Here is a 50,505-nt window from a genome sequence, read left to right on the forward strand (position 1 = left end):
GACCACACCACCGAGCCGGCCCGGGTCGTCCACGCTGCCCGATCCGACCGAGAACCTGACCCAGTACGCGCCCAGCGCATCGGCGGCGGCACCCTGCTGCCCGTCGAGAGCACGCCGAACCGCCGAATCCGCGCCCTGCGCGGCCTCCTTGAGCCCCTCGGCCGCCCGGCGGCAGTGCTCGGCCATCTCCCGCAACCGGTCCTCGTCCGCCTCCGGCCAACGGCAACCCGCCAGCAGGAGCAGGACCCACTGAAGCGGCTCGGGGAGCTCAACGGCCACGGACTGGTACCTCCGACTGCGAACGCTCTACGACGGGGCCCGAAGCCGGACAACCGCGCCGAACGTATCCGGCCCGATGACCCGCGTCCCGGCGGAACGACCGGCAGAAATGCGGGTTCCCGATTCCTGCCGGTGCGCGCCGCGCTGGTATGTTCCTGACGAATCATCCGCTGACCCGCCTGCAGTGTTGCCGCCGCGATCCGAGCAGGTGGCCGACACCGTGGTGACGCGAGCGGACCGGGCGCAGTCCTCCGAACCGTGCCGGTGGGCCCGCCGCACCGTAAGGAGCCCGCTGTGCCGCTCACCCGCGTCGTGCCCGCTGTCCGGCCGTGACCGGCCCCGGCGAGTTCGGCGCACTGCTGCGCCGGCTGCGACTGCGCGCGGGCCACAGCCAGGAGCACCTCCCCCACGCCGCCGGGCTCGGCGCGCGCACCGTCGCCGACCTGGAACGCGGTAGGGCCCGCGGGCCGCAGCGCCGCACCGTCGAGGCACTGGCCCTGGGCGCCGACGACGCCCCTGCGCTGGAGGCCACCGCCGCCCTGGGCCGCCCACGCGCCGTGCGCGCGGCGCCGCTCGCCGGTACGCTCGCCCTTCCCCGGGACCTGCGGGACTTCACCACGCGTACCGAAGCACTGGATAGCGTGCGGGAGTTGGCCTCCCACACGGACCGCGGCCCGGCACCCGTCGCACTGATCACCGGTCAACCGGGCCTGGGCAAGAGCGCGTTCGCCGTCCACGCGGCGCACCTGCTCGCACCCGACTACCCGGACGGCCAACTCGCCCTCGACCTGCGCGGCACGGACGAGCGGCCGACCGACCCGCGCGAGGCACTGGCCCGGCTCCTGCGCGCCCTCGCGGTGGACGAGAGCGCCGTCCCCCGCAGCACCGAGGAACGCTCGGGCCTCTTCCGTACCCTCACGGCGGACCGCCGGCTGCTCATCCTCCTCGACAACGCCGCGGACGAGGACCAGGTACGCCCGATGCTGCCCGACCGGGGCAGCTCACTGACCCTGGTGACCAGCCGGCACTCGCTGGCCGGCCTGGAGTCGGCCTGCCGGACGGACCTCGGCCTGCTGCGCCGGGAGGAGGCCGTCCACCTGCTGACCCGCATCCTCGGCGCCGACCGGGTCGCCGCCGAGGAACAGGCCGCCCGCGATCTCGCCGACCTGTGCGGCCGGCTGCCACTGGCCATCCGGGTGGCCGGCCAACGGCTGGCCGCGCGACCGGCCGAACGCATCGGCACCCTCGTGTCGCACCTCACCGACGAGGAAAGACGGCTGGACGCCCTTCGCGCCGGCAGCCTGGAAGTCCGCGCGGCGTTCGCCCTCTCCTACCGCCGCCTCACGCCCCCCGCACGCACACTGCTGCGCCGCGCCGCCCTCGCGCAAGGACCGGACTTCAGCGCCCACACCCTCGCCCTGCTCGCCGACCTGCCCCTGCGCCAAGCACGGCAACGGTCCTGCCAGGTGCGAGTCGCGACAGGCGGCTCGCACCTGGCAGTTGCGGTCACTCCTGGGCCTGGGCCTGGGCCTGGTCCTGGGCCTCGTCCTCGTCCTCGGCTTCAGCAGCATGGTCGGGGGACCAGCGGAGCGTCACATCGAAGTGGACGCCGGCGGAGCCGCCCGCCAGGATCACGCCGACGCTGCCGTCCAGTTTGACGCCGAACTTGACCTCGATCTCGTCGGGTCGGCGTGGCAGGGCGCGGAACGCGTCGATCACGTCGGACGCCGTGTTGACCACGGTGTGCAGCGAGTCCCGCACCGTGGCGCTGGCTCGCTCCAGACTTCCCCGGCCGGCCGGCGCCACCCCGGTGCCGGTGCCCTCGCTCTCGACCACCAGCGTGCCGCCGGACGCGAGGGTGAATTCGGTACGTGTTGTCACTTGGCCTCCTGGCCTGAGGATGGGGGCGGGCAGACGGAGCTCTGTATCGGCTGCGGGTAGGCGTCGACCCGGACCTTTTCCAGATCGGCGAGAATCGCGTCCAGTCGGGTCGGGTCGTTCAGGTACTCGAGCACCGCGTGGTTGAACGCGGCCGACATGGCGCTGGGCATGGTGTCCGAGGCGTCGAAGCACAGGGTGGCGCCCGAGTCCAGCAGCTGGTTGATCCGGCGGGCGATGAGGTTGGTCGCGCCCTGGGCCAGCGTCTTCGTGACGGTGCGGTTGGCGGAGAAGGCCGCCTCCGGCTGGCGTTCCGGCCAGATCTGCTGGGCCTTCCGGCTCGCGAGGAAGACCATGAACCTCTCCGCCTCGGGCGAGTCGCGGAACATCGCAACGAGATCTCCCGACACCTCGTACGTCGACGTCGACTGGGAGTTGGGGAACGCGAGGAAGTCGTAGTCCTTTCCCGAGACGAGTGTGGTCGGTGTCTCGGGGTCCGGGGTGACGAGGGCGCCGTGCTCGAGGTAGCAGCCGGGCGTCGCGGTGAAGAACGGATAGGCCCCTTCGCCGTAGCTGGTCAGCAGCGCGGTCAGCGGGCCGCCACGAATCGCGTCCGGGGCAGCGACGGTCTGGCCCCAGGTCTGCCAGGCCGCGACGACCTCTGGAGATTTCCATTCGAGCTTGCCGTCGACCCAGTCCGTGTAGGTGCCGACACCCGACTGGTGCAGCAGGATGTCCTCGATCCAGTCGGTGCCGGGCCACCCCGAGTTGGGGGGGTCGGCCATGGCCAAGCACCAGGGCGTCCTGCCCTGGTGGGCTTTCGACCGGCCGGCGGCGACCACGTCGGCCCAGCTGCTGTCCGGTCGGATGGCGAGCTCGCGGTTGTACCAGATCAGGCTCTTGACGGAGGCTTTGACGACGACCGCGTACTGATGCTTCGTCCCGGCCTCCCCGAGCCGGTACCACAGGGGGTCGTAGTCGGACTTCAACTGCGCGACGAGTTCATCGCCGAGTGCCTTGTTCTGAAAGCCGTCCAGCGGAACCAGGGCGTTCTGCTGCGCGTAGGAGCGCAGCGCCCCGGGGTTCGCGACCACGGCCAGGTCCGGCTCCTCGCCCTTCTGCACACCGGCCCGCAGCACCTGGTCGAGCGCCCGGGTGGGCGAGGCGTGGACGGTGATGTCGTGGTTGTCGGCCTCGAAGGCATCGATCACCGCCTGGAAGGAGTCCTTCTCGTCGCCGCCGGTCCAGGGCGTCAGGATGGTCAGGACTCGCCGGTCGGACGTGGACGAGCCGCCGAGGCAGGAGGCGGACCCGGCCAGCAGGGTGAGGACCAGTAGGAGCCGGAGGGCTGCCTGGCGCTTGTGCCGCATCATCGGCCTCCGAACCGGTACTCGTCGATGCGCGGATTCAGCGCGCGGGCGGCCGCCCCGGCCGCGGTCAGGGTCAGCAGCAGGACGACTGTCAGGCGTTCGGTGGAGGAGGCGTCCGCTTTGCCGACCCCGTTCGTGAACTCGGCCTCGGCCCGGCCCAGTTGGTGACCGTCTTCGCTCGTCCCGCCGGTCGCGGGCGCCGGCGGTGTCAGGCCGGTCCCGCAGTACCCGGGAGCGTCCGGGCAGGCCTTCTCGTCGGTGACGATGGCGAACAGGTCCTCGCCGGCCTCGGCGGCGGACCGGCTCGCCTGCTGCTGCGTCAGGGTGACCGCTTCGCCGAACGGACCGTCCAGGGCCGAGCGCAGGTGTCCCTCCGAGGCACCGAGCGACTGACCGCACCACAGCACCGCCGCGGTGAGGGCGAGCGCAGCGGTCGTCAGCCAGATGCTCAGCCGGCGCCGGAACCGGCGGCGCAGCACGAACTGGGTCCGCGCGAACAGCGCCAGTACCAGGGCGAACGGCAGCAGGAACAGCAGCTCTGTGGTGCCCGCCAGCCATGCCGAGCTGCGCCGGTCGGCCAGTGCCGTGCGGCCGTCCGTCCGCAGCCGGTCCAGCGTGGCCGAGATCTCCCGGTACTGCAGGGTGGCGTACCAGAGGGCCGGCAGGGCGCGGTTGATGTCGTGGGTCCGCTGGTAGTCGGCGGCGGCCTGCTCGATCTCGGCGTTGTAGGCGACGACGAGGCCCTCGACGAGTTGCAGATCGCTGGTGCTCTCCGGGCCCGCCACGTTGTATCTGGCCAGTTCCGCGAGGTTCTGGCTGATCGCGGCGATGTCGTTCTGGTACTGGTCGCCGAGGCCGCCGAGGCCCACGGTGCCTTGCAGGAAGCCGTGCACCGCCACCCGGTGGGCGTCCGCGAGCGCGCTGTTCGCGGCCTCGGCCCGGAGCAGCGCGGGGGCGGCCCGTCCGCCGGCGGCGTCGGTTCCGGTGTGGGCCTGGCTGGACACCAGCAGGCACAGCGCGCCGGTCAGCAGGCTGCCGGCCACCAGGGCCGCGCGGAGCCGGCGCAGGGTGCGTGCGGTGGTGGAGGGTGCCGCCGGTTCGTCCGTCGCCGGTTCGTCCGTCGCGGGTTCGGGCGTCACCGTGCCGGGGGCCGTCATCCGCCCACCGCCGGTGCGTGGTCGGTGAATTCGTGGTCGCATGCGAGGTTCTCGCAGTACCGTGCGCCGGCCACGGCGATCCGGTGGCATCTCGGGCAGACGGGCCCGGGGCCGGACGGGTGCGCGGGCGCGGGGTCGGCGCGTGGCGCCGGGTTGCGCAAGTGGCTGTAGAAGCTGCTGGTGACCGTGCCCATCATGGCCTGCAGGACGTAGTCGGGATCCAGTTCCGGCAGCAGGCTGACCACGCCGCGTACGGCGTCCTCGACCTGGACGACCTGGCCCAGTCGCCGGAGCGCGTCCTCGTTGCGCAGTTCGGTGGCCAGTGCCACGGCCCGGCCCCAGGCGTCGCACGCGCCTTGGCGATCCCCCTGGCGGAACAGCGCGCCGCCGCGCCATCTGAGCGCGTACAGCTCCTTCTCCTGCTCGTGGCGGTGCCGGTCGGCCCCGAGGACGGTTTCCGGGGCCGGCTGGTCGAGCCAGCGCGCGGTGACCACCTCGACCGGGCTGACGGGTGTGGCCCGCTCGGTGCCGATCGCGCCGATGACCACCTCGATGGAGGCCAGGGTCTCCGCGCCGGCGCCGGCCGTCCGGTCGCCGGTCACGGTGAAGGTCGCGACGAACCCGCGGGTCTCGCTGCTCCAGGGGCCGGTCGGGTAGTCGGTCACCGCTGTTCCGGCCAGTGGCAGGCGGTGGCGGAGCAGGTCGGCCACCGCCGGGTGGGCCTGTTCGAGGACCGACACGGACACTCCCGGTGCGCAGCGCACCCGCAGCGCCAGGTCGGACAGTGTGCGGCCCATGGCGGTGCGGACCAGTGTGCGGAAGTCGGTTGCCAGGTCGGCCAGGTCGGGTACCGCGTCCGCCGTTCCCCGGAGTTCCTCGGCGATCCGTCTCAGCTCGGCGGGCTCCCAGTCCGCGCCGATGCCGCGGGCGTCGCAGGTGAAAACGGAACGGCAGTCGGCGAGTACGGTCTCCATCGACCGTGCCGAGCGGTCCTGGTGTTCGTTGCGTCCGTCGGTGAGCAGGAGTGCGTGGCAGATCCGGTCGTGATGCGGTTCGAGCAGTTCGCGGGCCTTGTCGAGCCAGGCGCCGATGACGGTGCCCTGGGCGCCGGGGGCGATCCGGTTGACGGCCTGCTTGGCCTCCGCGCGGGTGGTGGCGTTCGCCGGGGCGAGGAAGGACTCCCGGGGGTAGATCATGGTGGCCTCGTGGGTGCCGGCGACCACGGCGAAGCGGGTTCCCTCGCGCAGGGTGTCGATGGCGGCGCAGCTCGCTTCCTTGGCCCGTTGGAGCTTGGTGCGCGGATGACTCATCGACCCCGATTGGTCCAGCAGGACGACCTCGGCGAACTGCGCCTGGCTCCGCGGGCCCGCCGACCGGCCGTCCGGGGTGCTCGCGGCCACGCTGAGGTAGACGTGCACCTCACGTTCGGCCAGGGAGCGGTACCTGTCGTAGTTGGCCTCGAGGGTGACTCTCGGCGCTTCGCTCATGTGCCAATTCCCCGTCCGTAGAGAAAGATTGACGATCCGTCGGAGCGTGCGGGTTCACTGCGTGGTGACCGGTCTTACGGCGTTGGCCAGGTCGACGAGCACGGTGTGGCGCATCTCGTCCGGTGCCCACTGGGCGAACGCCCGGTATTCCTTCTCCAGCCACGACCGGAGTTCGTGCTCGGTGGCTTCGTCCTCGGACGCGGTGCGGTCCGGTCGCGCGCTGCGCCGGCGGTCGAGCCTGGCCTCCATGATCAGGGCGGCGAGCCGGCGCCGTTCGGGTTCGTCCAACGGCAATGTGGCCAGCGCCTGTTCGGCTTCGGCGAGGTCCGTGCGGCCGGGCAGGCCCTCGGGGCCGGCGCCGAGCCGCCCGGTGTGGATCCGCAGCGCGGCGATCCGGGCCGCCCGGTGGTGCGGCGAGGTGTCGGGTATCTCCCGCAGCGCCGAGACCGCGCCGGCCCGGTCGCCGCGGCGGAGCCTGGTCCGGGCGTGGCCGAAGGCGGCGCTCTCGTGCCAGCTGTCGGTCCGCCACACCGACAGGTAGGCGGCCGCTGCGGCGTCGAGTTCCTCGTCGGTCGCCGCCCGGTACTCGGCGCACAGGGCCAGCGCGAGCTTCGGCGCGAGCTCACCCGGCAGCATCCGGTGGCAGGCGGTGAACATCTTCTCCGCGCCGCCGAACTGCCGCTCGGCCAGGGCTGTCAGCCCCTCGTGCCAGTTGAGCCGCCAGCCGGGCCGCAGCAGGCCCCTCGCCCGGTCCAGCGCGGCGCGGGCCGCTTCGAGGTCGTCGAGCCGCAGGTGGAGCCGGCAGCGCAGCAACTCGACCTCGGGCGAGGGGACGCGGGCGGCGGCCGGGTCCGCGCCGGTGTAGGAGGCGAGCTGGGAGAGGGCGACGGCCGGATCGGTGCTGACCGAGGCCCGGAGGAACCCGGCGGCGGGATCCCGGGCGTCGACCAGCGGCTCGGGCAGCCCGGCCGCCGCCATGACCGGCGCGGGCGGGGCGGTGACGAGCGTACGGCAGCTGCCCTCGGCGGCCGCCCGCAGCGCCGCGGTGCTCGTCCACCGGTCGAGCGGCGGCACCGTCCCGAGTCCGGGGTCGAGCAGAGTGGTGGAGCGGGCGAAGAGCAGCGACGGCGCGGTGTACTGGGTGCCGTCGCGCCTGGAGACCAACTCGCGCAGCACGCCGCTCAGTTGGCCCGCCATCTCGGCCGCCGAACCGAACCGCAGCTGTGGATCGGCGTTGGTGGCGCGGCTGATGAGCTGACGCAGTGAGGTGAAGCGGGCATGGTCCGGGTCGGCGGTGTACCACCCGAGGAGCGACTCCAGGGTCCGGCCCACCGTGTGGAGGTCGGTGGCGACGGTGGGCCCGGTGTCCAGCAGCTCCGGGGCCCGGTAGTCCTCCGAGTACGCCCACCTGCCCGGCTTCCCGGCCTCGCGCACCGCGCCGAGGTCGATCAGCTTGATCCGGGAGCCGTACACCATCAGGTTGCTCGGCTTCAGGTCGCAGAACAGGTACTGGCGGTCGTGCAGGTACTGGAACGCCCGGAGCACGCACAGGACGTAGCCGATGATCTGCTCGGTCTCCAGCTTGCCGAACAGGTCCGGGCGCTCCAGGGAGTAGCCGGGCAGGTACTCCATCACCAGGTAGCCGTGGTAGCCGTGCCGGGACCCGCCCGTCGGCTCGTGCGTGACGAAGTCGTAGATGTCGACGATGTCGGCGTGCCTGAGCTCGATCAGGAACCGCTTCTCCTCGGCGGCGTCCTCGACATGTACGGGGTCCTCCGCGTCGATCAGGCCTTTGAGCGCCACCGGACGGTTGTTCAGGCGCTCGTCGTGGGCGAGGTAGACCCAGCCGAAGCCGCCGTGCCCGATGCAGCCCGCGACCCGGTAGCGGTCCGACAGCAGCTCGCCAGGGCTGAGTCTCGGCACGAACGAGTAGGCCGTTCCGTCGTACGGGCAGCGCCCCTCCAACAGGCTCGGCTGGCCGTCGAGGCCGGTGCCCACCGGGCGGCCGCAGGCGGGGTTGGGGCAGACCCTCCGCTCCTCCGGGATCTGCGGCATGGCCTTGACCGCCTGGCCCGGCTCCGGTCCGTCGATGGTCGGCAGCGTGACGAGGCCCAGCCCCCACCAGGGGTCGTCGCCGAACTGGCGCGGCGGCTGGACGAGTTCTGCGCGGCGCCCGGACGGCACCACGCCGCGCTCCGTGCCCACCGGCACCGACCGCACCGACCGCACGGGGGCCACGCCGCGCTCCGTGCCCACCGGCACCACGCCGCGACCTGTGCCCACCGGCGCCGAGCGCACCGACCGCACCGGGGCCTGTTCCCCGGCCGGCGGCCGGCCGGCGCCCGCCGGCGGGGCCACCAGTGGCGGGAGCAGGCAGCGTCGGCAGTAGCCGGTCGCGTCGAGTTCGCCACCGCAGCCAGGACGGTTGCACCGGTTCATGCCTGTCTCCCGTCGATCACGCGTCGAACGGCCTGGTGGTACTCCTCAACCCGGAGCTCGGCGAGGGGCAGATCGCATTCACCGCTGTAGAGCAGCCGCCGGGCCGCCTCGTACGGCTCGCCCAGTTCCTCGATCAGGCCGCGCCCCGCGGCCTCCGAGCGGTAGGCGTCCAGCCGCCCCCGGGCCCGGTCGCGCCGGGCGAGCAAAGCCGTGCACGCGGCGTGCAGGCGCCGGGCCCGCGCCAGCAACCGGGCGGCCGCCTCCTCGCAGGCATGGAGTTCGCCCAGCAGCCGTCCCCGGAGGGCGGATCCGGCGTTGGCCGGGCCGGCACCATCGTGGTGCTGGGTGTCCCGCAGCACCCGAAGGCGGACCGCGAGCGCGGCGGCGCCGGCGACCTGCGGCGGCGGCGTGCCGAGGATCCGCGGTGCGACGTGGTCGCGGCACGCCCGGGCATCGCGCTCGGCCGCCTCGACCTCCTCCACCAACCGGTCGAGCCGCTCGAGTCGCCGGCCGAACCGCGTCGCCCCGCCGTGCCCACCGCCCCGCTGACCGCCCGGCGGAGCGGTCGCGGCAGGCCGCCCGAGGCTCGCCGCGACCGCGCTGCGGACGTAACGCGGAGGGTCGCCGTGGTAGGCGAGCAGCAGGCGCACGCCGATGCTCGGCGCCCGCGCGGCGATCGGTTCGAGCAGCCGGTAGTACAGCTCACCGGGGTCGGCCGCCAGGTCGACCGCGTTCACCACGACGACGATCGGTGAGCCCAACTCCTCCAGCTGGTGGAAGAGTTCATCGGTGACGCGGTCGGTCAGCAGGCTCAGACTCTCCGCGAGCTGCTCGGCGACCTGCTCCGTCGTCCGCCCGGTCGCGTCGACGGCGGCGTCCACCTCACCCAGCTGGGGAACGGTGCCGGGCGGGGCGCCGGTGACGGTTTCGTCAGGGGCCGCCCGACGGTAGCCCCGCACCGTCAGGCCCACCAGACGGGACGTCAGCGCGACCGCGCCGCCACCGCCGATCGCACAGACCCCGCCCGGCCCACCGGACGCCAGCCAGCCGACCAGGTGCCGGGTCAGCGCGAGCTGCACCGGGTCGTCCAGGACCTCCGGGACCCGCGGCGACGACCAGTCGCTCGGCGCCACCTGCGAGGGCCGGCTCGCCAGGTGCCCGTCGAGCACCGCGCTCGCGTACTTGTACAGCGTCCGGACCGCGATCATCCAGCTGCTCTCGGCGAGCGGCGCCCGGACCACCGCGATCACGCCGAGGATCTCACCACTCGCGGCGAGCGCCGCCGCACCGCTGAACCCGCGATCGACGCGCTGCTCCAGCACCGCGTCGAGCTGCACCCGCTCCCCCGTGAAGTCGTACGAGGCGATCTTCGCCCGGGCCAGCTGGCCGTTGTCGGTACCCGCCGGAAAGCCGAAGATCCGCACGATCTCGTCGTGCTGCCAGGTCCGCCGGATCCTCGCCCGCGGCGCGCCCGGCACCACGGACCGAAGGGCGAGGATCGCCACATCCCCGCGCTGGTCCGGCAGCGGCGGCTGCCAGCAACTCTCGACAACGGTCGCCGGATGGGCCTCGTCGGGACGTCCGGCAATACGGACCCGGACCTCGCGATCGGCCCCGCGCACAGCGCCGATCGCCTCCTCGACCACATGCGCACACGTCAGCACATACTCGCCGTCGAGCATCGTCCCGGCACCATGCACGCGCCCCTGGGTGTCCTCGATGCGCGCGAGCCAAGGATCCTCCCGCCCCATGGCGAAAGACGTTACCGTCTAAGTGATCTGACGAACACTCACTTCACATGATCACATCATTTGTGGACACACCGAAGGATTCGGCTGCGGCTCCGGATACTCGATTCGGGCCTGCATGCCAGGTCAGTGCGGCAGTTCGATCGAGAGAGCATGCCGGAAGACGTCGCGCGGGTCCCAGCGGGCCTTGACGCGTTGCAGGCGCGGGTAGTTCTGCTTGTTATCACGAGATCGACGCCTCTCCCCAGCTCAGGGGCGTGATCCAACATCCGGGGTCAGCAAAAGGTCAGCAAGATTCCGGAGGTTCCACTGGGCGGCCGAATGGCCTCCCGCCCAACACCTCGCGGGCGGGGCACCCCGCGGATCGACCAACCCGGTCGTCGACCACCACATGGTCTATGCCCTCCTGTCGATCGTCCTCGCGGCCGCGCAGGCCGGTGACCGCTGGGGCCTGGGCCGCTGGTGGGCCACCCTGCCGGTGGTCAGGTCCCGCCGCCGGCTGCGCTGAGCAGCCCGCCGACGCCACCCGGCCCCATGCCAAGTCCTGCTGCGAAGAAGGACCTTGGGTCCGCGCGAAGGACCGTCGGGTCCTGTCGGGGCGGTCGCCGCGAGCAGCAGCATGGATCCCGGAGGCGGGACACCGGGTCACCGCCCGACAGAAGGGAACGGCCATGGCCCACGGAATCGTCACCGGGTTCGACGGATCGGCGCGGTCCGAAACCGCAGTCGGCTGGGCCGCCGCCGAGGCGGCCCGGCAGGGCGAACCGCTGCGGATCGTACACGCCTGGCCCTGGCTCGGCTCGGCCTGGAGCGACGGGCCCGCGGCGGCTCCCCACCGCGGCGCCCTGCTGGAGTTGGAAGAGGTCGCTGACCGGCTGCGCGGCGTTCACCCCGCGCTGGACGTCGTCACCGAGGCGGTGGCCGACGACCCCGCCGACGCCCTGCTCGCCCGTGCCGCGGAGCACCGGCTCGTCGTGCTGGGCTCACGCGGCCTCGGCGGTTTCGCCGGCCTGGTGGTGGGCTCCGTCGGCCTGGCCGTGGCCGCCCGCAGCACCACCCCGGTGGTGCTGGTCCGCGACGGCGCGCCCGCAGCTCCTGCCGACGCCGCCGACCGCCCCGAGATCGTCGTGGGCGTGGGCGGTGAGTCCTCCGCGGCGGTGCTGGAGTTCGCGTTCGCCGAGGCCGAGCGCCGGGGGGCGCGAGTGCGGGCAGTGCACGGATGGGAGGCGGTCCCGTTCTGGACCGCGGCAGGCTGGATGCCGCCGCAGGAGGACGTGGAACTCCGGGGCGCCGAGCTCATGGACGTGCTGGCCAAGGCGCTCGCGCCGGTCCGGGCGGCACATCCCGGCGTCGAGGCCGTCGCCGAGACCAGGACCGGCGGTGCCGCGCACGCGCTGGTCGCCGCCTCGGCCCAGGCCGACCTGGTCGTGGTGGGCCGCCGGCAGCACCGCCTCGGCACCCGGCTCGGCGCTGTCGCCCACGCGGCGATCCACCACTGCACCGCCCCGGTCGCCGTCGTCCCGCACGACTGAGATCGCCGCCTTCCCGTGGGCGCAGCCTTCGTCCTCTCCGGCCGACATGCCGGCAACCCGGCAGCCGCTGACTGACTCGGGCCGGACGCGGGTGGCGGCCCGGCCGCCGGGGGCGCAGGACGCGGAAGGCCTCCGCGGTGAAGACAGTAAGGTCGCGATTCTGATCGACTCCAACGATCGGCGTCGGGATACATCAAGCCATGCCCAGCCATGTGCTGGTGAACCTGCTCGCCGGGGCGTGGCGCACAGGCTCTCGCAGGCACCGATCCGTCGCAGCGGGAGCTCGACATGGCTCGCCGGCCCCGCCATGGCCAGTGCCGACCCGCATGTGACCCGCGTGCAGCAACCCCTTTCCCAGAGGCTCGTGCGATGCCGTCGTGTCGCGCATGGCACTGATGCTGATGTCCGACGTGGAGCACGTCGCCGCCGAGGCCGGCCCGGGGCAATCCCGCTCGGCGTCGGGACGACGTCGAGCCGCCGTTCGGACGGTTGACGTCTTCGGGGAACGGGGGGCGTGGCGTCGTGGGAACGGATGGGGTTCCGGGCGCTTCGGTGTCCGGGCCCTTGTCCCTGCCGGCGTACTCCTTGAAGCGCTCAGCCAGGTACGGACGAACGTGCTCAGTTGTCGGAAGCTCCGTCTGACGTCCTGTTTGAGCTGATCAAGTCCTTTGCAGGGCCGAGCTCGTTCCGCCTATCGTTCGTTTTGGCGTCACCGTGGACACTCAGCAGAAGGTGCCCGGGACACGAAGGAGCGATTGTCGTGGGTGTCTTTGTCCGCATCAGGGGCTGGCTGGAGTGCGACGACCAGCAGCTTGTCCGAGTCAAGGAGATCGTCGGCTCCGAGGACCCCGATCGGACCTATAGCGGCGGCTGGGGCTTCCCCGAGCGGCAGTACAACTTCACCAACTGGGTCTTCTTCGGTGCTGACATGCGCGAGCAGTCCGTCGACTGGTTCCGGGAACAACTACGTCTCGTAGCGCAGATCCCTGCCTCCGACGATGACAACGACCTGGTCACCGGCCTCTTCCTCGTCAGCCATGAGACCGAGGGCATGAGTGAGTGGCAGGTCCGCGATGGGGGTGTGGTGATCGGAGGCGCAAGCGGGGAGTATCAGTACCTCGACGAATAGAGCCGCCCTTGCTGGCTGCAGAGGCTCAGATGATCAGGCCGCGTCGCTGTCCCGCTCGATGGCGGCGAGCCGGTTCTTCAGCCGGTAGCTGGGGCCGTTGATGGAGATTACGTCGCAGTGGTGCAGGAGCCGTTCGAGGATCGCGGTCGCGAGGACGTCGTCGCCGAAGACCTGGCCCCACTCACTGAAGGTCTTGTTCGAGGTCAGGATGATCGAGCCCTTCTCGTAGCGCTTGGAGATCACCTGGAAGACCAGGTTCGCCTCGGCGCGTTCCAGGGGCTCGTAGCCCACCTCGTCGACCACGAGAACGCTGGGCCGCAGGTAGGTGCGGAGTTTGCCGGCCAGGCGTCCGGAGGCTTCGGCGGCCTTGAGGTGGCGGACCATGTCGTCGACGGTGGTGAAGTAGATCGAGTACCCGGCCCCGCAGACCCGTGGTCCCGGGTCACGGACGCGCATGCGGCCGGCTGGTTCCGCCAGGTCTCCCGCAGAACCGGTGGTTGTCGCCCCGCAGCAGGCTCTCGTACCGCGGATCCCCCGGCCGCACCGCCGCCGGCCCGAACGTCTCCGGATCCCGCCCGGACGCCGCACCGTCGGCGCCGGCGGGTGGCGCACCGTCGGCGCCGGCGGGTGGCGCACCGTCGGCGCCGGCGGGTGGCGCACCGTCGGCGCCGGCGGGTGGCGTGACGACCGCGGCTGCGGGTGGCGCGACGGCCGCGGCCGCCAGGGTTCCGGCGGCGGCGGTCAGCAGGGCGCGACGGTTCGGTGGCGCGCCGGACGATTCTCGCTGGTTCATCGTCATTCCCCGTACGCCGAGGGCCGGTTGCGTCGATGGGCAAAAGCATTCCCGCCGGTTCGGCCCGCGCCCGGCGTTCGGCCGGACGTGTCGGCTGGCTGCGGGGTCCGTCGGTGTGCGGCGGCGCCCTGGCAGGCTACTGACCAGCCACCAGTCCGTCCGCCCCGGAGGAGCCGTGCCCGCGTCCGCCGCACCCCCGTCACCGTCCCGGCCGATCGGCGCGGCCACCGAGGACGGCGACCCGCTGGCCCTCGCACTGTTCGGGCTCACGGCGGTGAGCGGACTGATCGACGCCGTCAGCTACCTCGGGCTCGACCACGTGTTCGCCGCCAACATGACGGGCAACGTGGTCGTCATCGGCTTCGCCCTGGCCGGCGCGCCCGGGTTCTCGACCCTCGGCTCACTCACCTCGCTCGGCGCGTTCCTGCTCGGCGCGGCCCTCGGCGGACGCCTCACCACCGGCCGTCTCTGACCGGCCCTCGCCGCCGAAACCCTGCTCCACCTCGCCGCCGCCGTCGTGGCCTTCGCCGTAGGCACCGGTGGCGCCGTCCAGTACGGCGTGATCGCCCTGCTCGCCGTCGCCATGGGCCTGCGCAACGCCACCGTCCGCAGCCTCGGCGTCCCCGACCTCACCACCACCGTCCTGACCATGACCCTCACCGGCCTCGCCGCCGACACCCGCCTGGCCGGCCGCCACTCCCCCCACCAGCGCCGCCGCGTCCTCGCCGCCCTCACCATGACCGCCGGCACCGCCCCGGGCGCCCTCCTCGTCCTGCACCACCACCTCCCCTGGGCGCTTCTCCTCGCGGCCGGCATCACGGCGGCGACGGCCGTCCTCTACCGCCAAGCGCCCTGACAACGGAGGTCCCAACGGACTGTCCCCGCAACGCCGTTCGAACCTGCCCCGGCTGCCATGAGATTCCGCTGACTACCAGACGAGGACCCCGCCGCCCACCGCCTTGGCGCGGCGCGCGGCAACGACGATGTTGTCGAACCGCTCGGCGACGTAGTCGGCGTCGTAACCGCCCTGCGCGGCCAGCTGGTCGAGATACGGGCGGACGAGGTCGCACTCGGCGAGGAACTCGTCGATCTCCTCCGGCTCCGCGTAGAGGTCGTAGCCGTCGAGCCGCGGGAAGAACCGGGCGCCCAGGTCCCGCATCGCCTCGGATCCCCAGAGCCGCTTCCGGGTGCTCTCGAAACCGGCCAGGGTCTTGCCGTACGCGGGGTCCTCCAGGAAATCGCATCCGCCGTCGGCGGCGCGGACGAAGGTGTGCACGAGGAGACTCACGGGTCGGTTCCTGTCGTTCGGGGTGCGGGGGACGTGCGCGTCAGCTCACGGGCCAGTGCGGGTTGGGCCTGCCATCATCGCCCATGTGCGCCCGCCGCCAGATCGCGGGCCAGCTGTTCGTGACGGTGGGCTCGAGCGGGTGCCACCGCCCGCACGGGCATGGTGCCGTCACCCACGAGCAGCGGGCGCACAGCTCGATCCAGCCGTGCCCGGTCGCGTGCGATGTCGGCGCGCCCTCGTCCCCGCAGGCCGGGCAGCCGGGGAGTTCGGCGCCGTCGAGGAGCGCGTTCTGGCGCCGGACGTACGCGGCCAGGTGCAGCGACGGGTGGCGGAACGGGTCGTCGCACCAGACGCGCTCCGGCCAACTATCCGACCCGTTCCACAGCCACCACGGCCGGGGGTTCGGTACGGCCCGCCGCCCGGCCCGCTTCTCCGCGCGGCGTTGCGCCGCGAAGTGCTCCGCCCGCTCGCGCCACAGCAGCCTGGCCTCGTGCAGTTCCTCCACTGCCCGCAGCAGCGCGTCCGGGTCCGTCTCCAGGCGCCGGGGGATTCGGGCGCTGAGGGTGAGGTGGTGGTAGGTCGCCCGAAAGCCGTAGGGGGCGAACTCGGTGGCGCAGGTGCGCAGCGCGCTGTGCCGCCGGTGGACGGGGAGCCGGTCGTCGTGGACGCGTGCCCGGTGGGTCAGGAAGCTGGTCATGCTGCGAGAAACTTCGGAACGGGCGGCAAGATGATCACACGGGGATGATGCCGGACCCTCCACCGTCCTCGCCACGGAGTTCCGCGCTCGCGGCTGGTCGGGGGCGGCGCCAGATCACCGCCTCGGCGCTCGGCAGTCGGACGGCGAAGCAGCCCGACGGGGAGGCCTCGCGGCGCAGGTCGGCCTCGAAGGGCGGGCAGCCTGGGGCCGAACAGGTGCGGGGCGGAGGAGCATGCCGGGGTCGGGGTCGACGCCGACCGTCCCGCCTAACAGGTCGGCCAGCCCGAGCGTGAGTGTTCCGGGGTCGCAGCCGAGGTCCAACAGCCGTCCGATGCCGTCGAGTTGGAGGGCCTTGCCGAGCGCCTCGGCCAGGCCGGGCGGGTACGGGAGCCGCCCGCGCGCGTAGAGCTCGGCCGTGCCCGCGAACAGTGTCTCGTCCCACTCCCAGCCGTCCACCGTGTCCGCCCCCCCCCCCCCCCCACTTCGCCCCCCAGGGGCACGCCACCGCGCCGCGAGTCCGATTCCGGCCATCCTCCGGCGCCAATTGGTACATACCATTGACGCGCTCAACTCAACCCCGGCAGGATCCCTCCCGGCCCACCCACGGCCGCCCCGAACCTCGCTACCCAGAGGAGCCCCCGTGCCCATCCGCCGCGCCGCCAAGGCCATGTCCGTTCTCGCCCTCGGGGGTGCGCTGGTGGTCGGAATGACCGGCACCGCCTCCGCCGCGGGGATCGCCGACCTGACGGGCATGGGCTGCCCGGACTACTACACCAACTACTACGGCAACGGCGGGTTCGTGCAGACCCTGGCGTACACGTTCACCGGCGGCAACGGGGCCCGGTACGGCCACTACAACGTGGTGTTCCGCAACAACTACGGCGAGACCAACGAGGGCTACCGCGAGTACCGCTGCTACTGAGCGGCGCCGGCCCGGCGCATCGTCAACGCGCTCGCGGGGCCGGCCGGCGGGATCGATGGTGTCCGCACCAACGGCGCAGTTCCTGCATAATTATCGCCGCCGCCACACCGATATCCGAACGATTCTGGCCGTTTTCGATCGGTTCGCCCCATTCCGTGAGCGGCTCCGGCGCGTCCAGGAGGTGGCCCGGACGAGCCTGCCCCTAGCCGGGGGACGTAGTCTGCGGGCATGACAGACGCCGCGAACCTCACTCCCCGGGAAGCCTTCGAGATGCTGCTGGCGGGCAATGGCAGGTTCGTCGCCGGTAGCCCCTACCACCCGAACCAGGATGCGGCCCGCCGCACCCAGACGGCGCCGGCGCAGGCACCGTTCGCGGTGCTGTTCGGCTGCTCCGACTCCCGACTCGCCGCCGAGATCATCTTCGACCAGGGCCTCGGTGACCTGTTCGTGGTCCGCACCGCCGGCCACGTGCTCGGTCCCGAGGTGCTCGGCAGCATCGAATACGGCGTGAGCCTGCTGGGCACCCCGCTGGTCGTGGTCCTCGGGCACGACTCCTGCGGCGCCGTCGCCGCCACCCGCGAGGCGGTCGCCGCCGGCGCCACCGGCGAGGGCTTCGTCCGCGACGTGATCGAACGGGTCACCCCGAGCGTGCTCGCCGCGAACGCCGCCGGACACACCGACAACTCCCACTTCATCAACGAGCACATAAGGCACACCGTCGCCCTGCTGATGGAGCGCTCGCGCATCCTCTCCGACGCGGTCGACGCCGGACGCACCGCCGTCGTCGGCCTCTCCTACCGCCTGGTGGACGGCACCGCCCACCTGGTCACCACCCGCGGCCTCGACCTCCCGGCCCCCGCCGCCGCCTGACCACCCCGGCACCCACCCGCAGCCCCGGCCCGACCAGGCCGGGGCTGCGGCGTGTCAGACCGGCCGCAGCACCGCGCCGAACTGCATCAGGGCGAGCAGCAGCAGCGTCGTGCCCGCCTCGATCCAGCGGTACTTCGAACGGATGATCGCACTGGTCCCGATCAGCGAGGACAGCAATGCCCGCCCCGGATCCCGCCCGGACGCTTCGAACTCGCCGCCCAGTCGCTCGGCGCCGTCCGCCGCGGTGATGTGCTCGAAGTAGCCAGGCGCGCCGGTCGCCCTGGACCGCCCACGGCGGCGGCGCGGCACGATCGCGGCGACAAAGCACGCGACGGCCAGCAACGCACTCATCGCCGTCGTCCACCACAGCAGGTGCGCGGGCCAGGACCCGCCACCGCCGTCGCGGCTCAGCGGGAGGAACGCCCCGAACGCCGCACCCGTGAAGCCCAGCAGCACCGCGGCCTTCGCGTCGGCCCGGCCGAGCTCGGCGCTGTTGGCCGCCGCCAGCCGTTCCATGGCCGCCACCGCCCGTGCGCTGCGCGACGCCGGCCCCACGTGCGCGCCATCCCGCCGCCGACGCAACGCCGCCGCGGTCGTGCGATGCCGGACGGGTAACCGCATCACCGCGCCACCCCGTTCAGCCGGTCGCCGACCACTCGGCCGTTCAGGCCGCCGCCGGTCCAGTCGTGGCCGGGTGGCGGCGTCTGCGGAGCGGGCGGCGGCGTCGGGCCGGGGACGCGGCGGCCGAGTGCGGACAGCCGGTCGTGCAGCAGCAGGGAGAGCTCGTCCTGCTCCTGCTGCGGCAGTTTGCCGAGCAGGCCCGCCAGTTGGTCCTGCCAGGTCGTCTCGCCGCGAATCAGGTCGGCGTGGCCGACCGCCCAGTCCAGCACCTGACTGACCTGCTCCGGATGGCGCACCAGCCAGAGCGCGGCGAGCGAGACGGGGCCCTCCTGGACGGCCTGCTTGCAGAACTCGTACTCCTCCCGGCTGTCGGTCCACGGGTACGGCGCACCCGCCTCCACCGGTTCGCCGAGCCGCAGTTCCTCCGCGTCCTCACGGGTGGAGACGTCCGTGACGCGGTACACCAGGCCGTGATCGGGCAGGCGGCGCGGCCCGCCCAGGTACTGCAGCAGGACATCGGCGGTCACCCGCCTGCCGAGGGCGGCATACTCGTCACCGATGTGGCCCAGGCACCGTTCCAGCTCCTTGCGCACCGGATGCCAGCCGTACAGCGTGCCACTGCGCACCACCTGCGCGGCATCGTCCGCCCACCACAGCACCCGGACCTCGGTCGACTTGGTGCCGCGACCGGTCGGCAGACCGACGGTGCGGGAGCCGATGCGCTGGTCGAGGTCGACGTGGAACGCCTGGTCGTAGTCGCGCAGGCGCAGCCGGGCGGCCGGGAACTTGCCGAGGGCCGGGCCGCTCGGGTCGGCCCCGGCCCGGTGGAAGCCGCCGCTGCGGTCGCGCAGGACCAGCGCCCGGTTGCGCGGCGCGGACCAGCGGTGGCGCAGCACCTCCCGCCACAGGGCGCGCGGGGCCCGGACGTACAGCGGTGCGTCGTTCTCAGTGGACATCGGATCCTCCGTCCGGTGATGCGGGATAACTGCCGTTGGCCGCTTGGCGGTTGGTGCGCGGAGTTCCGTGGCGCCAGTCCTCCAGGGCCTGGCGGGCGATGTGACGGCCGGCCAGGTCGCCGTCGTAGCGGTCGATCTCGACGAACAGGGCGAAGACGCCGTGCCGCATGTCCTGGGCCAGGGCGTTCAGCAGGGCCTCGACCGCCGGCCGGAACTCGTCGTTCCAGACAGCGATGCTGCACCAGTGGAGCAGGGCCCGGCAGATGCTGCGGAAGTGACGCTCGTCGTCGAGGAGTTGACGGACGAGGGCGAGGATGGTGGCGCGGTGCTCGGTGACAGTGGTCAGTTGCTGCCGGAACCAGGAGTCGCTGTGGTACATCAGGCTGGGAAACACCCACAGGACGAAGTCCGGGTCGCCGCCGGGCCGTTCGGCCCAGGTGGTGATGGCGCTGAACACGAGTTCCTTGTTGCCACCCGCGAAGAGCGCGGACAGCGCCCTGCCCACTTCGCCCGCCACACCGGCCTCGTCGCCGTCCCGGCCCCGGTAGCAGCGGTGCAGTAGGGTGAGCGCCACCTCCGGCCGGGCGAGACCGAAGTCCGTTCCGCAGGCGCGGGCGACCGTCCAGCGCAGATACTTGCCGTCCCGCCGACTCCACTGGCCCAGACGGAACTTGACCTCACTGGCGAGCACCGGCTCCTGCGCGGCGATGCCGAGCGCGTAGGCGGCGGCGCTCCGACTGCGGGCCCGGTCCGAGCCGGCCAGTGTCTCGATGTGGCGCAGCGCCTGCCGGCCGCCGCCCCAGCTGGCGGCCAGGCCCATCACCCGGCCGACCCGCTCGGCGAGATCGCTGTCTCTCCCGGGGATGGTGTCCATCCACTCGGTGAGCAGTTCGGACGACCCGCCGTACTGCCGCCACAGGTGACGCAGCACGGTCTCGCTCTGCCGGTGCCGGGTGAAGTGCACTGGTTCTACCGTGTAGTTGAAGCCGGAGGTGTTGCGGATCTCCGGCGGCCTGCACTCGGCGCGCACCATCCTGAGGAGCTCTTCGAGCGGGCGGCGGAGGACGAACTTCGGGTTGGGCCGGGTGCTGCGCTTGGCGCCTTCGTCCTCGCCGGTCAGGACGGCGTCGAGTCGCCCGTCGGCCAGGGCGACGAGCCGCCTGGCCTCGTCCTGGACGATCCGGTGGTCGAGCCCTTCGAAGACGCTGATGGCCAGCAGGAATGCCAGGCCGTCGGGGTCGCCCCGGAGCCGGTCGAGCAGTTCCGGCACCTCGTCCTCGGCGAGGTAGCTGAGGCGCTCGCGCAGCGCCTCGGGGTCGGGGCCGTCGTCCCCGCCGGCGGCCACTTCGGCGACCAGTTCGGCGACCTGACCGGGCGTCAGATCACTGGTCAGTAGCGGCCCGAATCGGTCCTCCAACCGGTTGCGGCGCTGCTCGGACGGGACGGTGGCGGCCAGGCGGGCGTCGAAGACCGCGCGGGGTGCGGGCGGGGTGCAGCGGATCGGCTCGACGTGCAGGTCGCGGGTGAGGCCGCGGAGCCTGCTCGGCTCGTTGGGCAGGACGATCACCATGCAGGCGCCGGCGTCCTTGAGCTTGGCGCGCAGGTTCGCCAACACCGCGGGCCCGAAGGCCTGTTGAGGCAGTAGGCCGTTCACCAGGTAGCCCCGCACCTTGGTGTGGGTGGGCCGCCAGGAGGACAGGTCCACGCCGCTGTCGAGAGCGCGCAGGTCCAGGCTGCGGCCACTGTGCCGGTACAGCAGGTTGAGCGCGGCGGTGCGGCGTCCGCTGCCGGGCTCGCCGGTCAGGAACAGGATCCGGGTGGAGAGTTCGGACAGCGCCTGCCGGAACCAGTGGGGTTCGGCGAATCCGAACCGCGCGTCGAGGATCTCCGCCTCCGTGATCGGCCCTTCGAAGGCCTCGACGCGGCGCGGCCCGGGGCCGCCGACCGATGCGCCGACGTTCTTCACCCGCTGGCCGCCGTACACGGAGCCGGTGTTGATGCTGCCGTTGGGGGCGTAGATGAAAGGCTGCCCGCCCGCGAGGTGCTCCGCGAACCGGTCGGCGAACTCGTCGTCGTACATCTCCTCGTCGGGGTCGTCCGCGAAGGATTCCGCCGCTTGTTCGGGGGGTCCGGCGTCGGGCGCGGTCACCGGCGCTTCTCCTTCTTGTTGCCGCGCACGGTGTCACCCTGGTTGCCGTGGACCGTACCGGCCTGGTTGCCGTTCACGGTGCCGGACTTGTTACCGCCGACGTAGTCACCGGCGATGCCGAGGCGGTCGCCGCCGATCTTGTCCCCGCCGAACCGGTCCCCGCCGATGCTGTCGCGGCCGGTGTTGGTGACGCTCTGACCGCCGTGCACGGTACCGGAGTTGATGATGCCCCGGTCGGCCCGCTGGGTGACGTAGGACCGCGCGGGCCGACCGACGCCCCGCTCGTCGGTGTCCGCGGCGGACTTCGCGGATTCGTGTTCGTCGACGACGCGGTCGCCGAGGATGCGGCGGTCGTAGAGGTTGCCGGAGGGCATCGGGACGTACAGCCAGGCGCGCTGGTCGAAGCGCTTGCCCTCGACGGTGGCGGGGACCTCGACGAAGTGGTCGGGGTGGCGGCCGGTGTAGCCGGAGGCGACGGCGTCCTGGTAGCAGCGGTCGGAGAGGATCGCGGCGACGTGGGTGATGCTTTCGCTGGACGCGGCCAGCATCGCCTTGACGGGGCGGGAGTCGAGCAGCCGGTGGGTGTCGTTGCGCGGGGTGCCGTTGCCGTCGAACTCGTCGCCGGTGTCGGGCAGCGGGCCGATGTGCAGGCTGACCCGGAGCCGGGTGCGGACGGCGCCGGCCGAGTGGACGTTGAACTCGGTCAGCACGTCCTGCAGGGTGTGCAGCCAGGGGTGGATCAGGAACGGCATCCAGGCCGGGTCGAAGCCGAAGATGTAGCCGTCGCCGGTGGACGCGGGGAACCGCCGGTCGTCCCAGACGTGGGCCAGGCCGGCCCGCTCGAAGGAGCGCTCCAGCAGTTCCGGCACGGCCCGGCTGATCACCCCGTGCTCGATCGCGGGGTACCCGGTGAAGTCCTTGGCGTCGACGGCCACGAGCCCCCGGTAGGGCGGCAGTTGGCGGCTACGACTGTGCGGCAGGGCACTGGCCTGCGGCAGCGGCCGGTCGTACGGGCGGCGCATCGGCTCGTGCTCGTCGTACTGGTCGTACTGGTTGCACTGGTCGTACTGGGTCATGGCGGCACCTCGGAATCTTCTTGTGCGGACGAAGTGCCTCCAGCTTCCCGAGTTCGCGCGAGGCGGTGTGCTCGCGCAGTGCGAAAGGAGAGTGACGGGCGTCACAGCACGGCTGACGGCTGGTCAATGCCGTGGAGCCGCACGGCGCAGCGCGGACAGGTCGGTGAGCAGGACGCGCTTCCGGGCGCTCTGCACGCCGAGCGGGGCGAGTTCACCCAGGCCGGTGCTGACGGTGTTCCGGGAGACGCCGAGGTGCTGGGCCAACTCCTCGCGGGTGAGGGCGAGTTCGACGGGTCCGCCGGGCGGTGCGGCGGAGAGGTCGGCGAGGGTGAGCAGGGCGGCGGCGAGGCGGGGCAGTATGTCGCCGCCGGCCCGGGCGAGGTCGGACTCGCGCAGGCGGGCGAGGGCGTAGCGCACCAGGACGGGGTACAGGTTCTGTGCGGCGACGATGCGCAGGAACGCCGGCTTGGCGAGGACGGCGACCGTGCAATCGGTGATCGAGAGCACGTTCGCCGACCGGGTACCGCCGTCGAGGACGGCCACTTCGCCGAGCAGTTCGCCGGGCCCGCGGAACGCCAGCAGGGTGAGTTCGCCGCTGTGTTCGCGCCGCAGCACCTTCGCGACGCCGCCGAGCAGCGCCAGGACGTGCTGCCCCGTTTCGCCCTGCCTGAGCAGCGTGGAGCCGATGGGGTGGCGGCGCACCAGTGCGCCGTCGAGCATCGCCGCCCAGGCGGGTTCGCCCACCAGCTGGCGGAGCGTCTGGCTCTGGGTGTCGGGCGGGGGTGGCACGGCGATCTCGGTCACGGGAACGACCTTATGGCCGGGCGCACACTCGGCGTGGGCGTTCTCCCCCCGGCGGGTGAGGTCCTGCACGCGGTCCGACGGTGAGGGCACGCAGCACCATCACGGTGTGGTCGTCCTGTCCTCCAGTGCGGTGCGACCGCCGCCCGCCGCCCGCCGCCCTCCGCCCTCCGCCCTCCGCAGCAGGTCCTCCCCGGGCCTCGGCCCGCTCAGCACCCGAGCCACTAGGGTTGACGCCTCGGCCGCCGACAGCGGCGGCGATCGGTCAAGGGGGAGACATGACAAGTTACTCGATCTCGGTTCGCCTGCAGCGCACGACGGTGGAGGAGGCGTACGTCTCCGTTCCGGTCACCGACGCGGTGATGCAGGACGAACCGGACGCAGACGGGTCACAGCACCTCGACGCGGCGAAGGTCTACGCCGTCGCGCTCGAACTCGGCGCTGCGGCCGAGTGGTTGCCGGAGGACGGGAGCGTCGTGGTGCACCCGATCCAGAAGGCGCCCGACCACATCCAGCCGCTGCTCGACGCCCAGCGGTAGTCCCCGGGCTCACCGCCCGCCCGGGACGTCCAGGCAGGCGAGAGCGGCGGTTTCCGCCCCGGAGTGGCCGCAGGGTCAACTGGCCGCTGCCCGCCCGCCCTCGCGGCCGCTCAGCAGCGCCACGACGAGCACGAGCAGCACCAGGCAGATGCCGCCGAGCACCCACAGGACGGTGTGGAAGGCGCCGTCATAGGCGTGGACCAGGAGGTCGGTGAAGTCGGCGCGCTGCGTCTCGGCGACCTGTCCGGCGGGGCCGGAGATGTTGCCGCTCGCGACGGTCCCGGCGACGGTGGCCGGGTCACCGGCGCCGGGGTAGCCGGCGATGCCGTCCCGGGTCCTGCCGTTGATGACGGTCGCGAGCAGCGAGCCGTAGACGGCCACGGCGACGGCCTCGCTGCCGAGGCGCATGGTGTTGAGGAAGCCCGCGGCCATGCCGGCCCGTTCCGGGGCGACGAGTGCCAGGGCCTGGCCGTCGACGAGACCGGCCGCGAGGGCGTAGCCGGTACCGGTGATCACCATGGGCAGGGCGACCAGGCCGAGGTTGATGTCTGGTTCGAAGAGTTCGAGGCCGACGGCGCCGACCACCAGGAGGGCCAGGCTCAGGTGGATGATGCCGATCGCGGAAACGCCCTTGGCGACGAGCTTGGCGGTGACCAGCGGGAGGACCAGCATCGGGGCGGTCAGCATCAGCATGATCGCACCGGCCGCGCCGCTGGGGTAGCCGCCGGCGGCGGTGAGGTAACTGGGCAGATAGGTCAGCATGGTGACGAAGCCGAAGGATCCGGCCACCGGGACCAGGCAGATCGCCATGAACCGGCGGTTGGTCACGATGCTCAGGTCGAGCATCGGGTGCTCCTTGCGCTTCTCCACGGCCGCGAAGATCGCGAGCACGACGACCGTGCCCGCGAACAGGCCGAGCACGCCCGGGCCGGTCCAGCCCCACTGCGGGCCCTGCGCGATGCCGGTGGTGAGCAGCAGCATGGCGAGAACGAACAGGGCGGAGCCGAGGATGTCGATGCGCGCGCCCTGGGTACGGGTCTCCTGAACGGCGCGGCGCATGGTCGGGACGGCGAGCAGGACCACGGCGAGCACGATCACGTGCACGGCGAACACCCAGCGCCAGCCGGCGCTCTCGATCAGCGCGCCGGACAGCGACGGGCCGAAGGAGACGCCGATGCCGGCGACGGTGCCGAAGAGCGCGAACACCCGGCCGCGGGCGGGACCTTCGAAGACAGTGGAGAGCAGCGCCGTACCGCCGGAGAAGATCGCGGCGCCGCCGATGCCGGCCAGGGCACGGGCGACGTCCAGCAGGATCACGTTGCCGGCGAGGACGCTGACCAGCGAGGCGGCCGCGTAGATCGTGGCGCCGAGGGCGAAGGCGCGGACCCGGCCGATGATGTCGGCGATGGACCCCCAGGCGAGGGTGGAGCACGCGAACGCCACGTTGAAGGCGTTGACGACCCATTGCAGGGGCACCAGGCCGGCGTCGAGGTCGGAGCCGATGTACGGCAGCGCCACGCCGGTGCCGGAGATGGACGTGGGGACGACGAAGACGGCCAGCAGGACGGCGACCAGGATCAGTGTCCGCCGCTGGTGCCCCGGGGCCCGGGGGCCGGCGTCTTCCCCGACGAGGGGGGATTCGGTCTGTGCAGCCATGGCTGGGGAAGCTCCCGTTCCGGAGGACTCCGAACCCAAGGTTCGGTTTCTATCGAACCTGAGGCTTTCAGGGAGCAGAGGTACTATGCAAATCGAACCTGCCCCACGGCGATGTCCGGCTAGCGACGGAGAGACAGAGAGATGGTCGACGCGGAAGGCCACCCGAGCCGCGACGAGATGGAGCTCGCGGCGATCCTGAACGCCCTGTCGGATCCCTTGCGGTACCGGGTCGTCCAGGAGTTCTCGGAACTGCCGGAGGGCACCGAGCGGACCTGCCTGTCCTTCGGGCTCGGGGTCTCGAAGTCCACGCTCAGCCACCACTTCCGCGTCCTGCGCGAATCCGGGCTGGTCCAGCAGATCGACCGGGGGAACAGCAGGAAGGCACAGCTGCGCCGGGAGGACCTGGAGGCACGCTTCCCCGGGCTGCTCACCCTGATCGGCCAGAACCCGCCGCCCGGGGCGGACCCCGGCGACCGCCACCGCGGCTGACGCAGCTACCGAAGGGGCTGACCAGGCCACTTCGGCCTCCCCCTGCCGGCTCACCCTCCCCTAAGCTTGCCGTTTAACCTCGCACGTCACCCGACCTGCTGATCTGCGGGCCTTCTGGGGACAGCGGATGCGGCCGTTCTTCACGCTTCGAGATGTCGAGTAACGAAGTGCGAGAGAACGGCCGCTACTTGTGAGTCTCCCGGTCGGTACGCCCGCTGGTGGGGTGTTGGACGTGTTGTCCCGCTTTCGGGTCGAGTTCTACGTGTGTCTGTACGCCGTGCTGACGCGCTGTTCGAGCTCGCCGATGCGGTGCTGTGTGCGGACGGGCCGGTGAGGACGCTGGTCGAGTTGTCGCTGGCGGCCGAGCACCGGCGCGGGCACGGAGCGATGTACGCGGCCCTGGACCGGGGCTGGTGCGAGCCGGCCCGCCTGCGCCGCACCCTGGCGGGCCTGCCGCTGCCGAAGGCGGCGGACGGGCGGATCGTGCTCGCTGTCGATGTGTCCCACTGGCTCCACCCCAATGCTCCGACCAGCGACGAGAGGCTGTTCTGTCACGCCTACGGGCGCGGTGACCGCAGCAGGGACCAGCTCGTGCCCGGCTGGCCGTACTCGTTCGTGGCGGCGCTGGAGACGGGCCGGACCTCCTGGACCGCGCTGCTGGACGCCGTGCGTCTCGGGCCGGCGAACGACGCCACGCTTGCCACCACCGCCCAACTGCGCGACGTTGCCGTCTGGTTGATCGATGCCGGGCACTGGAGCGAGGGCGACCCAGAGATCCTGATCGTCATGGACTCCGGCCACGACACCGCCTACCTCGCCCACGCCCTCGCGGACCTGCCCGTCGTGCTCGTCGGACGCCTGCGCTCGGACCGCGTCATGCTCCGCGACCCGGGCCCCGCCCGCACCCGTCCGGGCCGGCCCCGCAAGCACGGCGGCGTCCTCGCCCTCTCCCGGCCCGACACCTGGCACACGCCCGACATCGCCACCACCACGGCCACCACCCGCTACGGGACCGCCGAAACGGTCGCCTGGGACCGCATGCACCCCAGACTCTCCCAGCGCAGCCCTGGCTGGAACACGCACAGGACGAACTCCCCGTCCTGGACGACACGTTGATCCGTCTGAACGTCGATCGCCTGCCCGGCGACCGCAGCCCGAAGCCCGTCTGGCTGTGGTGCTCGGCCACCGGAGCGACACCCGCCGACGTGAACCGCTGGTGGCAGTCGTTCCTCCGCCGCTTCGACCTGGAGCACACCTTCCGCTTCATGAAGCAGACCCTCGGCTGGACCTGCCCCAGGTTCCGCCACGCCGACACCGCCGACCTCTGGACCTGACTGATCATCGCCGCCCACACCCAGCTCCGCCTCGCCCGCTCACTCGCCGAAGACCTCCGCCGCCCCTGGGAGAAGCCCGCCGAACCCCGCCGCCTCACCCCCGCCCGCGTCCGACGGGGATTTCGCAACCTCCACCCGACAGCGGTCCGTCCGGCAGCCGCACCAAAACCCTCCCGGCCCGGCCCCGGACGACCGCCCGGCTCGAAGAACAAGCAACGCGCTACACGCCACGACGTCGGCAAAACCGTCAAACGCGCCAAGACGATCCAGAAACACCAAGCCCACCAACGTTAAACGGCAAGCTCAGAGCCTCCCCACCGGGTAGATCCACGAGTCGTCGCCCAGCGGCCGAGCCAGGTCGACCGCCAGCCGGCGATGCCAGGGCAGGTGAACGGCATAGGCGCGGGCCGCCGCCGGCAGCGAGGTGGCCTCCACCAGGTCGCCTAACCGCCGAGGGCGTTCGCCGACCAGCTCCATCAACTCGCTTTGCAGCCCGAGTTGGTCGGTCATCTGGCGCCGCCGGGCGGAGAGCGCATCAAGCCCGGTCAGCACCCGGCGCTGCCAGCCCGCCACCACCGTGTAACGCCATCCGGCCGCAGATGCCGCCCTCTCTGCGGCGGCGAACTGACCGGGTCCTTCTCCTTGACCAGATGAGCGGGCCGGACGTCCATCAGCACGGCCGTCCCAGGCAGGAGCACCAGGAAGTCCGGTGTATGGTCATCAGCGCCGTCCGCCGTGGTGAACCGCAGCCTGAACGGCTGAGACAGCACCTCTTCGACGCCGCCCGTGAAGTCCAAGGCCAGCAGCAGGCGACGCTCAGCCAGGCTCTCGAAACCGTGCATCCGGCCCGTGGCCAGCAGATACTGCAGCCCAGCGCGGTGCCGCTGCCGCGCTCGCCAGGTGAACCCGCGCACCGGCACCGACGCGAGCGCCGGAACGCCGGAGAGATCCTGAACCGGGCAGATCACATCCTCCCGGCCGTCTGCCACGTCGCCGTCCACCGCCGGGCCCGCCCCGCACCCGTCTTCAGCCGTTCCCTCGCGGCCGGATCGATGCCGTACGGCGTGACGAGATCATCCAAGGTGCAACTCTGTGCGACCAGACCGGCCGGGACTCGACCCCCGCCGTACAGATTGATGCCTCCATGCCCCCAGCACAGCCCGCCCGTACGGCCTCCCACACGACTTCTCGGGAAAGCCCGGCAGGTAGGAGGTGGGGCCGCTATCCTGCGGGCCAACTGCGACGCCCAGGCGGGCCAACCGCCGCGCTCACGGTCGGCCTGGCCGTCCAGCCTCAATCATATTCGCCGATGCCTCGATATTTTGTTCATCGCGCTCTTGACATGATATTCCTCACATAGCCATCATTATATGTGAACAGCTGAAACAATCTGTGAGGAGCGTGCCAAGGAAGATGGCTTCGAAGGAAGGCGACAGCGCCAGCATCGGGGAACGGTGCCGCCAGGAGGGTGGGCTCGTCGAGGTCACCCTGGGGGATCTTCGTGAAGAGCTCGGATACAAGAAGCTGGGGAAGTGGGTCCTTGTCGAGGTAGCGGAGGCGCTCAGCAAGGCCAAGCTCGGGCACTTCCCACCCAACATGCTCGATCCCCAGCTCAACATCGAGCCCCGACAGTGGCAGACGGTGTGGATCTACGACAGGGATAGTAGTCCGCGTGCACAAGTGATCGACGCTGTTCTCCATCCGGACCAGCATGACGTCCGAGCCGTCCTGGACGGGCTTGCTGGTGGGCGCAACGAGGCGTTGACGCCTGAGCAGAAGCTCGCGCGAATCCGCGATCTGGTGCGGGAGTAGACGCGTCACGGAACCGGCGAGCGCATACCGGGCCAAGGTATCCAGCGTCCACGTGACCTTAATCGGTCCGAGTATCACTTCACCAGCATCTCCGTTGCGAAGGGCTGATAGCCATCGTGAGCCTCACCAGCAACCCGCTTGCGCACAGAACGGTCCTCACTGTTCCGCATGCTGAAAGCCCCTTCCAGACTGTCCGTCGGATCAGTGCGCGTTGGCTGACTGGCAAGTTCGGCACGGCACCCCTCGCCTCCGGCCATCACCACCTCGACGATGTGTCGGTCCTGACCAACCAGGCGGCCTATCTCGCCGACGGTGCAGAACATGCAATACGCCTCCAACTGCGCGAGGACAAGCCCGAGGCAACGTGGCGAACCACCATTACCGCCGTTGCGGTCGATAGCTCCTCATCGGTGCTATCGGTCAGTCTGGAGGCGTTTCCCAGTGGCGAAGCGCCACTGTCTCCTGGCCGGCCGGGTCTGGTACGCGACCTCGTCCGCGAGTTGAAGCCCGCAGATGGGCCAGCGGCGTTGACCCTCGGCGCCCAGGTGGTGGGGGTCGGCGGTGTCGACCGCCTGATCGACGTGCTCTGCGACCCTGCGCGGTGCCTGCCGGCGATTGTGGCGGCCCGGCCACTCCGATCCGATCCGCTTTGGTCGCAGCGCATGAGCCAGGCGATGCCGCAATGTGCTGGCGCGGCCTCGCTGTACCTGCTTGAGGACACCAATGCCGTCGATGCGTTCCGTGCGGCGATCGGCGAGCACCACCGCGTCGCCCCTGGCTCGATACGGACATTCCTGACCGAGGTCGATCCAGCATGGCCGAAGGACGCATCGCGCCACCGGTTCTTGACCATAGCCCGGATGAGTGACCCTCAGGACCGCGCCTGGTTCGGTCTTGCCCGTACTGTTCAGCGGCTCTCGACCGAAGCCCCGCTGCCGGATGCTCTGCGGAGCTTGTCCTTCATGGACGGTGTAGGCCAGCGCCACCGAGAGGAGCGGCAGGCCGCTCTGACGACCGTGCGTCGCTCCGACGAACTGACGGGGATACGCAAGGATGTCGAGGATCTCAAGGCGCTCCTGGCCCAGGCAGACGAGGAGTTGAAGGAGGCTGAGCGCACCGCAGAGCTGTCGGCGCGAACGGCGGCCTCTCTGGAGCAGCAACTCCACGAGGCCACTACTCGGGCGGACGGGGACATGGAGGAGGCGCTCCGTGCGCTGGACGATGTGGAGCGGGCGCGAGCTGAGGCAGACGTCCTGCGACGTCGGCTTCGTGACGCCGGGCGTTACGAAGACACAGTTGTCGTTGAACAGCCCTTGGGTGTGCCGGACTCCTTTGAAGAGTTGTGGGAGAGGCTCAGCGCATTCGAGGGGATCCGCGTCACGGCCGACAAGAGTAGGGCGCTCGAACTGGACGAATCCGATAGGGCGCGCGTATGGGCAGCGAAGGCGTGGAACGCGCTTCGAGCGTTGGAGTCCTATGTGCAAGCGGCCCAGGAGGGTTTCAACGGCAGCTTCTACCAGCATTGCACATCGGATCGCCCGGGGACGGTGAACTGGCCGCACAAGCAATACGCTCCGGCCGAGTCCGAGACAACCATGAACAAGTGGGGTGCAGAACGCGTCTTCGCCGTCCCCAAGGAGGTTGATCCCTCCGGGCGCAAGGAGATGCAGGCCCACCTGAAAATCGATTCAAAGGGAAGCACCTCTCCGAGGGTCTACTTCCTGGACGACACAAAGGGCGCCACCGGCCAGGTGATCGTGGGCTACATCGGGTCACACCTCACCAATACGAAGACCTGATCTGGTTCGTGCCCGGCGGCCAGCTGTCGGCTGCCGGGCAGATGGCGGAATGAACTTGGCCAAGACACCCGCACTGAGGCGGCGCTGCACGGCCTCGGTCTGGCCCTGTGGCCGCTCTGGTCCATCAGGTGCGGTGCGATTCGCCGTATGGCCGGGAACACGGCCCGCCGAGGGCTGAGCCAGGCCAACTGCGACACTCAGGCGGGCCAACCCCGACGCTCACAGGCCAACTCGGCCGCTCAAACAACTGCTCGCATTCCGGTCGTCCCACACATCACCGCGACCGTCCCCACCGCCCGCTCGATCAACCCGGTCACCGGCGCCAACTGGGAAGGCGTCGGCGTCGCCCCCGACCTGCCCGTCGCCGCCGAGGACGCGCTGGAGGCGGCACTGGCGCACCTGCGCACACATCTCGGCTGAGGCGGGCAGGCCGACAACGCGCGCCCGGGCCCTTAGGGGCTCGGAGCCCGTGTCCTCGCGCCATCTCAGTGGATTCCCCTAGCCTCTGACGGAACGTCAACTCCCTGACCGGCCAACTACGGTACGGCCCATGATCCGAATCCGTCGCACCGCCGCCGCAGCCGCGCTCCTGCTCGCCATGCCGCTCCCCGTCGTCGCCGCCGCACCCGCGCCGGCCGCACCCGCGGCGGACGTGCATGTCGAACTCCCGCGCCCCACAGGAGAATTCGCGGTCGGGCGGCAGATCCTGCACCTGACCGACCAGAGCCGGACCGACCCGTGGGTGCCGTCGACCGGCCCGCGCCAACTCATGGTCTCGATGTACTACCCCGCCAAGCCGGGCATCGGCGGTCCGGCCCCGTACATGACTCCCGAGGCCGCCCGGCTCCTGCTGGACGGGAGGCTGCACGGCACCACCATCCCCACCGAGGTCGTCACCGACGCCCGCACCTGGTCCAGGAGCGACGCCCTCCCCCGGCACGGACGACACCCACTCGTCGTCCTCTCTCCCGGTTTCACCATGCCGCGCAGCGAACTGACGGCGCTCGCCGAGGACTTGACCAGCCACGGCTACGTCGTCGCACTGGTCGACCACACCTACGAGAACACCGGCACCACCTTTCCCGACGGCCACACCACCACCTCCGTCGCCTGCGAGATACCGCTCACCGATGCCGTCCGGGAAGCCATCGAGAACGGCCGGGCGAAGGATGTCTCCTTCGTCATCGACCAACTCACCACGCACCCCCGCTACGCCCACCTGATCGACCGCACCCGGATCGGCATGGCCGGTCACTCCGCAGGCGGCGCCGCGGCCGTGCCCGCCCTGCTGTCCGACGACCGGATCCGGGCCGGCGTCGACCTCGACGGCAGCATGGACGTCCCTGTCCCGGCGACCGGCCTCAAGGGCAAGCCGTTCCTGATGGTCGGCCGCGCGAACGCAGCCGGGGACGACTCCACCTGGACCAACACCTGGGCCCATCTCGACGGCTGGAAGCGCTGGTTGACGGTCACCGGCGCCATTCACATGACCTTCACCGACAACCCGCTGTTCTTCGAAGAGCTCGGCATCCCCCAGCCTCCCGGCACCGCCATGACGGCGGCGCGCGGCATCCAGCTCACCCGGCAGTACGTCGCAGCGTTCTTCGACCTCCAGCTGAAGGGCATCCCCCAACCGGCCCTCGACGGCCCGGCCACCGCCGCCCCGGAGGTCACCTTCCACCTGTAACGGCAAGAGCTCAGCGCCTCGTCCCGTACCTGGTCAGGACCACGCCGCCGGGAAACGTCCGTGTCTCCAGCAGGTTCAGGTCCACCCAGCTGTCCAGCGCGGTGAAGAACGGCGTGCCGCCGCCCACCAGGACCGGGTGGGTGGCGATCACGTACTCGTCGATCAGGCCGGCGCGCATGGCCGCGCCGGCGAGCGTGGCGCCGCCGATGTTCATGGGGCGGCCGTCCTCGGCCTTGAGGCGGGTGATCTCGGCGATCGCGTCGCCGGTGACCAGGCGGGTATTCCAGTCGACCTCGTGGATGGTCGAGGAGAACACCACCTTCGGCGTGTCCCGCCAGTTCCGCGCGAACTCGATCTCCGCCGGGGTGGCGCCCGGCCGCTGGTCGCCGGTCGGCCAGAAGGAGCTCATCGTCTGCCACAGTTTGCGGCCGTACAGCGTCAGGCCGCTCGCCCGCTCATGGTCGAGCCACCACTCGAACAGTTCGCGGCTCGGCGGTCCGCTCCAGCCGATGTCGTCGTGCGCCGCGGCGATGTAGCCGTCCAGGGTCAGGTTCATGGCGTAGATCAGTTTCCGCACAGCCCGGCCTTCCGTCCGTACTCGTACTCGTACTCGTGTGCAGGGTCTCGCGCCGACGGGCACACCACCACCTGCGTCGCGCGGGCCCGGAGGTCAGCTTCCACCGGTGAGTTCCGCGAGCCTGCGGGCGAGCGTGGCCCGCTCCGGTTCGTTGCCGGCGTCGGCGAGGGCGAGGGCGGCCCGGTAGGCGGCGGCTGCTTCGGTGGTGCGGCCGAGCCTGCGCAGGAGGTCGGCGCGGGCGGCGGGGAGCAGGTGGTAGCCGGGGAGTTGACCGCTCTCGGTGAGGTCGTCCAGCAGGGTGAGTCCGGCCTCGTAGCCGTCGCACATGGCGATGGCGACGGCCCGGTTGAGTGCGACCAGAGGCGACGGTTCGAGCTCGAGCAGCACGTCGTAGAGCGCGACGATCTGCGGCCAGTCGGTGGTCTCGAAGTCGCCCGCCTCGTCGTGCAGCGCCGCGATCGCCGCCTGCACGGCGTACGGTCCGACGCCCGGTCCGGTCAGGGCGGGGACGAGGAGCCGCTGTCCCTCGGCAATCAGGCCGGTGTCCCACAGGGCACGGTCCTGCTCGTCGAGGAGTACCTGGTTGCCCGCCGCGTCGGTGCGGGCCGCGCGGCGGGCGTCGGTGAGCAGGAGCAGCGCGAGCAGGCCGGTCACTTCGCGTTCGCGGGGCAGCAGTTGGTGCAGGATGCGGGCGAGTCGGATGGCTTCGTCGGCGAGGTCGGGGCGGAGCAGGTCGGTGCCGGAGCTGGCGGCGTAGCCCTCGGTGAAGACGAGGTAGACGACCCGCAGGACGCTGGGGAGCCGGGCGGGCAGTTCGTCCGGGCCGGGGACGCGGAACGGGATGCGGGTGCTGCGGATCTTGCTCTTCGCGCGGACGATGCGCTGGGCCATGGTCGCGGTGGGGACCAGGAAGGCGCGGGCGACCTCGGCGGTGGTGAGGCCCGCGAGGAAGCGCAGTGTGAGCGCGGTGCGGGCCTCCGGCGAGAGCGCGGGGTGGCAGCAGGTGAAGAACAGTTGCAGCCGCTCGTCGGGGATGTCGTCGAACCCCGGCCCGGCAGGGGGAACGGCCGCCCGGTCGCTCTCCACCTGGAGTTCCGCCAGCCGCTGCGCGTACGTGCGGTCGCGCCGGATCCGGTCGATGGCCTTGCGGCGTGCGGTGGTGAGCAGCCAGGCCAGTGGCTTGTCCGGCACGCCGTCGATCGGCCACCGCTGGAGTGCGGCCTCGATGGCCTCGGAGGCGGTCTCCTCGGCCAGGTCGAGGTCGCCGAATCTGGCGGCGAGCAGAGCGAGCAGCCTGCTCCGGTCTTCGCGGAACACCGCCTCCACGGAGCGGGCCGCTCGCTGCTCGTTCACGACTGGTGGTGCTCCCAGACGGTGCGGACCTCGACGTTGCCGTACTTGGACCCGGGGCAGCGGGCGGCCCAGTCGAGCGCGGCGTCGAGGTCGGGGACGTCGATCAGCAGGTAGCCGCCGACGATCTCCCGGGTTTCGGCGAACGGCCCGTCGGTGACGACGCGTTCGCCGTTCACGCGGACGTGCACGCTGGTCGCGTTCGAGGTGTCGAGCGCGTTGCCGTCGAGCTTGACGCCGGCGTCGCAAATGGCTTTGTCGAACGCCATGAACTCCTCGACGGTCGGCCCGTCGGCCGGCTGCTCCTCGGTGGAGTCGGGTGCGACGGTGTTGATCAGCAGCAGGTACTTCAAGGGTGCGCTCCTCGTGCGTCGGATCGGGCTGGTTGCGCAGGTATGACGAACGACCGTAGCGAGAATCGACACCACGTCCGGGGAAATCTTGCCGCGAATCCCGGACGCCTTCGAAACACGGCCCTTAGGGGCCCCGGCCCGCACCCCGCCGCGTTCTCAGTGGGATCCCTTACGCCTCCGACGTGACGCCAACTCGCCCACCACCGACCTACGTTGAGGTCCATGACCCGAATCCGTCGCGCCGCCGCGGCAACCGCTCTCCTGCTCGCTCTCCCGCTGGCAGTCGCTACCGCCGCGCCCGCGCTGGCCGCACCCGCACCTGCCTCCGCCACCATCGAGGCCAGCGTCCAGCTCGAACTCCCGCGCCCCACGGGGCCGTTCGCGGTCGGCCGGCAGATCCTGCACCTGACCGACCAGGACCGGACCGACCCCTGGGTCCCGTCCGCCGGCCCCCGCCAACTCATGGTCTCCATGTACTACCCCGCGAAGCCGGACACCGGCGGGCCGGCGCCGTACATGACGCCCGAGGCGGCGCGGCTGCTGCTGGACGCGAAGGTGCCCGGCAACACCATCCCCGCCGAGCTGGTCGCGGACACCCGGACGTGGTCCAGGACGGACGCGCTGCCGCAGCACGGCCGGTTCCCGCTGGTCGTGCTCTCCCCCGGCTTCACCATGCCGCGCACCGAACTGACCGCGCTCGCCGAGGACTTGAGCAGCCGCGGCTACGTCGTCGCGCTGATCGACCACACCTACGAGAACAGCGGGACGACGTTCCCCGACGGGCACACCACCACCTGCGTCATGTGCGGCAAGTTCGGTCCCAGGGAGGAGTGGGCGAACCTGGACGCGAGCCGGGCGAAGGACGTCGCCTTCGTCCTCGACCAGCTCACCACCCGCCCGCACCCGGCCTGGCGCTACGCCCGCCTGATCGACCGCGACCGGATCGGCATGGCCGGGCACTCGGTCGGCGGCGCGGCGACCGTCCCGACCCTGCTGAGCGACGACCGGGTCCGGGCCGGGGTCAACCTCGACGGCAGCATGGACTACGGCGTGCCCGCCACCGGCCTCAAGGGCAAGCCGTTCCTGATGATCGAGCACCAGATGGACGGCGGGAAGGACGCCAGCTGGACGGATGCCTGGAGGAACCTCGACGGCTGGAAGCGCTGGCTGACCCTGGCCGGCGCCGAGCACCACTCCTTCACCGACATCCCGCTGCTCGCCGGCCAGCTCGGCCTCCCGCACCCGCCCACCACCACGATCGCCCCCGAGCGCGGCATCCAGCTGACCCGGCAGTACGTCGCGGCGTTCTTCGACCTCCAGCTGAAGGGCATCCCGCAGCCGCTGCTCGACGGCCCGACCCCCGGCAACCCGGAGATCAGCTTTCACTCGTAGCCGGTGGCAGCCGGAAGCCGACCTCGGCGCCGCCGCCGGGGGCCGCGGTGGCGAAGACGGTGCCGGCCGGGGGCCGCGGTGGCGAAGACGGTGCCGGCCGGGGGCCGCGGTGGCGAAGACGGTGCCGCCGTCGGCGGCGACCAGGTCGTGGACGATGGCCAGGCCCAGCCCGGAGCCGGGGGTGGCCTGGGTGCCGGCGGCGCGGAAGAAGCGTTCGAAGACGGCCTGCCGTTCGCCGGGGGCGATGCCGGGTCCGTGGTCGCGCACGGACAGCCGGGTGCCGGTGATCCGGATCTCCACCGGGCTGCCGTCGGGGCTGAACTTGACGGCGTTGCCCACCAGGTTGTCCACGCAGCGTCGCAGGGCGCGCGGGCAGGCCAGCACCGGCACGGGGGCCTCGGCGGTGACGGCGATCTCGCGGCCGGTGCGGCGCTGGAACCGCCGAGCGCTGTCCTCGGCGGCGGCCGGCAGGTCGAGCGGCTCGGGGTCCTCGGCGGCCGGCAGGTCGAGCGGCTCGGGGCCCTCCGCGGTCTGCCGGTCGGTGGCCAACTCGGCCAGCTCGCGCATGATTTCGTCGAGTGCGACGGTCTCGTTGACCAGGGTGGCGAGGATCTGTTCCTCGTCCTCGGGGGCGAGCCGGCCGCGGGCGCGCTGGAGGAGTTCGGCGCAGCCGCGCACCGAGGTCAGCGGGGTGCGGAGTTCGTGGCCGGCGTCCTGGACCAGGCGCTGCTGCTGCTCGCGGGAGCGGCGCAGCGCGCCGACCATCGATTCGAAGGCCCGGGTGAGGCCGCCGACCTCGTCGCGTCCGGCGGCGGGCAGCGGGGTGGCGAGGCGTTCGCGGGCGGCGTCGCTGTCGTCGGCGGTGGCGGCGCTGGTGTAGCCGCGGGCGCGCGGGCCTAGCTCCTCCGCGCACTCGGCGACGGCCTCGCGCCGGCCGGCGCGCGGGGCCAGCGGTACTCGGCCTCGGTGACGTCGCAGGGCAGCCGGCCGGAGCGGCCGGTGCCGCGCGGGTCCAGCAGCAGCACGTCGTAGTCGTCCAGCACTCCCTGCAGCACGCCGGCCACCTGCTCGGCCCGGTCGGTCAGGGTCTCGCCGGGGCCGCCGGGGTTGACCGCAACGGTGCCCAGTGCCGGGCCGGGGTTGCCGAGGCGCACCACGGCGTAGCTCACGTCGATGCCGCCGAGGCGAGGCTCGCCCGTGACCAGCGGGCGGCGCATGGTCGTGCAGTCGACCTGGTGCCCCGGGACGTCCGGGCACCACGCGGGCCGGCCCTGGGTGGCGGCGGAGGTCTGCGAGGCGGGCACGGCCTGCGCGGCCGGGACGGCGGTGAGCGGCAGCGCGGCCGCCAGTACGGCCGGCGCCGCGGCCGCCGGGGTGCCGCGCCTCGCCGCTCCGTTCGTGCTGGTGCTCACGTTCGTGCTGATCGTCATCGCCGTGCCCTCCGTACGTCCTGCGGTCGGTGGGGGCACGACTCTGCCGAGTGCCTGTCAGCCGCCCGGCAGAGCGACGGCAAAGGAATGCAAGAAGCCTTCGTTGCGTCCGGAAGCCGACGTTCGGTTGGCAGGACTCTCCACACGGCAGCTACGTTGAGTGCTGACCCGATCGCGCTGTGCGATCAGTCCTGCCTGCACTCGAGGAGCCCGACCGTGACCACCACCTCCGCCCGTCCCGCCGGCGTGCCCGCTATCGAGCAGTTGCCCCAGCCGCCGCTGCGGACGAGCACCGACATTCAGGGCAACATCCTGGCGGCGTTCAACAAGGACTTCATGGACTTCCGCTACCTGCACTTCCCGGACGCCGCCAGAGGTCGCGGCTGGCTCTCCGCGATCCTCAACACCGTCTCGACGACCAGTGAGACCGAGGACTTCAACGAGCAGTTCTCGCTGGCCCGCCGGGCGTTCGGCCGCGACCCCAACCTGGTCACCGTCCGCTGCGGGGTGTCGCTCACCTTCGACGGCCTGATGGCGGTCGCCAACAAGCCCGATCAGGTCCGGAAGGACCTCGAGGACAACAAAATGCAGTCCTTCCTCGCGGGCGCGGCCGCCCGGGCCGCCGATCTCGGCGACACCGACGAGAGCGACCCCAAGCAGTGGCTGTTCGGCGCCGGGGCCGGCAACCAGGTCGTGCACGCGGTGCTGATCGTCGCCGCGGACACCGACGAGATGCTGCAGGAGAAGCTGAAGAACCTCGACGCGGTCGAGAACGCCAATCAGATCGTCCGCGTCCACGTGGACGAGGGCCGCACCCTGACGGGCCCGTTGAAGGGCCACGAGCACTTCGGTTACAAGGACGGCATCTCCCAGCCCGGTGTGAAGGACTTCCACCCGGAGAGCCCGGACCAGCCCGGCGTCCGCGACATGCACGCCGGCACCGAGCTGATCGAACCCGGCGAGTTCGTCTTCGGCCAGAAGAGCGAGAACGGCGACCGGCCGGCTCCGCAGTGGATGGCGAACGGCTCCTTCCAGGTGGTGCGCCGCCTGCGCCAGGACGTCGCGGGCTGGAACGCGGCCGTGATCGACGGTGCCACCAAGTTCACCGGGACGATGGACCCGACCCGCCTCGGCGCCTGCCTGGTCGGCCGGTTCAAGGACGGCACGCCGCTCGCCCCGCCGAACGGCAGCGTGACCGGCGTCGGCTCCGACCGCAACGACTTCGACTACAGCAACGACCCGGCCGGCGAGCACACCCCGTGGGTCGCGCACATCCGCCGCACCCACCCGCGGGTCTTCGCGGGCAACGGCGACGGCCACCCGAAGAGCCACCGCCTGATGCGCCGGGGCATCCCGTACGGCGTGCAGTTCCCGGGCGGAGCCAACGACGACGGCGTGGACCGCGGGCTGATGTTCGTCTGCTACGGCACCTCGCTGGAGGAGCAGTTCGAGGTGGTGCAGCGGTTCTGGGCCAACAGCGACACCTTCCCGCCCGGAAAGCCGAACGGCTCCACACCCGCCCCCAACGGCTTCGACAAGGTCGTCGGCCTGGCCGGCAAGGCCGAGATCGGGCTCGCGGACGGCACCCACGGCACCGTCGACATGAAGCGTTTCGTCCACACCACGGGCGCGCTGTACGCCTTCACGCCCTCGATCACCACGCTGCGGCTGCTCGCCGGGGGCCAGGACCTCCCCAACAAGCCCGTCGGTTCCTGACCGCCCCACCCACCGAGGAGACACCCGTGAAGAACCCCTCCGACGAGAGCGCCCGCCGGCACACCGCCCAGCAGTTGGCCCGCGAACTGCTGCTGGTCGGCCCGGACGGTGAGGACCTGAAGCTGCGCTACCTCGACGTCCTGATCAAGGACGGCATTCCGCCGAACGGCGCCCGTAAGGACGTGCTGATCATCGGCGCGGGCATCGCGGGCCTGGTCGCCGGCAAGCTGCTCAAGGACGCCGGGCACAACGTCACCATCCTGGAGGCCAACGCCAGCCGGGTGGGCGGCCGGATCAAGACCTTCCACGCCGGCGACAACGCGGGCGAGGGCGACGGCCCGTTCCACGACCCGAAGCAGTACGCGGAGGCCGGGGCGATGCGGCTGCCCAGCTTCCACCCGCTCACCCTCGCGCTGATCGACAGCCTCGGCCTGAAACGGCGGCTGTTCTTCAACGTCGACATCGACCCCGACACCGGCAACCAGAACGCGCCCGTCCCGCCGGTGGTCTACGAGTCCTTCGACGGCACGGTCTGGAAGTACGGCTCCGACAGCCCCGAGTTCCGCGAGCCGGTCAAGCGCAACAACTCCTGGATCCGCACCAACCGGATCCAGACCCGCCGCAAGGAGTACGCCGACGACCCGACCAGCATCAACGAGGGCTTCCACCTCACCGGCGAGGAGGCGCGGATCACCACCTCCACGATGATCAGCCAGGCGCTGGACCCGGTGCGCGACTACTACTCGGACCTCAAGGACGGCCAGCGGGTGAACAAGCCGTTCGCCGAGTGGCTGGACGGCTGGGCCCGGGTGATCCACGACTTCGACGGCTACTCGATGGGCCGCTTCCTGCGCGAGTACGCGGGCTTCAGCGACGAGGCGATCGAGGCGATCGGCACCATCGAGAACATGACCTCCCGGCTGCACCTGGCCTTCTTCCACTCCTTCCTGGGCCGCAGCGACATCAACCCGAACGTCACCTACTGGGAGATCGAGGGCGGCACCCGGATGCTGCCCGAGACCCTCGCCGAGCAGCTGCGGGACGAACTCCGGATGGGCCGGCGGATGATCCGCATGGAGTACTGGGACCCGCGCCGGGACGGCGGCGGCGCCCGGGACGTCGGCCCGGTCGGTCCGCAGGTCGCCGTCCACACCGTCCCCGAGGACCAGCCGGATGCCGAACCCACCGTCTGGAAGGGCGACTTGGCGATCGTCACCGTGCCGTTCTCGGCGCTGACCTTCGTCCAGGTGACGCCGCCGTTCTCGTACAAGAAGCGCCGGGCGATCATCGAGACCCACTACGACCAGGCCACCAAGGTGCTGCTCGAGTTCTCCCGCCGCTGGTGGGAGTTCACCGAGGCGGACTGGCAGGCCGAACTCGACTCCATCGCACCGGGTCTGTACGAGTACTACCAACGGGCGGGCGAGGACGACGCCGAGGCTGCCGTGGCCGCCGCCCACAACGGCCACCGGCCGCCGCGCAACCTGCCGGAGACGCTGCTCGGCGCGCACCGCAGCGTGGACGAACGCCGGATCAGCGAAGGCCAGTTGGAGGTCTACCGGCACACCCCGCTGCTGCGGGCCAGCGTCCGTCCCGCCACCGACTGCTTCGGCGGCGGCTCGACCACCGACAACCCGAACCGCTTCATGTACTACCCGTCCCACCCGGTGGCTGAGGGCGACGGCGGCGGCGTGGTGCTGGCCAGTTACAGCTGGTCGGACGACGCGGCGCGCTGGGACTCCATGGAGGACGACGAGCGCTACGTCTACGCGCTGCGCAACCTCCAGTCGGTGCACGGCCGCCGGATCGAGGTGTTCTACACCGGCTACGGCAAGACCCAGAGCTGGCTGCGCGACCCGTACGCCTTCGGTGAGGCGGCGGTGTACACCCCGCACCAGATGACCAGCTTCCACCTCGACGCGGGCAAGGCGGAAGGCCCCGTCCACTTCGCCGGCGAGCACATCTCGCTCAAGCACGCCTGGATCGAGGGCGCCGTGGAGACCGCCGTCCGCGCGGCGCTCGCCGTGCACGAGGCGGCGGCGCCGGCCGCGACGCGCCGGGCACTGCGGCCCGAAGTCCAGCTCCGTCAGGAGAACCAAGAGGAGGCACTGCAGCGATGAGCAACAAGACCGAGTGGACCGTGGGTCGCTACCTGGCCACCAGGCTCGAACAGTTGGGCATCCGGTACCTGTTCGGTGTGCCGGGCGACCTGCTCGGCCCGTTCCTGTCGATCATGCAGGACACCACGTCGGTGCGCTGGGTCGGCACCCCGACCGAGATGGGCGCCGGCTACGCCGCCGACGGCTACGCCCGGGTGCGGCTCGCCGACGCCGCCCCCGACCAGCCCGAACAGGGCGTCGCCGCCGTCGCGGTGACGTACGGCGTGGGCGCGTTCAGCCTGCTCAACACCATCGGCGGCGCGTACGTCGAGGACGTGCCGCTGATCGCGATCAACGGTGCGCCGTCCTACGAACAGTGGCTCAACTTCCAGGCGGTGGGCCTGCTCACCTCGCACATGAGCCCGCGCCGGGAGGCCAACCTGGAGGTCTACCGGCAGGTCACGGTGGACGCGCAGGTGCTCTCCAACCCCGGTCTTGCGCCCTCGCAGATCGACAGCGCCATCACCGCCTGCCTGACCGAGCGCAAGCCCGTCTACCTGGAGGTCATGGACGACCTCTGGCACGCGCCCTGCGACCCCCCGCAGGGTCAACTCCGAGCGCACGAGCGGCCGTTCACCAAGCGGAACCAGGACATCCTGGCCAAGGCCGTGGCGGCGGCCGTGGAGCTGATCACGAAGTTCAAGACGCCGATCGTGTGGGCCGGCGAGGAACTCATGCACCAGCGGCTGGAGAACGAACTGGTGGAGTTCGTCGAGGCCACCAAGATGCAGTTCTGCACCACCGTCGGCGCGAAGTCCGTGGTCTCCGAGCAGCACCCGCTGTTCGCCGGCGTGTACAACGGCAAGGCGAGCCTGCCGGAGATCCGCGACACCTTCAAGAACGCGGGCTGCCGGATCGGCCTGGGCACCTGGTCCACGTCCAAGAACCTGAACGGCGAGCAGTCCATCGGCGACGACTGGATCGTGGCGGCCCGCGGCGGCGTCAGCGTCGGCGCCATGTACTTCCCCGACGTCCAACTCCGCCACTTCGTCCCCGCGTTGAAGACCGCGCTGGCCGGAAAGACCTTCCCGGCCGACCACTTCGCGCTGGCCCACAAGGCGGGCCTGGACGTCCCCGCCACCACCGCCGAGTTCCTGGGCTCGCTCAGCGCCAAGCACCACAAGAAGACCGAGCTGACCTACGACGGCTTCTTCGAACGGATGAACCACTTCCTCCAGTTCGAGGCCACCGGCGGCGACCCGAAGGCCCCCTCGCCGTTCACCGTGGTCTCGGACGCGGCGTTCTCGCTGCTCGGCTCGATGAACCTGCGGATCAACGAGCGGGCCGGCTTCCTCGCGCAGAACAGCTGGCTGTCCATCGGCTACTCCGTCGGCGCCGCCACCGGCGTGGCCTTCGGCCGGCAGGAGCCGCTGAAGCGCCCTATGGTGTTCGTCGGCGACGGCTCGTTCCAGGAGATCTGCCAGGAACTGTCCACCCAGGTGCGCCACCACCTGCGGCCGGTGGTCTTCGTCCTCGACAACGAAGGCTTCTACGGCATCGAACAGATGCTGGTCAGCCCCTGCTACTACCAGCAGAAGCCGTCCGACGGCGCCGACTTCTACAACGTGCTGCACCCGTGGCACTACGAGAAGCTGGCCCAGGTCTTCGGCAGCGAGAAGGACCAGATGCACGGCTTCAAGCTCAGCACCTACGCCGAGCTCGACACCCTCCTCACCGAACTCGCCGACCCGACCAACCAGCTCAACCACGCGCCGATCCTGGCCCGCGTCCGGCTCAGCCGGCACGACTACCCGAGGGCGCTCCAGTACAAGATCGACGAGAACTGCCCGACGCCGTAGCCTCCCGCGCGACGCACGCCGGCCCCCGTCCTCGACGGGGGCCGGCGTCGTGTCAGCAGTTGGGGATGGTCACGCCGTTGTTGTCCTTGGCCTGGTCGCTGCCCCACCGCGTCAGGTAGAACGCCGACACCCACTGCCCCTTCGGGCCGACGTCCGGGTCGGTCTTCAGCCACCAGTGGTTGTAGCTGCCGCCGCTGGACACCTCACGGCCCCACACCTTGCAGTACACGTAGTTGGTGCCCTGGTACAGCGTCCCGGTGGGGCCGGCGCTGCCGGAGGTCGCGGAGGCGTACACGGGGACGTTGGCGAAGGTGTCCACCCAGTACTTACCGGTCGGGGCCGGGGCGCCGCCGCCGCCCGCGCAGTCCGGGATGACCGTGCCGTTGTTGTCCTTGGCCACGTCGTTGCCCCACCCGGAGAGGTAGAACGCCGACACCCACTGGCTGCTCGGGCCGACGTCCGGGTCGGTCTTCAGCCACCAGTGGTTGAAGGCGCTGCCGTTCGACACCTCACGGCCCCAGGTCTTGCAGTACACGTAGTTGGTGCCCTGGTACAGCGTCCCCGTGCTGCTGGTGGAGGTCGGCGAGGCGAACACCGGCGCGTTGGCGAAGGTGTTCACCCAGTACTGCCCGCCACCCGCCGGCGGCGGGTTCGGCGCCGGGGTGGTGTTGCCCGCGCCGTAGAGCCGGATCGCGCCGTAGTAGTCGCCGTGCGAGGACAGCGCCGCCACCTGGACGTACCCGCCGGAGTACGGGGCCTCGACGATCCAGCCCTGCCCCAGATACATCGCCACGTGGTGGATGGTGGAGGCGGTACTGCCGAAGTACACCAGGTCACCGGGCAGCAGCGGCCCCGTCCCGTCCGCCCGGTAGTAGCGGGCCACCGCCCGCGAAGTCGGCCACTGGGTCCGCGTGGTGCCGTTGATGACGTCCGCGCCGACCGCCAGCGAGTAGGCGTAGCGGACCATCCCGGAGCAGTCCAGGCCGCGGACGTTGCAGTCGTTCGGGGCGCCGTTGGACGAGTCGCAGATCCCGTACGTCGGCCCCGGCTGCGAACCGTGGCCGCCGCCCCACGAGTACGGAGTCCCGATCAGCCCGCAGGCCGCCCGCACCGCGGCATTCGCCTGCGACGCCCCGCCGGTGGACAGCACCCCGCAGGCAGGCGCGGCCTGCGCCGCCCCCGCTCCGGCGAAGAACACTCCGACCGACACCAGCACCGACAGCAGGGCCGCCCACCGCAAGGGGGCCACCAGCCATCGCGACAGAAGGTTTACTCGCGTAGTCATGACTGCGGATCCTTCCGGCGATCATGACACCGGCCCAATGGGCGCAGCACACAGAAGACTTGACCGTACATTGGCGGCCGGCCACATTGCGCCAGCCCGGAAGGACATGGGACTGCGCAATCAGGTTATCAACGATCCGCCAACACGCGTGCGGAAACCGGAAATTGACGGATCGTTACCGATCGGTAGGGGCTGGCGAAACCTTCGGTGCGGGACAGTTGGCCGAACAACTTCTTCACACGGGCGTCGCGAGGAGTTCCGCCGGTACTTCTTGAGGCCGCAGCACCGGGCCTGCGATCCTGGCGCGCACCCATCCCCAGCCCTCCCACCCTCAGGAGAGTGCCCCTATGCGGAACCCGTCCGCGCACCGACGGCTGCACCTACTGCTCCTCGCCGTCGTGGCCCTGCTCGTCCCGCTCCTGCCGACCCCGGCCGTCGCCGCGGGCAGCTCGGTCGGCATGGCCACCACCAGCTACGTCCAGGGCCGGACTTCGGCGCTGGCGGTGACGTACAGCACCGACCGGCCCTCCGCCACCAACTGGGTCGGCATCTACTCCACCGACCCCGCGAAGGGCCCCGGCAGCGGGACGAACTCGCTGGCCTGGACGTACGCCCCGAACAGCGGCGGCACCGTCACCCTGGCCGCGGGCTCGCTGGCGCCCGGCAGTTACCTCAGTTACCTGCTCGCCAACAACGGCTACACGCCGCTGGCCGCGCCGGTGCTGTTCACCGTGACCTCCTCGGCCGTCCTCGACACCCAGAACAGCGTGCTGTGCGTCGGCCAGACCTCGTACCCGCAGGGCCAGGCGGTGGTCGCCTCCTACGGCACCGGCCGGGTCTCCGCGACCAACTGGATCGGCATCTACCCCGACAACGGCCAGCAGCCGGGCGGGAGTCCGGCCTCCGTCTGGGCCTACGCGCCGAACGGAACCGGCTCGGTCTCCCTCGCCACCGGCACGCTCGCCCCGGGCGCCTACACGGCCAACTACCTCTCCAACGACGGCTACACGGCGCTCGCCCGGCCCGCCCGCTTCTCCGTCACCGCGCCCGGTTCCACCGGCAGCCCCAACCTGATCGTCAACGGGGACGCCGAGTGCGCCGACGCCTCCGTCAGCGGCTACGACGGCGTGACGCTCCCCGGCTGGCAGACCACCGGCGTCCCGACCGCCGTTGCGTACGGCGCGCCGAACGGCTTCCCGTCGAACGGCACCTCCGGCCCGGGCAACCGCGGCACCGCCTTCTTCTCCGGCGGCCCGGTCGGCAGCTCCACGCTCTCCCAGACCGCCGACGTGTCGGCCGCGTCCGGCCCGATCGACGCGGGCGGCGTGACGTACAACCTCTCGGGCTGGCTGGGCGGTTACGCCACGGAGAACTCCACCGCCACCCTCACGGCCACCTTCCTGGGCGGCTCCGGCGCGTCCCTCGGCAGCACCCGGATCGGGCCGGTCAGCGCCACCGACCGCGGCCTGGCCACCGCCCTGCTCCAGCGCACCGCCACCGGCACCCTCCCCGCCGGCACCCGCAGCATCGCCGTCGCCCTGCAACTGACCCGCGAGGCGAGCCGCACCGGCACCGCGTACAACGACGCCTACGCGGACAACCTGTCGCTGACCGTCTCGGCCGCTGTCCCCGCACCCGCCCTGCAGGCCCCCGTCCCGTCCCAAGTGCCTTCGCTGGACCACGTGTTCTTCGTGATGCTGGAGAACAGGTCCTACGACCAGGTGATCGGCAGCTCCGCCGCGCCCTATCTGAACCAGCTGGCGAACAGCGGCGTCACGCTCACCCAGTCCTACGGCGTCGTCCACCCCAGCGACCCCAACTACCTTGCGGTGTCCGGCGGTTCCACCTTCGGCCGGACCGACAACCCCTACCCGGCGCTCACCGGGTCCGTCACCTCGCCGCACCTCGGCAACCTGGTCGAGCAGGCCGGCCGGTCCTGGCGCGGCTATGTCGAGGACATGAAGTCGCCCTGCAACCTGAGCTCCAGCGGCAACTACGACGCTGACAACATCCCGTTCGTCTACTTCAAGGACGTCATCGGCGACACCGCCCGCTGCCAGGACAAGCTCCAGCCGATCACCCGGCTCTGGTCCGACCTCCAATCCCCTGCCACCACACCCGACTTCGTCTGGTTCGAGCCCAACAGCTGCAACACCATGCACAACTGCGACGTCGCCACCGGCGACACCTGGATGCGCACCAACCTCCCCAAGCTGTTCGCCTCCCCCGCCTGGACGCAGCAGCGCTCCCTGCTCGTCATCACCTTCGACGAGGACGACAACAACCACGGCCAGCGCATCCCCACCATCGTCACCGGCTCCCCCGGCCTCACCAAGCCCGGCTACCGCTCCCCCGCCCCCTACAACCACTACAGCATCCTGCGCACCGTCGAAGAGGGCCTGCGCCTCCCCGGCCGCCTGACCCAGAACGACCAGTACGCGACCCCCCTCAACGACATCTGGAACTGACCCCGCCCCACGCACCGGCGCCCGGCCCCACCCGGCCGGGCGCCGCCAGCCGCCCTCCTGGTCTCGATTCGCTGCCGCTTTCGATTAATCGGGGGCATTCGAACGGTCGCCGGCCCTATGATCGCCCCCGACCTGCCGGAACATCCCGGCGAGAGGTCTCGACAACAGGGGGGAACAACGTGGGTCTCGTCGTGGGCGGCGTCCTTGCCGTGCTGGTCGCGGTGCTGCTGTGGTGGGTCGTCAGGACGTACAACCGGCTGATCCGGCTGCGCAACCAGACGCAGGCGTCCTGGGCGCAGATCGACGTCCAGCTGAAGCGCCGGCACGAGCTGATACCGAATCTGGTCGAGGGTGCGCGCGGGTACGCGGCGCACGAGCGGGGCACGCTGGAGGCCGTCATCACCGCGCGCGGGGCGGCGGAGGAGGCCGGGCTCGGCGTCACCGACAAGGCGGTCGCGGAGGAGTTGCTGACCGCCGCCCTCGGCAAGGTGCTCGCCCTCGCCGAGGCCTACCCGCAGTTGAAGGCGGACCAGCATTTCCTCAAGCTGCAGGCCGAGTTGACCACCGCCGAGGACAAGATCGCCTACGCGCGGCAGTTCTACAACAGCGCCGTCCAGACCTACCACACCGCCCTGGAGAGCTTCCCCGGCAACGTCGTCTCCGGGTTCGGCGGCGGGCACGCCCGACGGGAGTACTTCGAGGCCGGGGCCACCGCGCAGGACGCACCCCGGGTGAACCTCGCGTGAGCCTCGACGCCCAGCTGTACTGGGCCGGCGCCGGCGTGGCCGCGCTCTGGCTCGTGGTCTACGGAATCTCCCTGGTCGCCACCCGGAACGGGGCCGTCCGCCCCGGCCCCGCGACGCAGGAACTCGGCGACGAGCCCGAACGACCGGCCGTGGTCGCCCTGTTGTCGAACCACTGGCGTTCCGTGGACCACGCCGCCGCCGCGACCCTGCTGGACCTCGCGGCGCGCGGACTGGTCGAGATCCGCCAGCCCGCCGACGACCCCGCGCAGAGCACGGTGCACCTCACCAACAAGGGCGCCCCCGCCCTGGCCCCCTACGAACAGCGGGTCCTCGACCGGATCACCGAGCAGGCCGGCGACTCCGGCGCCCCCATCGGCGCGATCGCCTTCCGCGCGCAGGAACGCGCGACCGCCTGGAACGGCGCCTTCCGCCGGGAGATCGTCGCCGAGGCCCGCCGACGCGGCCTCTCCCGGCCGCGGCTCGGCCCCCTGCTCTCCAGTGTGCTGTTCACCGGCCTGTTCGCCCCCGGCGTGCTCCTCGGGCTGGGCGTCATCACCGGCGGACACGGCGTCCGCGCGGCAGCCGGGCTCGGCGCCCTTCCGATCTTCCCGCTCGGGTTTCTGCTCGCGCTGGCCATCGGCGAACGGGCGACCCGGTCCGGGCTCGAACGCGCGGGCCACTGGGCCGGAGTCCAGTCCTGGCTCCGCGCCCACGAGGACTTCGCCCAACTCCCGCCCGCGGCCGTCACCGTCTGGGACCGCTACCTCGCCTACGCCGCCGCGCTCGGCGTCACCGTCCGCACCTCCCGCCTGCTCGGCTTCGACTCCGGCGACAAGCGCCGCGTCTGGTCCTCCTACGGCGGCACCTGGCGCCCCGTCCGCATCCGCTACCCCCGGCTCCGCCCCGGCTTCGGCGCCAACACCACCCGGCTGCTCCAACTCGCGGGCGCCGCAGCCGTGGTGGCCGTCGGCCTGACGGTCTTCGCGCTCCTCCGCCGCCCCGAGTGGGCGGCCGCCCCCGACGTGACCGAGACGGTGCGCCGCCCCGGCCTGGTGCTGAGCGCCGGCTGGGTCGCCATCGCCGTCCTCGCCCTCCTGGTGGCCGGACGCCTCAGCCGCTGGACGGCGTTCCTCGCCTTCCTCGGCATGATGCCCGGCAACTTCGCCGGCCGCCACGGCTGGGCGTCCGACGCCCTGAACCACCCGGGCCCGACCCTCGCCGAAACCGTCGTGATCGTCTGCTTCGGCGCCCTCACCGCCCACTACCTCACCCTCGCCGCCCTGGAACGGCGCGCCCCCCACACCCTCACCGGCGAGATCCTCCGCCTGGAGCCCCGCCGCCGCGACAAGGCCCCCCGCTTCCTCGCCCTCGACACCGGCACCACCGACCAAACCCGAGCCTGGGCCCTCCCCGCCGGCGCCCCCACCCCCGCCCCCGGCACCGTGGTCCGCCTCGCGGTGTCGCGCGGCACGCGGATGATCAGGTCGGTGGAACCCGTCACCGACTGAGCGGGTCCAACTTCCTTGGCGGGTGCGCCCGGTGTGCGGCAATCAGGTCGCGTCGCACACCGGGCGCAGCGCTGTGTGCCGACGGCGACCGGTTACGGGGTCAGCGGCCAGGCACCTCCAGCACCTCCACGAGCAGTCGCTGCTGACCGCCGTTCCGGTGATCACCGGCTCCCTGGGCCGCAGCCCGGTCGACGCGCTCACCGACCGGTACCGCGGCCGGGTGATGCTCCCGCTGGTGTCCGCCGCCACCATCGAGCCAGTGCTCTACCTCGGCCTGATCGGCCGCTCCTCGCTCACCGCGCTGCTCGCCGGCCGCTTCCTCCTCGGCACCGGCGACACCGCTTTCGCCCATCGGCGCCCCCGTCGTCAACGCCTGATACCCCCGGAACGCCGCGGCACGGCGGCAGCTCCTCGACGCCCTCACCCAGTTGCGCAACCACATCCTCAAGGAACAGGACGGCATCCTCTCCGCCGCCCTCGCCCAACTCAGCGCCGAGGACTGGGAGACCGTCGAAGCCGTCCGCGCGCCCGACGTCGGCACGGCCTTGCCAACACCCTCGCCAACCTCGAGCTTTCCCGAGGCGTTGATCTGACAGCCGATGAGATCATTGACGCCGTCGCAGACTTCTTCGATTGGTAGGCCCGAACGATGGTTGTCCTCACAACAGTTCTCGCCCTGTGCCTCATCTGGTTCGGGACGGTGCTCGTCCGGCAGGGGATCCGGAGCTGGCGAGGCCAGACTCCCTCCACGTTCCTGGCGCGGTCACTTGCGGCGAACGTACTGGCCGGAGGGGAACGTGCCCTGCTGATGCTCGGGGCGTGCGGGTGCTTCCTCGGCGCCATGATCGGCCTGGGCGGATACCTCAGCGCCGCGGGTGTCATAGGAGGCACGACCCCACCTCCGCCGTCCGCAGCTCTGGTCGTCGTACTGCTGATCCTCCTCGCCGGCGTCGTCACCACCAGCCTGACGGGAATCGCGATCGTCTGGTACAACCGGCCGCGCTTCCTGCCCCCCCCCCCCCCCGCATCTGCGGGACCAGCCCGGCATCATGTCGGTGCGCTAAAAGATCGAGGCCAAACACGAAAAGCCCCTGCCCGGTTTCCCGGACAGGGGCTTTTCTGAATGATTGTTCGGCGGCGTCCTACTCTCCCACAGGGTCCCCCCTGCAGTACCATCGGCGCTGTGAGGCTTAGCTTCCGGGTTCGGAATGTAA

The 50,505-nt window shown here is 71.4% G+C and carries 40 protein-coding genes, 1 rRNA gene and 8 pseudogenes; 22 read left to right on the forward strand and 27 right to left on the reverse strand.

What is annotated here, in order from left to right:
• Positions 1 to 279 (reverse strand): annotated as a pseudogene (locus tag ACIHEI_RS34205) (hypothetical protein); the annotation flags it as partial.
• A 329-nt stretch (positions 280 to 608) separates the two neighbouring features.
• Here ACIHEI_RS34205 and ACIHEI_RS34210 point away from each other — a divergent pair.
• Positions 609 to 1,544 (forward strand): annotated as a pseudogene (locus ACIHEI_RS34210) (helix-turn-helix domain-containing protein); the annotation flags it as partial.
• 241 nt (positions 1,545 to 1,785) lie between these two features.
• Here the strand turns inward: ACIHEI_RS34210 and ACIHEI_RS34215 are convergent.
• The 7 genes and pseudogenes from ACIHEI_RS34215 to ACIHEI_RS34245 all read right to left on the reverse strand — a co-directional run.
• Complete coding sequence (locus ACIHEI_RS34215; protein WP_396609484.1) at positions 1,786 to 2,160, reverse strand: CU044_2847 family protein; 375 nt, start codon at positions 2,158 to 2,160, stop codon at positions 1,786 to 1,788.
• Positions 2,157 to 3,530 carry an ABC transporter substrate-binding protein gene (locus ACIHEI_RS34220; protein ID WP_396609485.1) on the reverse strand — a complete coding sequence of 458 codons (1,374 nt, stop codon included), beginning with the start codon at positions 3,528 to 3,530 and terminating at the stop codon, positions 2,157 to 2,159. The genes ACIHEI_RS34215 and ACIHEI_RS34220 overlap by 4 nt, the downstream gene beginning before the upstream one ends.
• Positions 3,527 to 4,684 carry a hypothetical protein gene (locus ACIHEI_RS34225; protein WP_396609486.1) on the reverse strand — a complete coding sequence of 386 codons (1,158 nt, stop codon included), beginning with the start codon at positions 4,682 to 4,684 and terminating at the stop codon, positions 3,527 to 3,529. Before ACIHEI_RS34225 ends, ACIHEI_RS34220 begins: the two co-directional genes overlap by 4 nt.
• Positions 4,681 to 6,171: a VWA domain-containing protein gene (locus ACIHEI_RS34230; protein WP_396609487.1), complete on the reverse strand. Its 1,491-nt coding sequence runs from the start codon at positions 6,169 to 6,171 to the stop codon at positions 4,681 to 4,683. The genes ACIHEI_RS34225 and ACIHEI_RS34230 overlap by 4 nt, the downstream gene beginning before the upstream one ends.
• Before the next feature lie 54 nt (positions 6,172 to 6,225).
• Positions 6,226 to 8,610 carry a tetratricopeptide repeat protein gene (locus ACIHEI_RS34235; RefSeq protein WP_396609488.1) on the reverse strand — a complete coding sequence of 795 codons (2,385 nt, stop codon included), beginning with the start codon at positions 8,608 to 8,610 and terminating at the stop codon, positions 6,226 to 6,228.
• Positions 8,607 to 10,361: a serine protease gene (locus tag ACIHEI_RS34240; protein ID WP_396609489.1), complete on the reverse strand. Its 1,755-nt coding sequence runs from the start codon at positions 10,359 to 10,361 to the stop codon at positions 8,607 to 8,609. Before ACIHEI_RS34240 ends, ACIHEI_RS34235 begins: the two co-directional genes overlap by 4 nt.
• A 123-nt stretch (positions 10,362 to 10,484) precedes the next feature.
• A pseudogene (locus ACIHEI_RS34245) lies at positions 10,485 to 10,577 on the reverse strand (BBE domain-containing protein); the annotation flags it as partial.
• 452 nt (positions 10,578 to 11,029) lie between these two features.
• On the opposite strand from ACIHEI_RS34245, the gene ACIHEI_RS34250 reads away from it, so the two are divergent.
• Together ACIHEI_RS34250 and ACIHEI_RS34255 are read left to right on the forward strand one after the other, a co-directional pair.
• Complete coding sequence (locus tag ACIHEI_RS34250; protein ID WP_396609490.1) at positions 11,030 to 11,890, forward strand: universal stress protein; 861 nt, start codon at positions 11,030 to 11,032, stop codon at positions 11,888 to 11,890.
• A 760-nt stretch (positions 11,891 to 12,650) separates the two neighbouring features.
• The gene (locus tag ACIHEI_RS34255) at positions 12,651 to 13,019 is read left to right on the forward strand and encodes a hypothetical protein (protein WP_392945546.1); all 369 of its coding nucleotides are present in this window, start codon (positions 12,651 to 12,653) and stop codon (positions 13,017 to 13,019) included.
• Positions 13,020 to 13,052: 33 nt separating this feature from the next.
• Here the strand turns inward: ACIHEI_RS34255 and ACIHEI_RS34260 are convergent.
• Both ACIHEI_RS34260 and ACIHEI_RS34265 read right to left on the reverse strand, forming a co-directional pair.
• Positions 13,053 to 13,445 (reverse strand): annotated as a pseudogene (locus ACIHEI_RS34260) (ATP-binding protein); the annotation flags it as partial.
• A 16-nt stretch (positions 13,446 to 13,461) separates the two neighbouring features.
• Positions 13,462 to 13,812, reverse strand: coding sequence for a hypothetical protein (locus ACIHEI_RS34265; protein ID WP_396609491.1), 351 nt, complete (start codon positions 13,810 to 13,812; stop codon positions 13,462 to 13,464).
• A gap of 214 nt (positions 13,813 to 14,026) precedes the next feature.
• Between ACIHEI_RS34265 and ACIHEI_RS34270 the strand changes: the two are divergent.
• Positions 14,027 to 14,668: pseudogene (locus ACIHEI_RS34270) on the forward strand (YoaK family protein).
• Between the two features lie 72 nt (positions 14,669 to 14,740).
• Here the strand turns inward: ACIHEI_RS34270 and ACIHEI_RS34275 are convergent.
• Both ACIHEI_RS34275 and ACIHEI_RS34280 read right to left on the reverse strand, forming a co-directional pair.
• The gene (locus tag ACIHEI_RS34275; RefSeq protein WP_396609492.1) at positions 14,741 to 15,100 is read right to left on the reverse strand and encodes a hypothetical protein; all 360 of its coding nucleotides are present in this window, start codon (positions 15,098 to 15,100) and stop codon (positions 14,741 to 14,743) included.
• 40 nt (positions 15,101 to 15,140) lie between these two features.
• Entirely contained in the window at positions 15,141 to 15,797 is a 657-nt protein-coding gene (locus ACIHEI_RS34280) for a hypothetical protein (RefSeq protein ID WP_396609493.1), read from the reverse strand.
• Between the two features lie 640 nt (positions 15,798 to 16,437).
• On the opposite strand from ACIHEI_RS34280, the gene ACIHEI_RS34285 reads away from it, so the two are divergent.
• Together ACIHEI_RS34285 and ACIHEI_RS34290 are read left to right on the forward strand one after the other, a co-directional pair.
• A complete protein-coding gene (locus ACIHEI_RS34285; protein ID WP_392945536.1) occupies positions 16,438 to 16,719 on the forward strand; it encodes a hypothetical protein in 282 nt (93 codons plus the stop codon).
• Positions 16,720 to 16,947: 228 nt separating this feature from the next.
• Positions 16,948 to 17,589, forward strand: coding sequence for a carbonic anhydrase (locus ACIHEI_RS34290; RefSeq protein WP_387647140.1), 642 nt, complete (start codon positions 16,948 to 16,950; stop codon positions 17,587 to 17,589).
• Between the two features lie 54 nt (positions 17,590 to 17,643).
• Here ACIHEI_RS34290 and ACIHEI_RS34295 read toward each other — a convergent pair whose 3' ends face one another.
• The 5 genes from ACIHEI_RS34295 to ACIHEI_RS34315 all read right to left on the reverse strand — a co-directional run bounded on the left by ACIHEI_RS34295 (position 17,644) and on the right by ACIHEI_RS34315 (position 23,195).
• A complete protein-coding gene (locus tag ACIHEI_RS34295; RefSeq protein WP_387864412.1) occupies positions 17,644 to 18,105 on the reverse strand; it encodes a Pycsar system effector family protein in 462 nt (153 codons plus the stop codon).
• Between the two features lie 104 nt (positions 18,106 to 18,209).
• Complete coding sequence (locus ACIHEI_RS34300) at positions 18,210 to 19,166, reverse strand: hypothetical protein (protein ID WP_396609494.1); 957 nt, start codon at positions 19,164 to 19,166, stop codon at positions 18,210 to 18,212.
• Positions 19,156 to 21,315, reverse strand: a complete 2,160-nt coding sequence (locus tag ACIHEI_RS34305) for a hypothetical protein (protein WP_396609495.1) — start codon at positions 21,313 to 21,315, stop codon at positions 19,156 to 19,158. The genes ACIHEI_RS34300 and ACIHEI_RS34305 overlap by 11 nt, the downstream gene beginning before the upstream one ends.
• Positions 21,312 to 22,337 (reverse strand): hypothetical protein, encoded by a 1,026-nt coding sequence (locus ACIHEI_RS34310; RefSeq protein ID WP_396609515.1) that lies wholly within the window; start codon positions 22,335 to 22,337, stop codon positions 21,312 to 21,314. The genes ACIHEI_RS34305 and ACIHEI_RS34310 overlap by 4 nt, the downstream gene beginning before the upstream one ends.
• Before the next feature lie 177 nt (positions 22,338 to 22,514).
• Positions 22,515 to 23,195, reverse strand: coding sequence for a Crp/Fnr family transcriptional regulator (locus ACIHEI_RS34315; RefSeq protein ID WP_396609496.1), 681 nt, complete (start codon positions 23,193 to 23,195; stop codon positions 22,515 to 22,517).
• 275 nt (positions 23,196 to 23,470) lie between these two features.
• Here ACIHEI_RS34315 and ACIHEI_RS34320 point away from each other — a divergent pair, with 275 nt between their 5' ends.
• Positions 23,471 to 23,731 carry a hypothetical protein gene (locus ACIHEI_RS34320; RefSeq protein WP_396609497.1) on the forward strand — a complete coding sequence of 87 codons (261 nt, stop codon included), beginning with the start codon at positions 23,471 to 23,473 and terminating at the stop codon, positions 23,729 to 23,731.
• Between the two features lie 75 nt (positions 23,732 to 23,806).
• Here ACIHEI_RS34320 and ACIHEI_RS34325 read toward each other — a convergent pair whose 3' ends face one another.
• Complete coding sequence (locus tag ACIHEI_RS34325) at positions 23,807 to 25,387, reverse strand: MFS transporter (RefSeq protein ID WP_396609498.1); 1,581 nt, start codon at positions 25,385 to 25,387, stop codon at positions 23,807 to 23,809.
• A 141-nt stretch (positions 25,388 to 25,528) separates the two neighbouring features.
• On the opposite strand from ACIHEI_RS34325, the gene ACIHEI_RS34330 reads away from it, so the two are divergent.
• Positions 25,529 to 25,876, forward strand: a complete 348-nt coding sequence (locus tag ACIHEI_RS34330; protein WP_396609499.1) for an ArsR/SmtB family transcription factor — start codon at positions 25,529 to 25,531, stop codon at positions 25,874 to 25,876.
• A gap of 226 nt (positions 25,877 to 26,102) precedes the next feature.
• Positions 26,103 to 27,504: pseudogene (locus tag ACIHEI_RS34335) on the forward strand (NF041680 family putative transposase).
• Positions 27,505 to 27,513: 9 nt separating this feature from the next.
• Here ACIHEI_RS34335 and ACIHEI_RS34340 read toward each other — a convergent pair.
• Together ACIHEI_RS34340 and ACIHEI_RS34345 are read right to left on the reverse strand one after the other, a co-directional pair.
• Entirely contained in the window at positions 27,514 to 27,783 is a 270-nt protein-coding gene (locus tag ACIHEI_RS34340; protein ID WP_392945517.1) for a hypothetical protein, read from the reverse strand.
• Positions 27,756 to 28,211, reverse strand: coding sequence for a hypothetical protein (locus ACIHEI_RS34345; protein ID WP_396609500.1), 456 nt, complete (start codon positions 28,209 to 28,211; stop codon positions 27,756 to 27,758). Before ACIHEI_RS34345 ends, ACIHEI_RS34340 begins: the two co-directional genes overlap by 28 nt.
• Positions 28,212 to 28,623: 412 nt before the next feature.
• Between ACIHEI_RS34345 and ACIHEI_RS34350 the strand changes: the two genes are divergently transcribed.
• The 4 genes from ACIHEI_RS34350 (at position 28,624) to ACIHEI_RS34365 (ending at position 32,508) form a co-directional block, all read left to right on the forward strand.
• Positions 28,624 to 29,022, forward strand: a complete 399-nt coding sequence (locus ACIHEI_RS34350; RefSeq protein WP_392945513.1) for a hypothetical protein — start codon at positions 28,624 to 28,626, stop codon at positions 29,020 to 29,022.
• A 116-nt stretch (positions 29,023 to 29,138) separates the two neighbouring features.
• A complete protein-coding gene (locus ACIHEI_RS34355; protein ID WP_396609501.1) occupies positions 29,139 to 30,821 on the forward strand; it encodes a hypothetical protein in 1,683 nt (560 codons plus the stop codon).
• A 147-nt stretch (positions 30,822 to 30,968) separates the two neighbouring features.
• Positions 30,969 to 31,241: a hypothetical protein gene (locus ACIHEI_RS34360; RefSeq protein WP_396609502.1), complete on the forward strand. Its 273-nt coding sequence runs from the start codon at positions 30,969 to 30,971 to the stop codon at positions 31,239 to 31,241.
• 130 nt (positions 31,242 to 31,371) lie between these two features.
• Positions 31,372 to 32,508: an alpha/beta hydrolase family protein gene (locus ACIHEI_RS34365; RefSeq protein WP_396609503.1), complete on the forward strand. Its 1,137-nt coding sequence runs from the start codon at positions 31,372 to 31,374 to the stop codon at positions 32,506 to 32,508.
• A 10-nt stretch (positions 32,509 to 32,518) separates the two neighbouring features.
• On the opposite strand, the gene ACIHEI_RS34370 is transcribed toward ACIHEI_RS34365, so the two are convergent.
• The 3 genes from ACIHEI_RS34370 to ACIHEI_RS34380 form a co-directional block, all read right to left on the reverse strand.
• On the reverse strand, positions 32,519 to 33,085 hold the full coding sequence (locus ACIHEI_RS34370) for a dihydrofolate reductase family protein (RefSeq protein WP_396609504.1): 567 nt from the start codon (positions 33,083 to 33,085) through the stop codon (positions 32,519 to 32,521).
• A 93-nt stretch (positions 33,086 to 33,178) separates the two neighbouring features.
• Positions 33,179 to 34,438, reverse strand: a complete 1,260-nt coding sequence (locus ACIHEI_RS34375) for an RNA polymerase sigma factor (RefSeq protein ID WP_396609505.1) — start codon at positions 34,436 to 34,438, stop codon at positions 33,179 to 33,181.
• Positions 34,435 to 34,788, reverse strand: coding sequence for a YciI family protein (locus ACIHEI_RS34380; RefSeq protein ID WP_392945504.1), 354 nt, complete (start codon positions 34,786 to 34,788; stop codon positions 34,435 to 34,437). The genes ACIHEI_RS34375 and ACIHEI_RS34380 overlap by 4 nt, the downstream gene beginning before the upstream one ends.
• Positions 34,789 to 35,010: 222 nt before the next feature.
• Here ACIHEI_RS34380 and ACIHEI_RS34385 point away from each other — a divergent pair, with 222 nt between their 5' ends.
• A complete protein-coding gene (locus ACIHEI_RS34385) occupies positions 35,011 to 36,180 on the forward strand; it encodes an alpha/beta hydrolase family protein (protein ID WP_396609506.1) in 1,170 nt (389 codons plus the stop codon).
• A gap of 153 nt (positions 36,181 to 36,333) precedes the next feature.
• On the opposite strand, the pseudogene ACIHEI_RS34390 reads toward ACIHEI_RS34385, so the two are convergent.
• Both ACIHEI_RS34390 and ACIHEI_RS34395 read right to left on the reverse strand, forming a co-directional pair.
• Positions 36,334 to 36,945, reverse strand: a pseudogene (locus tag ACIHEI_RS34390) (sensor histidine kinase); the annotation flags it as partial.
• A gap of 131 nt (positions 36,946 to 37,076) precedes the next feature.
• Positions 37,077 to 37,610 carry a hypothetical protein gene (locus tag ACIHEI_RS34395; RefSeq protein WP_396609507.1) on the reverse strand — a complete coding sequence of 178 codons (534 nt, stop codon included), beginning with the start codon at positions 37,608 to 37,610 and terminating at the stop codon, positions 37,077 to 37,079.
• A gap of 216 nt (positions 37,611 to 37,826) precedes the next feature.
• On the opposite strand from ACIHEI_RS34395, the gene ACIHEI_RS34400 reads away from it, so the two are divergent.
• From ACIHEI_RS34400 to ACIHEI_RS34410, 3 genes are read left to right on the forward strand one after another with little or no spacing between them, the layout of a single operon-like run.
• On the forward strand, positions 37,827 to 39,326 hold the full coding sequence (locus tag ACIHEI_RS34400; protein WP_396609508.1) for a Dyp-type peroxidase: 1,500 nt from the start codon (positions 37,827 to 37,829) through the stop codon (positions 39,324 to 39,326).
• A gap of 26 nt (positions 39,327 to 39,352) precedes the next feature.
• Entirely contained in the window at positions 39,353 to 41,446 is a 2,094-nt protein-coding gene (locus tag ACIHEI_RS34405) for a flavin monoamine oxidase family protein (protein WP_396609509.1), read from the forward strand.
• Complete coding sequence (locus tag ACIHEI_RS34410) at positions 41,443 to 43,284, forward strand: alpha-keto acid decarboxylase family protein (protein ID WP_396609510.1); 1,842 nt, start codon at positions 41,443 to 41,445, stop codon at positions 43,282 to 43,284. Before ACIHEI_RS34405 ends, ACIHEI_RS34410 begins: the two co-directional genes overlap by 4 nt.
• A gap of 52 nt (positions 43,285 to 43,336) precedes the next feature.
• Here ACIHEI_RS34410 and ACIHEI_RS34415 read toward each other — a convergent pair whose 3' ends face one another.
• Complete coding sequence (locus tag ACIHEI_RS34415) at positions 43,337 to 44,569, reverse strand: C40 family peptidase (RefSeq protein WP_396609511.1); 1,233 nt, start codon at positions 44,567 to 44,569, stop codon at positions 43,337 to 43,339.
• Positions 44,570 to 44,916: 347 nt separating this feature from the next.
• On the opposite strand from ACIHEI_RS34415, the gene ACIHEI_RS34420 reads away from it, so the two are divergent.
• The 5 genes and pseudogenes from ACIHEI_RS34420 (at position 44,917) to ACIHEI_RS34440 (ending at position 49,884) form a co-directional block, all read left to right on the forward strand.
• Positions 44,917 to 47,037, forward strand: a complete 2,121-nt coding sequence (locus ACIHEI_RS34420; RefSeq protein ID WP_396609512.1) for an alkaline phosphatase family protein — start codon at positions 44,917 to 44,919, stop codon at positions 47,035 to 47,037.
• Positions 47,038 to 47,216: 179 nt separating this feature from the next.
• On the forward strand, positions 47,217 to 47,783 hold the full coding sequence (locus tag ACIHEI_RS34425) for a LemA family protein (protein WP_396609513.1): 567 nt from the start codon (positions 47,217 to 47,219) through the stop codon (positions 47,781 to 47,783).
• Positions 47,780 to 49,291, forward strand: coding sequence for a DUF2207 family protein (locus tag ACIHEI_RS34430; protein ID WP_396609514.1), 1,512 nt, complete (start codon positions 47,780 to 47,782; stop codon positions 49,289 to 49,291). The genes ACIHEI_RS34425 and ACIHEI_RS34430 overlap by 4 nt, the downstream gene beginning before the upstream one ends.
• A gap of 130 nt (positions 49,292 to 49,421) precedes the next feature.
• Positions 49,422 to 49,694 (forward strand): annotated as a pseudogene (locus ACIHEI_RS34435) (MFS transporter); the annotation flags it as partial.
• A gap of 25 nt (positions 49,695 to 49,719) precedes the next feature.
• Positions 49,720 to 49,884: a hypothetical protein gene (locus ACIHEI_RS34440; protein WP_396609516.1), complete on the forward strand. Its 165-nt coding sequence runs from the start codon at positions 49,720 to 49,722 to the stop codon at positions 49,882 to 49,884.
• 536 nt (positions 49,885 to 50,420) lie between these two features.
• Here the strand turns inward: ACIHEI_RS34440 and rrf are convergent.
• Positions 50,421 to 50,505: ribosomal RNA gene (gene rrf, locus ACIHEI_RS34445) — 5S ribosomal RNA — on the reverse strand; the annotation flags it as partial.

This window comes from Kitasatospora sp. NPDC051984, assembly GCF_044593455.1.
In the GTDB taxonomy this organism is placed as follows: domain Bacteria; phylum Actinomycetota; class Actinomycetes; order Streptomycetales; family Streptomycetaceae; genus Kitasatospora.

What these genes read in the sequence shown, in the direction of transcription:
- ACIHEI_RS34240 (WP_396609489.1), bottom strand. Translation starts at nt 10,361, where the DNA reads ATGGGGCGGGAGGATCCTTGGCTCGCGCGCATCGAGGACACCCAGGGG.
- ACIHEI_RS34290 (WP_387647140.1), top strand. Translation starts at nt 16,948, where the DNA reads ATGACAGACGCCGCGAACCTCACTCCCCGGGAAGCCTTCGAGATGCTG.
- ACIHEI_RS34420 (WP_396609512.1), top strand. Translation starts at nt 44,917, where the DNA reads ATGCGGAACCCGTCCGCGCACCGACGGCTGCACCTACTGCTCCTCGCC.
- ACIHEI_RS34330 (WP_396609499.1), top strand. Translation starts at nt 25,529, where the DNA reads ATGGTCGACGCGGAAGGCCACCCGAGCCGCGACGAGATGGAGCTCGCG.
- ACIHEI_RS34310 (WP_396609515.1), bottom strand. Translation starts at nt 22,337, where the DNA reads ATGCGCCGCCCGTACGACCGGCCGCTGCCGCAGGCCAGTGCCCTGCCG.
- ACIHEI_RS34230 (WP_396609487.1), bottom strand. Translation starts at nt 6,171, where the DNA reads ATGAGCGAAGCGCCGAGAGTCACCCTCGAGGCCAACTACGACAGGTAC.
- ACIHEI_RS34250 (WP_396609490.1), top strand. Translation starts at nt 11,030, where the DNA reads ATGGCCCACGGAATCGTCACCGGGTTCGACGGATCGGCGCGGTCCGAA.
- ACIHEI_RS34410 (WP_396609510.1), top strand. Translation starts at nt 41,443, where the DNA reads ATGAGCAACAAGACCGAGTGGACCGTGGGTCGCTACCTGGCCACCAGG.
- ACIHEI_RS34350 (WP_392945513.1), top strand. Translation starts at nt 28,624, where the DNA reads ATGGCTTCGAAGGAAGGCGACAGCGCCAGCATCGGGGAACGGTGCCGC.
- ACIHEI_RS34235 (WP_396609488.1), bottom strand. Translation starts at nt 8,610, where the DNA reads ATGAACCGGTGCAACCGTCCTGGCTGCGGTGGCGAACTCGACGCGACC.
- ACIHEI_RS34395 (WP_396609507.1), bottom strand. Translation starts at nt 37,610, where the DNA reads ATGACGATCAGCACGAACGTGAGCACCAGCACGAACGGAGCGGCGAGG.
- ACIHEI_RS34415 (WP_396609511.1), bottom strand. Translation starts at nt 44,569, where the DNA reads ATGACTACGCGAGTAAACCTTCTGTCGCGATGGCTGGTGGCCCCCTTG.
- ACIHEI_RS34220 (WP_396609485.1), bottom strand. Translation starts at nt 3,530, where the DNA reads ATGATGCGGCACAAGCGCCAGGCAGCCCTCCGGCTCCTACTGGTCCTC.
- ACIHEI_RS34225 (WP_396609486.1), bottom strand. Translation starts at nt 4,684, where the DNA reads ATGACGGCCCCCGGCACGGTGACGCCCGAACCCGCGACGGACGAACCG.
- ACIHEI_RS34300 (WP_396609494.1), bottom strand. Translation starts at nt 19,166, where the DNA reads ATGTCCACTGAGAACGACGCACCGCTGTACGTCCGGGCCCCGCGCGCC.
- ACIHEI_RS34360 (WP_396609502.1), top strand. Translation starts at nt 30,969, where the DNA reads ATGGCCGGGAACACGGCCCGCCGAGGGCTGAGCCAGGCCAACTGCGAC.
- ACIHEI_RS34385 (WP_396609506.1), top strand. Translation starts at nt 35,011, where the DNA reads ATGACCCGAATCCGTCGCGCCGCCGCGGCAACCGCTCTCCTGCTCGCT.
- ACIHEI_RS34325 (WP_396609498.1), bottom strand. Translation starts at nt 25,387, where the DNA reads ATGGCTGCACAGACCGAATCCCCCCTCGTCGGGGAAGACGCCGGCCCC.
- ACIHEI_RS34295 (WP_387864412.1), bottom strand. Translation starts at nt 18,105, where the DNA reads ATGGAACGGCTGGCGGCGGCCAACAGCGCCGAGCTCGGCCGGGCCGAC.
- ACIHEI_RS34365 (WP_396609503.1), top strand. Translation starts at nt 31,372, where the DNA reads ATGATCCGAATCCGTCGCACCGCCGCCGCAGCCGCGCTCCTGCTCGCC.
- ACIHEI_RS34320 (WP_396609497.1), top strand. Translation starts at nt 23,471, where the DNA reads ATGACAAGTTACTCGATCTCGGTTCGCCTGCAGCGCACGACGGTGGAG.
- ACIHEI_RS34265 (WP_396609491.1), bottom strand. Translation starts at nt 13,812, where the DNA reads ATGAACCAGCGAGAATCGTCCGGCGCGCCACCGAACCGTCGCGCCCTG.
- ACIHEI_RS34280 (WP_396609493.1), bottom strand. Translation starts at nt 15,797, where the DNA reads ATGACCAGCTTCCTGACCCACCGGGCACGCGTCCACGACGACCGGCTC.